Origin of the sequence: uncultured Castellaniella sp. (genome assembly GCF_937988725.1) — a bacterium.
Classification (GTDB): domain Bacteria; phylum Pseudomonadota; class Gammaproteobacteria; order Burkholderiales; family Burkholderiaceae_B; genus Castellaniella.
Map to the genome: position 1 here is coordinate 113,095 of NZ_CALKHS010000009.1, position 57,671 is coordinate 170,765.

The 57,671-nt window shown below is 67.9% G+C and carries 44 protein-coding genes and 1 pseudogene (2 of these 45 only partly in view); 26 read left to right on the forward strand and 19 right to left on the reverse strand.

The features are described 5' to 3' along the window. Window positions 1-604, reverse strand: partial view of a peptidoglycan editing factor PgeF gene (pgeF, locus tag Q0263_RS08055; protein ID WP_298015139.1) — the 5' portion only. It extends 182 nt beyond the left edge of the window; the window shows 604 of its 786 coding nt (coding positions 1-604); its start codon is at window positions 602-604; the stop codon falls past the left edge of the window. Beyond that, window positions 588-1,568 carry an RluA family pseudouridine synthase gene (locus tag Q0263_RS08060; protein ID WP_298015141.1) on the reverse strand — a complete coding sequence of 327 codons (981 nt, stop codon included), beginning with the start codon at window positions 1,566-1,568 and terminating at the stop codon, window positions 588-590. Before Q0263_RS08060 ends, pgeF begins: the two co-directional genes overlap by 17 nt. 88 nt (window positions 1,569-1,656) lie before the next feature. Here Q0263_RS08060 and Q0263_RS08065 point away from each other — a divergent pair, with 88 nt between their 5' ends. Beyond that, window positions 1,657-2,463 (forward strand): outer membrane protein assembly factor BamD, encoded by an 807-nt coding sequence (locus tag Q0263_RS08065; protein ID WP_298015681.1) that lies wholly within the window; start codon window positions 1,657-1,659, stop codon window positions 2,461-2,463. On the opposite strand, the gene Q0263_RS08070 is transcribed toward Q0263_RS08065, so the two are convergent. Beyond that, on the reverse strand, window positions 2,450-4,435 hold the full coding sequence (locus tag Q0263_RS08070) for an ATP-dependent DNA helicase (RefSeq protein ID WP_298015143.1): 1,986 nt from the start codon (window positions 4,433-4,435) through the stop codon (window positions 2,450-2,452). The genes Q0263_RS08065 and Q0263_RS08070 overlap by 14 nt on opposite strands. A 109-nt stretch (window positions 4,436-4,544) precedes the next feature. Here Q0263_RS08070 and Q0263_RS08075 point away from each other — a divergent pair, with 109 nt between their 5' ends. The 15 genes and pseudogenes from Q0263_RS08075 (at window position 4,545) to Q0263_RS08145 (ending at window position 24,001) form a co-directional block, all read left to right on the forward strand. Beyond that, entirely contained in the window at window positions 4,545-6,914 is a 2,370-nt protein-coding gene (locus Q0263_RS08075; RefSeq protein WP_298015145.1) for a Tex family protein, read from the forward strand. 212 nt (window positions 6,915-7,126) lie between these two features. Next, entirely contained in the window at window positions 7,127-8,563 is a 1,437-nt protein-coding gene (locus Q0263_RS08080) for a catalase (protein WP_298015147.1), read from the forward strand. 136 nt (window positions 8,564-8,699) lie between these two features. Further along, window positions 8,700-10,454, forward strand: a complete 1,755-nt coding sequence (locus Q0263_RS08085) for an alpha/beta fold hydrolase (RefSeq protein WP_298015149.1) — start codon at window positions 8,700-8,702, stop codon at window positions 10,452-10,454. A gap of 3 nt (window positions 10,455-10,457) precedes the next feature. Beyond that, complete coding sequence (locus Q0263_RS08090) at window positions 10,458-11,978, forward strand: efflux transporter outer membrane subunit (RefSeq protein ID WP_298015151.1); 1,521 nt, start codon at window positions 10,458-10,460, stop codon at window positions 11,976-11,978. Further along, a complete protein-coding gene (locus Q0263_RS08095) occupies window positions 11,975-13,051 on the forward strand; it encodes an efflux RND transporter periplasmic adaptor subunit (RefSeq protein WP_298015153.1) in 1,077 nt (358 codons plus the stop codon). The genes Q0263_RS08090 and Q0263_RS08095 overlap by 4 nt, the downstream gene beginning before the upstream one ends. A gap of 4 nt (window positions 13,052-13,055) precedes the next feature. After that, window positions 13,056-15,851 (forward strand): ribosome-associated ATPase/putative transporter RbbA, encoded by a 2,796-nt coding sequence (gene rbbA, locus Q0263_RS08100; protein ID WP_298015155.1) that lies wholly within the window; start codon window positions 13,056-13,058, stop codon window positions 15,849-15,851. A 1-nt stretch (window position 15,852) separates the two neighbouring features. After that, window positions 15,853-16,986 (forward strand): ABC transporter permease, encoded by a 1,134-nt coding sequence (locus tag Q0263_RS08105; RefSeq protein WP_298015157.1) that lies wholly within the window; start codon window positions 15,853-15,855, stop codon window positions 16,984-16,986. Window positions 16,987-17,010: 24 nt separating this feature from the next. Next, window positions 17,011-17,757 carry an acetoacetyl-CoA reductase gene (gene phbB, locus Q0263_RS08110; protein ID WP_298015159.1) on the forward strand — a complete coding sequence of 249 codons (747 nt, stop codon included), beginning with the start codon at window positions 17,011-17,013 and terminating at the stop codon, window positions 17,755-17,757. A 55-nt stretch (window positions 17,758-17,812) separates the two neighbouring features. After that, window positions 17,813-18,709, forward strand: a pseudogene (locus Q0263_RS08115) (bifunctional enoyl-CoA hydratase/phosphate acetyltransferase); the annotation flags it as partial. Then, window positions 18,706-19,926, forward strand: coding sequence for an acetate/propionate family kinase (locus Q0263_RS08120; RefSeq protein ID WP_298015161.1), 1,221 nt, complete (start codon window positions 18,706-18,708; stop codon window positions 19,924-19,926). The pseudogene Q0263_RS08115 and the gene Q0263_RS08120, both read left to right, overlap by 4 nt. A gap of 88 nt (window positions 19,927-20,014) precedes the next feature. Next, a complete protein-coding gene (locus tag Q0263_RS08125) occupies window positions 20,015-20,626 on the forward strand; it encodes a TetR/AcrR family transcriptional regulator (RefSeq protein ID WP_298015163.1) in 612 nt (203 codons plus the stop codon). Then, window positions 20,623-21,777, forward strand: coding sequence for an efflux RND transporter periplasmic adaptor subunit (locus tag Q0263_RS08130; protein WP_298015165.1), 1,155 nt, complete (start codon window positions 20,623-20,625; stop codon window positions 21,775-21,777). The genes Q0263_RS08125 and Q0263_RS08130 overlap by 4 nt, the downstream gene beginning before the upstream one ends. Continuing rightward, window positions 21,774-22,976: an ABC transporter permease gene (locus Q0263_RS08135; protein ID WP_298015167.1), complete on the forward strand. Its 1,203-nt coding sequence runs from the start codon at window positions 21,774-21,776 to the stop codon at window positions 22,974-22,976. Before Q0263_RS08130 ends, Q0263_RS08135 begins: the two co-directional genes overlap by 4 nt. A gap of 5 nt (window positions 22,977-22,981) precedes the next feature. Beyond that, the gene (locus Q0263_RS08140; RefSeq protein WP_298015169.1) at window positions 22,982-23,692 is read left to right on the forward strand and encodes an ABC transporter ATP-binding protein; all 711 of its coding nucleotides are present in this window, start codon (window positions 22,982-22,984) and stop codon (window positions 23,690-23,692) included. 135 nt (window positions 23,693-23,827) lie between these two features. Further along, window positions 23,828-24,001, forward strand: a complete 174-nt coding sequence (locus tag Q0263_RS08145) for a hypothetical protein (protein ID WP_298015171.1) — start codon at window positions 23,828-23,830, stop codon at window positions 23,999-24,001. Between the two features lie 12 nt (window positions 24,002-24,013). Here the strand turns inward: Q0263_RS08145 and Q0263_RS08150 are convergent, their stop codons facing one another. From Q0263_RS08150 to Q0263_RS08175, 6 genes are all read right to left on the reverse strand, one after another. After that, window positions 24,014-24,988 (reverse strand): FAD:protein FMN transferase, encoded by a 975-nt coding sequence (locus tag Q0263_RS08150; protein ID WP_298015172.1) that lies wholly within the window; start codon window positions 24,986-24,988, stop codon window positions 24,014-24,016. Continuing rightward, entirely contained in the window at window positions 24,969-27,179 is a 2,211-nt protein-coding gene (locus tag Q0263_RS08155) for a PepSY domain-containing protein (protein WP_298015174.1), read from the reverse strand. The genes Q0263_RS08150 and Q0263_RS08155 overlap by 20 nt, the downstream gene beginning before the upstream one ends. Before the next feature lie 5 nt (window positions 27,180-27,184). Then, window positions 27,185-27,661 carry a DUF2271 domain-containing protein gene (locus tag Q0263_RS08160; protein WP_298015175.1) on the reverse strand — a complete coding sequence of 159 codons (477 nt, stop codon included), beginning with the start codon at window positions 27,659-27,661 and terminating at the stop codon, window positions 27,185-27,187. Between the two features lie 38 nt (window positions 27,662-27,699). Then, window positions 27,700-28,143 carry a PepSY domain-containing protein gene (locus tag Q0263_RS08165; protein WP_298015177.1) on the reverse strand — a complete coding sequence of 148 codons (444 nt, stop codon included), beginning with the start codon at window positions 28,141-28,143 and terminating at the stop codon, window positions 27,700-27,702. Between the two features lie 228 nt (window positions 28,144-28,371). After that, a complete protein-coding gene (locus Q0263_RS08170; RefSeq protein ID WP_298015179.1) occupies window positions 28,372-29,673 on the reverse strand; it encodes a CaiB/BaiF CoA-transferase family protein in 1,302 nt (433 codons plus the stop codon). A gap of 11 nt (window positions 29,674-29,684) precedes the next feature. Then, the gene (locus Q0263_RS08175; protein ID WP_298015181.1) at window positions 29,685-30,872 is read right to left on the reverse strand and encodes an acyl-CoA dehydrogenase; all 1,188 of its coding nucleotides are present in this window, start codon (window positions 30,870-30,872) and stop codon (window positions 29,685-29,687) included. Between the two features lie 118 nt (window positions 30,873-30,990). On the opposite strand from Q0263_RS08175, the gene Q0263_RS08180 reads away from it, so the two are divergent. After that, window positions 30,991-31,950 carry a LysR substrate-binding domain-containing protein gene (locus Q0263_RS08180; protein ID WP_298015183.1) on the forward strand — a complete coding sequence of 320 codons (960 nt, stop codon included), beginning with the start codon at window positions 30,991-30,993 and terminating at the stop codon, window positions 31,948-31,950. On the opposite strand, the gene Q0263_RS08185 is transcribed toward Q0263_RS08180, so the two are convergent. Both Q0263_RS08185 and Q0263_RS08190 read right to left on the reverse strand, forming a co-directional pair. Further along, window positions 31,910-33,274 (reverse strand): aspartate aminotransferase family protein, encoded by a 1,365-nt coding sequence (locus Q0263_RS08185; RefSeq protein WP_298015185.1) that lies wholly within the window; start codon window positions 33,272-33,274, stop codon window positions 31,910-31,912. The two genes, Q0263_RS08180 and Q0263_RS08185, sit on opposite strands and share 41 nt — an antisense overlap. Window positions 33,275-33,297: 23 nt before the next feature. Then, entirely contained in the window at window positions 33,298-34,788 is a 1,491-nt protein-coding gene (locus Q0263_RS08190) for a PLP-dependent aminotransferase family protein (protein WP_298015186.1), read from the reverse strand. A 105-nt stretch (window positions 34,789-34,893) separates the two neighbouring features. On the opposite strand from Q0263_RS08190, the gene gabT reads away from it, so the two are divergent. The 5 genes from gabT (at window position 34,894) to Q0263_RS08215 (ending at window position 40,570) form a co-directional block, all read left to right on the forward strand. Next, the gene (gene gabT / locus Q0263_RS08195; protein ID WP_298015187.1) at window positions 34,894-36,162 is read left to right on the forward strand and encodes a 4-aminobutyrate--2-oxoglutarate transaminase; all 1,269 of its coding nucleotides are present in this window, start codon (window positions 34,894-34,896) and stop codon (window positions 36,160-36,162) included. Between the two features lie 36 nt (window positions 36,163-36,198). Then, window positions 36,199-37,290 carry an ABC transporter ATP-binding protein gene (locus tag Q0263_RS08200; protein WP_298015189.1) on the forward strand — a complete coding sequence of 364 codons (1,092 nt, stop codon included), beginning with the start codon at window positions 36,199-36,201 and terminating at the stop codon, window positions 37,288-37,290. Between the two features lie 36 nt (window positions 37,291-37,326). Continuing rightward, window positions 37,327-38,370: an ABC transporter substrate-binding protein gene (locus Q0263_RS08205; RefSeq protein ID WP_298015191.1), complete on the forward strand. Its 1,044-nt coding sequence runs from the start codon at window positions 37,327-37,329 to the stop codon at window positions 38,368-38,370. Between the two features lie 58 nt (window positions 38,371-38,428). Further along, on the forward strand, window positions 38,429-39,664 hold the full coding sequence (locus Q0263_RS08210) for an ABC transporter permease (protein WP_298015193.1): 1,236 nt from the start codon (window positions 38,429-38,431) through the stop codon (window positions 39,662-39,664). Window positions 39,665-39,733: 69 nt separating this feature from the next. Beyond that, window positions 39,734-40,570, forward strand: a complete 837-nt coding sequence (locus Q0263_RS08215; protein ID WP_298015195.1) for an ABC transporter permease — start codon at window positions 39,734-39,736, stop codon at window positions 40,568-40,570. On the opposite strand, the gene Q0263_RS08220 is transcribed toward Q0263_RS08215, so the two are convergent. Beyond that, window positions 40,571-42,076: an aldehyde dehydrogenase family protein gene (locus Q0263_RS08220; RefSeq protein ID WP_298015197.1), complete on the reverse strand. Its 1,506-nt coding sequence runs from the start codon at window positions 42,074-42,076 to the stop codon at window positions 40,571-40,573. A gap of 164 nt (window positions 42,077-42,240) precedes the next feature. On the opposite strand from Q0263_RS08220, the gene Q0263_RS08225 reads away from it, so the two are divergent. Genes Q0263_RS08225 through Q0263_RS08235 form a run of 3 tightly spaced genes read left to right on the forward strand, consistent with a single transcriptional unit; the run spans window position 42,241 to window position 45,053 of the window. Then, the gene (locus Q0263_RS08225) at window positions 42,241-43,422 is read left to right on the forward strand and encodes an FAD-binding oxidoreductase (protein ID WP_298015198.1); all 1,182 of its coding nucleotides are present in this window, start codon (window positions 42,241-42,243) and stop codon (window positions 43,420-43,422) included. A 51-nt stretch (window positions 43,423-43,473) separates the two neighbouring features. Then, window positions 43,474-44,127 carry an XRE family transcriptional regulator gene (locus Q0263_RS08230; protein ID WP_298015200.1) on the forward strand — a complete coding sequence of 218 codons (654 nt, stop codon included), beginning with the start codon at window positions 43,474-43,476 and terminating at the stop codon, window positions 44,125-44,127. Beyond that, window positions 44,124-45,053, forward strand: a complete 930-nt coding sequence (locus Q0263_RS08235; protein ID WP_298015202.1) for a delta(1)-pyrroline-2-carboxylate reductase family protein — start codon at window positions 44,124-44,126, stop codon at window positions 45,051-45,053. The genes Q0263_RS08230 and Q0263_RS08235 overlap by 4 nt, the downstream gene beginning before the upstream one ends. A 118-nt stretch (window positions 45,054-45,171) precedes the next feature. On the opposite strand, the gene Q0263_RS08240 is transcribed toward Q0263_RS08235, so the two are convergent. The 5 genes from Q0263_RS08240 to Q0263_RS08260 form a co-directional block, all read right to left on the reverse strand. Beyond that, a complete protein-coding gene (locus Q0263_RS08240) occupies window positions 45,172-46,515 on the reverse strand; it encodes a tryptophan--tRNA ligase (RefSeq protein WP_298015204.1) in 1,344 nt (447 codons plus the stop codon). Window positions 46,516-46,552: 37 nt separating this feature from the next. Then, window positions 46,553-47,644, reverse strand: coding sequence for a cell division protein ZapE (gene zapE / locus Q0263_RS08245; RefSeq protein WP_298015206.1), 1,092 nt, complete (start codon window positions 47,642-47,644; stop codon window positions 46,553-46,555). A gap of 8 nt (window positions 47,645-47,652) precedes the next feature. Then, window positions 47,653-49,080, reverse strand: coding sequence for a dihydrolipoyl dehydrogenase (lpdA, locus tag Q0263_RS08250; RefSeq protein ID WP_298015209.1), 1,428 nt, complete (start codon window positions 49,078-49,080; stop codon window positions 47,653-47,655). Between the two features lie 186 nt (window positions 49,081-49,266). After that, window positions 49,267-50,463: a 2-oxoglutarate dehydrogenase complex dihydrolipoyllysine-residue succinyltransferase gene (gene odhB, locus Q0263_RS08255; protein ID WP_298015211.1), complete on the reverse strand. Its 1,197-nt coding sequence runs from the start codon at window positions 50,461-50,463 to the stop codon at window positions 49,267-49,269. Window positions 50,464-50,502: 39 nt separating this feature from the next. Continuing rightward, a complete protein-coding gene (locus Q0263_RS08260) occupies window positions 50,503-53,382 on the reverse strand; it encodes a 2-oxoglutarate dehydrogenase E1 component (RefSeq protein ID WP_298015213.1) in 2,880 nt (959 codons plus the stop codon). A gap of 307 nt (window positions 53,383-53,689) precedes the next feature. Here Q0263_RS08260 and Q0263_RS08265 point away from each other — a divergent pair, with 307 nt between their 5' ends. Continuing rightward, window positions 53,690-55,984, forward strand: coding sequence for an NADP-dependent malic enzyme (locus Q0263_RS08265; protein ID WP_298015214.1), 2,295 nt, complete (start codon window positions 53,690-53,692; stop codon window positions 55,982-55,984). A gap of 113 nt (window positions 55,985-56,097) precedes the next feature. Here the strand turns inward: Q0263_RS08265 and Q0263_RS08270 are convergent, their stop codons facing one another. Together Q0263_RS08270 and Q0263_RS08275 are read right to left on the reverse strand one after the other, a co-directional pair. Continuing rightward, window positions 56,098-56,790, reverse strand: a complete 693-nt coding sequence (locus Q0263_RS08270; RefSeq protein WP_298015215.1) for a GntR family transcriptional regulator — start codon at window positions 56,788-56,790, stop codon at window positions 56,098-56,100. Continuing rightward, window positions 56,787-57,671: the 3' portion of an allantoinase PuuE gene (locus Q0263_RS08275; protein ID WP_298015217.1), read on the reverse strand. Its footprint extends 9 nt past the window's final position; only the last 885 of its 894 coding nucleotides appear in the window; its start codon lies off the right edge, out of view; its stop codon occupies window positions 56,787-56,789. The genes Q0263_RS08270 and Q0263_RS08275 overlap by 4 nt, the downstream gene beginning before the upstream one ends.

Genomic DNA, 57,671 nt, shown 5'->3' on the forward strand with positions numbered 1-57,671 from the left:
ACGGCGCGAAGCAGGCGGCCGCTTCGGCGTCCTGCTCCATGAAGGCGCGCCGGACCTCGTCCCCCACTTCGAAGGCGTCCGGCCCGATTCCGGGGCCGATCCAGGCGCGCCAGGCCGACGCCCGAGGCGCCTGGCGGCGCATGACCGACAGGGTGTTTTCCAGCACGCCGGCCGCCAGGCCCCGCCAGCCGGCATGCGCCGCCCCCAGCACCGTGCCGTCCCGATCGGCCAGCACCACCGGCAGGCAATCCGCCGTCATGATCGCCAACGGCCTGCCCCGCATCGCGGTGACGGCCGCATCGGCGCAGGGAGCGTCCGCCGGCGCCGCCAGTCGCGTCGTCCCCGGCGAATCAGACGCCTGCCATACCGCCGTCCCGTGGACCTGACTCAGCCAGAGCGGCTCCGCCGGCAAGCCGGCCCGCACCCGGGCGCGGTTTTCCCGCACGGCGGCCGGATCGTCATCCACGTGCAGGCCCAGGTTCAGGCTGTCCCAGGGCGCGGCGCTGACGCCCCCGCCGCGCCAGGTGCTGACATACCGCACCCCCGGCCAGGGTTCGCCGGTCGCGCCCCACAGGCCGGGCGTCCATTCAAGAATGCGCGTCATGGCTTTCTCCATCCCATGTCACCTGCGCCTGCGCCGCCCGGAAATCCTCGGGCAATTCCGCCGTGAACGACGGCAGCAGCCCGGTCGTCGGATCCTGGAAGCTGAGGGCGCGGGCATGCAGCATCTGTCGGACGGCCCCCGCCACCGGCCGGCCGCCATACAGGGCGTCGCCCAGCAAGGGATGCTTCAGCAGGGCCATGTGTACGCGGATCTGGTGGGTGCGGCCGGTTTCCAGGCGGCACAGCACCTCGGACACGGGCTGGTCGCCGCAATGTCCCGCGCGCTGCGCGGCATAGTGCGTGACGGCGGGCTTGGCCGCGATGGGCCGCTCGGCGCTCATGCGCACGGGCACCCGCGCGTCGCGGCCGATCGCCGCGTCGACCGTGCCCCGCCCGGCCAGGATGCCGTGGACCAGGGCGCAGTATTCGCGCTTGACGGTGCGCGCCTGCAGCTGGCGCACCAGCGCGGTCTGCGCGATTTCGGTGCGGGCGACGACCAGCAGGCCGGAGGTGTCCTTGTCCAGCCGATGGACGATGCCGGCGCGCGCGACGTGCAGCAATTCGGGATAGCGGTACAGCAGGCCGTTCAGCAAGGTGCCATGCCAGTTGCCCGCTCCCGGATGCGTGACCAGGCCCGCGGGCTTGTTCACCACGATCCAGTCGGGACTGTCCTCGACCACGTCGAAGGCCACGGGTTCGGGCACGAAGGCCAGGTCCTCGGGCGCCTGCTGCGGCCAGACCTGGATCCGCGCGCCGGGGCCGACGCGGCTGCGGACCTTGCCCACTTCCCCGTCCACCCGCACGTGCCCGTCTTCGATCCAGGTCTGCAGGCGGCTGCGGGAATGCTGCGGCAACAGGCGGGCCAGGACCTTATCCAGACGATCCGGGAGGGCTTGCAGGGGCAGTTCGAACAGCACTGGCTCGTCAGGGCCCGCGTCCTCGGTGGCGATCTCTGTGTCAGACATGGCGACAAATCATATAATCTGCCGACAATGCTAACACCTTGATCAAGGATGCCCCGTGGCCGTGCAAGCACCTGCTTTCCTGAAATCCCTGCCGTCCCTCGCCCGGCTGGCGCTGGCCGGACTCTGTCTGGCGATCGTGGCCGGGTGCAGCTCCACATCGGGCAAGGTCGACCCGACCGCCGGCTGGAGCGCCGAGCGCCTGTACAGCCAGGCCCGGTCCGACATGGGCTCGGGCAACTGGTCCGATGCCCGGAAGAACCTGGAAGCCCTGGAAGCCCGCTATCCCTTCGGCATCTATGCCCAGCAGTCCCTGATCGACCAGGCCTACGTCAACTGGAAGGACGAGGAACCCGAACAGGCCAAGGCGGCCATCGACCGCTTCCTGCAGCAGTACCCGAACCACCCGGGCTCGGACTACATGCTGTACCTGAAGGGCATGATCACCTTCACGCCGCCCAGCGCCATCCTGTCGAACATCACCCGCCAGGACCCCAGCGAGCGCGATCCCAAGGGCCTGCGCGAATCCTACGAAGCGTTCAACGAGCTGATCAAGCGCTATCCCGACAGCCGCTACACGCCCGACGCCCGCAAGCGCGTGGCCTGGCTGGTCAACACGATCGCCGAAAACGAAGTCCACATCGCCCAGTACTACTACGAACGCGGCGCCTACGTCGCGGCGGTCAACCGGGCCCAGACCGTGGTCACGGACTTCCAAGGCGCCCCCATCGTGGAAAAGGCCCTGTACGTGATGATGCTCAGCTACCAGAAGCTGGACATGCCCAACCTGGCCGACGACGCCAAGCGGGTGCTGGACAAGAACTTCCCCAACAGCAAATACTACAAACAGGGCCTGAACGAGCCCAAGAGCGCCTGGAACCCGATCAACTGGCTGTAAGCGGATCGGCGGCGGGCGGGTTCGACAGGAAATCCACCGCCACCGCCGCGTCGCGCGTGCGGGCGAAGGGCGGCAGGCCCTGCCACAGCAGACGCCCGTAGGGTTTGTCCACCAGCCGGCCGTCCCCCACCACCAGCACGCCCCAATCCTGTTCCGAGCGGATCAGGCGCCCCGCCCCCTGCTTCAGCAGCAAGGCGGCCTGCGGCAGCTGATATTCCATGAAGGGATTGCCGCCTTCGGCGCGGCAGGCGTTCAGCCGGGCCTCCAGCACGGGATCGTCGGGCGGCGCGAAGGGCAGCTTGTCGATCGCCACCAGCGTCAGCGCATCGCCCGGCACGTCGATGCCTTCCCAGAAGCTGGTGCTGCCCACCAGCACGGCATTGCCGGCCGAACGGAAGCGTTCCAGCAGGACGCCGCGCGTGGCCTCGCCCTGGCGCATCACGGGCCGATCCGACGACAGCAGCCCGCGCAACAGCTGATCGGCCACCCGGTCCACGGCCCGCAGGGTCGTGCACAGGACCAGCACCCCGCCCGCGCAGGCATCCACCAGCGGCAGCAGCGCCTGGGCGAAGGCATCGGTGAACCCCGGATCATTGGGCCAGGGCAGTGTCCGCGGCACGTACAGCAGCCCCTGCGCCGGATAATCGAAGGGCGAGGCCCAGCTGGCGGTCCGGGCGTCGCCCAGCCCCAGCTGATGCTGGAAATGCGCGAAATTGCCGCGCACCGACAGGGTCGCGGACGTCAGCACCCAGGCCTGTTCGGGGCGCCGGAAACCGGAAAAGATGCGGGCCACCGACAGGGGCGCGCGGTGCAGGCGCACGGAATGGGTGCTGTGTTCCAGCCAGCGCACCGCTGCCTGGTTCTCCGGTTCCGGCAGCCCCCGGGCCGGCTGCGCCCACTGCAGCAGCCGGGCCCGCAGCGTGCGGGCCGTGCGCGCCGCCGCCGCCAGGTCGGGATGGCGCTCTTCCTGGGTGCCCAGGGCCTCGGCCAGGGTGTCCAGCGCCCCGACCAGCGCGTCCAGCGCGGCATCGAAGGCTTCGGGTTCGGGGATCTGATCGAACGTCGCCCGGCCGCCGGGCATCCGCCCCACCGGCGCGCTCACCAGACGCAACTCGCGGGCGGCGGATTCCAGAGCCTGACAGTGCTCGGACCAGCGCACGGCTTCGCGCGCCTGCGCCAGGCCCGCGGCTTCGGTCTGCCGCGCCAGATCCAGCAACTGATGCAGGGACACGCTCTGTCCCAGGAAACGGGTGGCCGTCTCGGGCAACTGGTGGGCTTCGTCGAACACCACCAGCCGGGTTTCGGGCAGCAGGTCCGGAATGCCTTCCTCGCGCAGGGCCAGGTCCGCCATGAACAGCGCATGGTTGACCACGACCACGTCCGCTTCCTGCGCATGGCGCCGCGCCTTCAGCAAAAAGCAGTCGCGCACGAAAGGACACTCCTGGCCCAGGCAGTTCTCCCGGGTCGACGTGACGCGGTTCCAGATGTCGGCGGTTTCCGGCACGGCGGGCAGATCGGCCTTGTCCCCGCTCGGGCTGAGCTGGGTGAACTGGCGGATCTGCCGCAGCTGGGCGATCTCTTCGCGGGATTTCAGGCCGCGCTCGTCCTGCTCCAGGCGTTCCAGGTGATAGTGGCAGACGTAGTTGCCGCGGCCCTTGAGCAGGGCCACGTCCACGGACAGGGCCAGCGCCTCGCGCAGGCGCGGGATGTCGCGCCGGAAGAGCTGGTCCTGCAGCGTGCGGGTGCCGGTGGAAATCAGCACCTTGTCGCCGGACAGGAAGGCCGGCACCAGGTACGCCCAGGTCTTGCCCGTTCCCGTGCCGGCCTCGGCCACCAGCACGCCGCCGTCGGCCACGGTGTCCCGGATGGCGGCCGACAGCGCCTGCTGGGCCTCGCGCGGCACGTAGCCGGGCAACTGGCGGGCCAAAGGGCCCTCCGGGCCGAATACGGCGTTCAGATCGTCACTGGACATGGGGGAAGGAAGACGGGATGAATCGGGGGATGATACGCCAGGCATTTCAGGGCGCGGCGCATGCTATGGCAAAATGCGCCGCTTGAACTTCGTATTTTAGGACGTCCGCATGTCCACTGCCGTAGCCGCTTCTTCTTCTCATTCCGTCGATCCCGCGCGCGTCCTGCGCCTGCTGTGCGCCGAACTGGACGCCCGCCCCGCCCAGGTCGCGGCCGCCGTGGACCTGCTGGATACCGGGGCCACCGTGCCCTTCATCGCCCGCTACCGCAAGGAAGTCACCGGCGGGCTGGACGACACGGTGCTGCGCCAACTGGAAGTCAGGCTGCTGTACATCCGCGAGCTGGAAGGCCGGCGCGTCGCCATCCTGGACTCCATCGCGCAGCAGGGACGGCTCGACGACGCCTTGCAGGCCCAGATCCTGGCGGCCGACAGCAAGCAGCGCCTGGAAGACCTGTACGCCCCCTACAAGCCCAAGCGCCGCACCCGCGCCCAGATCGCCCGAGAAGCGGGGCTGGAACCGCTGGCCGACACGCTGCTGGCCGACCGCGCCGCCGATCCGGACGCGCTGGCGGCCGGCTACCTGAACGCCGACGCCGGTTTCGCCGACGCCAGGGCCGCCCTGAACGGCGCCCGCGACATCCTGGCGGAACGTTTCGCGGAACAGGCCCCGCTGCTGGAGGCCTTGCGCGGCGAACTCTGGCAGACGGGCCTGATCTACGCCCAGGTGGTGGCCGGCAAGGAAACCGAGGGCGAGAAATTCCGCGACTGGTTCGACTTCCACGAAGCGCTGCGCACCCTGCCCTCGCACCGCGTGCTGGCGCTGCTGCGGGGTCGCCAGCAAGGCATCCTGGACCTGCGCCTGGGCCTGGATGCCGAGCGCGAAGCGCTGACGCCGCATCCCTGCGTCACGCGCGTCGCCGACCTGCTGGACATCGACGCCCGCTTCGACGCCCAGGCCACGCCGCGCCAGCACTGGCTGGCCGAGGTCTGTCGCTGGACCTGGCGCGTCAAGCTGCTGACGGCCTTCGAAACCGAACTGATCGGCCGGCTGCGCGAAGCCGCCGAGACGGAAGCCATCCGCGTGTTCGCCGCCAACCTGAAGGACCTGCTGCTGGCCGCCCCGGCCGGCCCCAAGGCCGTGCTGGGCCTGGATCCCGGCATCCGCACCGGCGTGAAGGTCGCCGTCATCGACGCCACCGGCAAGCTGCTGGACACCGCGACGATCTACCCCTTCGAGCCGCGCCGCGACGTGGAAGGGAGCCTGCGCACGCTGGCCGCCCTGGTCCAGCGCCACCGGATCCCGCTGGTCGCCATCGGCAACGGCACGGCCTCGCGCGAGACCGAACGCCTGGCGGCCGTCCTGCGCGAACGCCATCCCGAACTGGCCTTCGACCGGGTGGTGGTCTCCGAGGCGGGCGCCTCGGTGTATTCGGCTTCCGAACTGGGCGCGCAGGAATTCCCCGACCTGGACGTCAGCCTGCGCGGGGCCGTGTCCATCGCCCGCCGGCTGCAGGACCCGCTGGCCGAGCTGGTCAAGATCGAACCCAAGGCCATCGGCGTGGGCCAGTACCAGCACGACGTCAACCAGCGCGAACTGGCGCATTCGCTGAACGCCGTGGTCGAGGACTGCGTGAATGCCGTGGGCGTCGACGTGAACACAGCCTCCGCGCCGCTGCTGACCCGGGTTTCGGGTCTGAACGCCAGCCTGGCCCGCAACATCGTGCAGTGGCGCGAAGAGCACGGGGCTTTTCCCAACCGCCAGGCGCTGCGCGAAGTCCCCCGCTTCGGCGACAAGGCCTTCGAACAGGCCGCCGGGTTCCTGCGCGTGCCCGGCTCGGACAATCCGCTGGATGCGTCCGCCGTCCACCCCGAAGCCTACCCGGTCGTCGAACAGATCGTGCTGAAGGCCGGCCGGTCCGCGGCCGAGCTGATGGGGCAGCCGCAGGCCCTGAAAGGTCTGTCGCCCGCCGATTTCACCAGCGAGCGCTTCGGCCTGCCGACGGTGCGCGACATCTTCGCCGAACTGGAAAAACCGGGCCGCGACCCGCGTCCGGAATTCAAGACGGCGCAGTTCAAGGAAGGCATCCACGACATCAAGGACCTCGCGCCCGGCATGGTGCTGGAAGGCGTGGTCAGCAACGTGGCCAATTTCGGCGCGTTCGTGGACATCGGCGTGCACCAGGACGGCCTGGTGCACGTGTCGGCTCTGGCGGACAAGTTCGTCAAGGACCCGCGCGACGTCGTGCGGGTCGGCCAGACCGTGCAGGTGCGGGTGCTGGAAGTCGACGTGGCCCGCAAGCGGATCGCGCTGACCATGCGCAAGGACGATCCGGAGCCGCGTCACGCCGGCCGCGGCGCCGAGGCCGGCAACCGGTCCGGCGGTCGCCCCGGTGGCCGCCAGGGCCGCCCGGAGCGGCCGGCGGCCGCGCCGCAAGGAGCCATGGCCGAAGCCTTCGCCCGCCTGCAGCACAAGCGCTGAACGGCGATGCTTCGTCCCGGCACGGGGACGCGGGCCCGCGCCGCCCGCCTCCCGTCCAGCGCCTGCGACCTGCAATATAGACAACCACTATCGAACAATAATAGATAATCAATTTTATTAAATTATCGATCTTCCTTAGACTGTTCCCTGAGTCACAGGCTGCCCGCGCGGCGGCCCGCCCCCCGAACCGGGTTCATTTCAGGAGCAGAACCATGAAGAAGCTGACCACCGCCGCCGGCGCCCCCGTCGCCGACAACCAGAACATCCTGACCGCCGGCCCGCGCGGCCCGGCCCTGCTGCAGGACGTCTGGCTGCTGGAGAAACTGGCGCACTTCGACCGCGAAGTCATCCCCGAGCGCCGCATGCACGCCAAGGGCGCGGGCGCATACGGCACCTTCACCGTCACCCATGACATCACGCGCTACACCCGCGCGGCCATCTTCTCCGAAGTCGGCAAGCAGACCCCGATGTTCATCCGCTTCTCGACCGTCGCGGGCGAACGCGGCGCCGCCGACGCCGAGCGCGACATCCGCGGCGTGGCGATGAAGTTCTACACCGAAGAAGGCAATTGGGACCTGGTCGGCAACAACACCCCCGTCTTCTTCTTCCGCGACCCGCTGAAGTTCCCGGATCTGAACCACGCCGTCAAGCGCGACCCGGGCACCGGCATGCGCAGCGCCCAGAACAACTGGGAATTCTGGACCGGTCTGCCCGAAGCCCTGCACCAGATCACCATCGTCATGAGCGATCGGGGCATTCCGTCCGACTTCCGCCACATGCACCTGTTCGGCAGCCACACCTTCAGCTTCATCAATGCCGACATGGAGCGGTTCTGGGTGAAATTCCACTTCAAGTCCCGGCAAGGCATCCGCAACCTGAGCGACGCCGAGGCGGCCGAACTGATCGGCCGCGACCGGGAAAGCTCGCAGCGCGACCTGTACGAGAGCATCGCGCAGGGCGATTTCCCGAGCTGGACGTTGTCCGTGCAGATCATGCCGGAAAAGGATGCGGGGACTTACCACCTGAACCCCTTCGACCTGACCAAGGTCTGGCCGCACGGCGATTACCCGCTGATCGAAGTCGGCGTGCTGGAACTGAACCGCAATCCCGAAAACTTCTTCGCCGAAGTCGAGCAGGCCGCCTTCACCCCGGCCAACGTGGTTCCCGGCATCGGCTTTTCGCCCGACCGCATGCTGCAGGCGCGCCTGTTTTCCTATGGCGACGCGCAGCGCTACCGCCTGGGCGTCAACCATCACCAGATCCCTGTCAATGCGCCGCGCTGCCCCTTCCACAGCTACCACCGCGACGGCGCGATGCGGGTGGACGGCAATCACGGCGGCCTGACCGGCAACCAGCCCAACCGATCCAGCGAATGGGCCGAGCAGCCCGAATTCCGCGAACCGCCGCTCAGCCTGGAAGGCGTCGCGGACCACTGGAACCACCGGGAAGACACGGACTACTTTTCCCAGCCCGGCGATCTGTTCCGCCTGATGTCGCCCGCCCAGCGGCAGGCCCTGTTCGACAACACGGCCCGCGCCATCGCCGGCGTCAGCGCCGACGTGCAGGCTCTGCACATCGAGCACTGCGCCCTGGCGGACCCGGCCTACGGCGCCGGAGTCGCCGCCGCGATCCAAGCCCTGCAAGGCTGAGCCGCGTCCGCGGGACGACGCCGCGCGCGGCGTCGTCCCGCATGCCGGGCGCCGCAGCCGGCAAATCGGGCTGCAACATGCGCTGCGTCAACACCTGCTGAAAAATTATCGATTAAAAAACAGCAAGGAGGTCGCCATGCCATCAGCCTCGCAAAGACGCACCGTGGACCACCGGGCCGCGGCCCGGGCCACCGACCAGTATTTCCATGCCAGCCAGGCGCGCGCCTTCGCGTCGCTCTCGCCCGCCTCGCTCAGCCTGGCGTGGCTGGACTGGGCTCTGCACCTGGCAGCCTCGCCCGGCAAGCAAACCGAACTGTTGCGCCTGGCCGCCCGCCATCAGCACGACCTGGCTCACTACCTGTACGACTGCCTGCGGGCTTGCGGGGACCCGTCCCGGGTCTGCGTGACGCCGCCCGAAACGGACCCGCGCTTCAAGGACCCCGCCTGGTGTCGCTGGCCCTACAACCTGCTGAGCCAGGGATTCCTGCTGACCCAGGCCTGGTGGGAGGAGGCCACGTCCGATCTGCACGGCATCGAACCGCACCACATGCGGCAGATCGCGTTCTGGGCGCGCCAGTGGCTGGATATGATGTCGCCCGGCAACCAGCTCTGGACGAACCCCGTGGCCATCGACCGCACGGTCGCGGAAGGCGGGATGAACCTGCTGCGCGGCGGCAGCCATCTGCTGGAGGACGGCATCCGTCACCAGGCCGAAATGCCCGTTGCCGGCGCGGACAAGTTCCGCGTCGGACGCGAGGTCGCCGTCACGCCGGGCAAGGTCATCCTGCGCAACGAGCTGATCGAACTGATCCAGTACGCGCCGACCACGGCGACCGTGCGTCCCGAGCCGATCCTGCTGGTGCCCGCATGGATCATGAAGTACTACATCCTGGACCTGTCGCCCCACAACTCCCTGGTCCGCTTCCTGCGGGACCAGGGCCACACCGTCTACTGCATCTCCTGGAAGAATCCCACCGACCGGGATGCCGACAGAGGCATGGACGACTATCTGCGCGACGGCTTCTTCGCCGCCCTGGACGCCATCGGACGCATCCAGCCGGAACGCCGCGTCCACGCCACCGGCTACTGCCTGGGCGGCACGCTGTTGTCGATCGCAGCCGCCGCCATGGCGCGCGACGGCGACGACCGGCTTGCCAGCGTCAGTCTGTTCACGGCCCAGGTCGATTTCAGCGAACCGGGCGAGATCGGTCTGTTCATCGACGAAGCTCAGGTCCACATGCTGGAAGCCCAGATGGGACGCAGCGGCTGCTTCAGCGCCGACCAGATGGCGGGCGCTTTCCAGATGCTGCGTTCCTACGACCTGCTCTGGTCGCGCGCCATCCATGAATACCTGCTGGGCGACCGGCGCCCCCTCAACGACCTGATGGCCTGGAACGCCGACGCCACCCGCATGCCCGCCCGCATGCATTCGCAGTACCTGCGGCGTCTGTACCTGAACAACGACCTGAGCGCCGGGCGCTATCCCGTGGGCGGGCGGCCCGTGTCGATCGGCGACATCCGCCTGCCCGTCTTCGCGGTGGGCACCGTCACCGATCACGTCGCGCCCTGGCGCTCGGTCTACAAACTGCACCAGTTCTTTCCCGGCCAACTGAGTTTCGTTCTGACCAGCGGCGGCCACAACGCCGGCATCGTCAGCGAGCCCGGCCACCGGGGGCGGCAGTACCGCTTTCGCACCCGCCAGCCGGGCGCGCCCTTCCTGTCGCCCGACGACTGGATGGCCGCTACGCCCGTCAGCGAAGGATCCTGGTGGCCCGCCTGGTCGCGCTGGCTGACCGACCGCTCGGGTCCCGCCGAAGCGCCACCTGCCCTGGGAGGCTCCGGACGGACGCCCCTGGAAGACGCCCCCGGGCGCTACGTACTGGAGACCTGATCCATGCGCAGGCATACCTCGTCCCGCCGGATCCGGCACGGCGCGTCCGGGCCGGCCGCCGGCATGGCCTGCGGCCGCTTCCCGCTCTTGCGCATCCTGGGCGCCGCCGGCATGCTGGCCCTGTCGGCCTGCGTCAACCTGGCGCCCGCGACCCGGCTCCCGGCTCCTCCGGTCGCCGATGCCTGGCCCGCCGACGCCGAAACAGCGCCCGCGCCCGCCACCACGCGCGCTTGGCGGGATCTGGACTGGGCGAACTATTTCCAGGACGCCGACATGCGCCGGCTGATCAGCCTGGCTCTGGAGCACAACCGCGACCTGAGGCTGGCCGGGCTGCGCGTGCGCGAAGCCGAAGCCGCCCACCGGATTCAGCGGGCCGACCTGTCGCCATCGATCAGCATCCAGGGCGGCGTCGAACGCAGCCGCGTGCCCGGCGACCTCAATCCCGCAGGCCAGCCGCAGATCCAGTCCCGCAGCCAGGTCGGCATCGGCCTCACCCATTGGGAGATCGACCTCTGGGGCCGGATCCGCAACCTGAAAGACGCCGCGCTGGACGACTGGCTGGCCTCGGACGCGGCCCGCCAGGCTGTCCGGGTGGCGCTGGTGCGCCAGGTGGCCGACTCGGTGCTGGTGCTACGGGAACTGGACCAGCGCGCCTTTCTGGCGGACGAAGCCGTGCGCAACCGCCGGCAGTCCCTGGAAATCTTCCAGCGGCGCAAGGGCGCGGGGTCCTCCTCGGAACTGGAACTGACCCAGGTGCGCACCCTGTTGATCCAGGCCGAATCCCTGCGGGTTCAACTGCAACAGGAACGGGCCGCCGCCGCGCACGCGCTGACGCTGCTGACGGGCGTCGCGAACGCCGGCATCGCGCCGGCCGAGGCCATCGATCTGGAATCCATGCGGCTGACCCGTCTAGAGCCGGGCCTGCCGTCCGAGGTCCTGCTGTCCCGGCCGGACATCCGGGCCGCCGAATACCAGCTGCGGTCGGCCCACGCCCGGATCGGCGCCGCGCGCGCCGCATTCCTGCCGCGCATCGCCCTGACTTCGAGCACCGGCTCGGCCAGCGCGGAACTCGACGGCCTGTTCGGCGGCGGGAGCCGGGCCTGGACGTTCGCGCCGGTCATCGAACTGCCGATCTTCACGGCGGGCCGCTTGAGGACCACCCTGGACGTGACCGAGGTCCGACGCGACATGGCGGTGGCGACCTACGAGAAAAACATCCAGACCGCCTTCCGCGAAGTGGCCGATGCCCTGTCCGCGCGCCAGGGCCTGGCCGAACAGATGGACATCCAGGCCCGCATGGCGCGGACCCAGGCCGCGCGGGCCGAACTGGCCCAGCTGCGCTACGACAGCGGCGCCGCGCCCTACCTGGAAGTCCTGGACGCCCAGCGCGATCTGCTGACGGCTCAGCAGCAACTGGTTCAAGTCCGGCGCGCCTGGCTATCGAGCCAGGTGGCTCTGTACGCCGCCCTGGGCGGCGGCGCCGGACCCGCCCTTCCAAACTCTCCCGCCCTCCAAGCGACATGATCCTGTCCGAGAAACTCAAGAAATCCCTCCCGCTGGCGCTGGCCGCCGTTCTGGCGATCGGCGCCTACGGCGCCTGGCGCTGGTCCCGGGACGGCGGCCCGGGCCCCGGTTTCATGCAAGGCAACGGCCGCATCGAGGCCACCGAAATCGACATTGCCACCAGGCTGCCCGGTCGGATCGACCGCATTCTGGTCGACGAGGGCGATTTCGTCCGAACCGGACAGATCCTGGCCCTGATGAATCCGGATTCCCTGCAGGCCCAGATCGAAGAAGCCGCGGCCCGCCAGCGCCAGGCCGGACACGCCGTCGCCGCCGCCCAGGCCCAGGTCGCCCTGCGCGAAAGCGACGTCGCCACGGCGCAAGCCATCGTCAGGCAGCGCGAAAGCGACCTGTTCGCCGCCCGGCGGCGCTTGAACCGATCCAGCACGCTGGCCCGGCAGGGCGCGGCGTCGCAGCAGGAGCTGGACGACGACCAGGCCCGGCTGCGCAGCGTCGAAGCCGGCCTCGCCGCCGCCCGGGCGCAAGTGGTGTCGGCTCAGGCGGGCGTGGCGGCGGCCAGGGCCGATCAGGTGGGCGCGGAATCCGCCGTGGCGGCTGCGGCGGCCACGACGGCGCGCATCCAGGCCGATCTGGAGGACAGCCGCCTCAAGGCCCCGCGCGACGGCCGCATCCAGCTGCGCATTGCCCAGCCGGGCGAAGTGCTCGGCGCCGGCGGCCGCGTGCTCAACATGCTGGACCTGTCCGACGTCACCATGACCTTCTTCATGCCCGAAGCCATCGCCGGCCGGCTCGCCCTGGGCAGCGAAGTCCGCATCGTGCTGGACGCGGCCCCGGAATATGTGATCCCCGCCGAAGTCGCCTTCGTCGCCAGCCAGGCCCAGTTCACTCCCAAGACCGTGGAAACGGCCAGCGAGCGCCAGAAGCTCATGTTCCGCATCAAGGCGCGCATTCCCCGGGATCTGCTGCAGAAGCATCTGGAGCAGGTCAAGACCGGCCTGCCAGGCGTCGCCTGGGTCCGCACCGACGCCGCGCGGCCCTGGCCCGCGACCCTGGCCATCCGCCTGCCCGGATAAGACCATGGCGCAGGACGTTCTCGCGGCCCGGATCCGGGGACTGAGTCACCGCTACGGCAAGACTTGCGCGCTGGAACGCATCGACTTCGACGTTCCGGCCGGCCGGATGATCGGCTTGATCGGCCCGGACGGCGTGGGCAAATCCACCTTGCTGTCGATCCTGGCCGGAGCCCGGACCATCCAGGAAGGCCGCGTCGAGGTTCTGGGCGGCGACATGGCAATGCGAGGCCACCGCAAGCGGACCTGCCCGCGCATCGCCTACATGCCGCAGGGACTGGGGAAGAACCTCTACCCGACGCTCTCGGTCGAGGAAAACCTGCAATTCTTCGCCCGCCTGTTCGGCCACGACGCCGCGGAGCGGCGCCGGCGCATCGACGACCTGACCCGCAGCACCGGCCTGCACCCGTTCCTGTCGCGCCCCGCGGGCAAGCTGTCGGGCGGCATGAGGCAGAAGCTGAGTCTGTGCTGCGCCCTGATCCACGACCCGGATCTCCTGATTCTGGACGAGCCGACGACGGGGGTGGACCCGCTGGCCCGCGCCCAGTTCTGGGACCTGATCGCCCGCATCCGCGCCGGTCATCCCGGGCGCGCAACCGGCGGCGAGCCGCGCCGATCGGGCGCCATGAGCGTCATCGTCGCCACCGCCTACATGGACGAGGCCCTGCGCTTCGACCGGCTGGTCGCCATGGACGATGGCCGCATCCTGGCCACCGGCACGCCGGCCGAACTGCTCCAGGCCACGGGCCAGGCCTCGCTGGAAGCCTCCTTCATCCACCTGCTGCCGGCCGCGCGGCGCGAGGGCTACACCCCCGTGGAAATCCCGCCCTTGCCGGTGGACGGCGAGGAAGACATCGCCATCGAGGCCCGCGATCTGACCATGCGCTTCGGCGACTTCGTGGCCGTCGATCACGTCAGCCTGCGGATCCGTCGCGGCGAGATCTTCGGCTTCCTGGGATCCAACGGCTGCGGCAAATCGACCACCATGAAGATGCTGACCGGACTGCTGCCCGCCAGCGAGGGCCGCGCCTGGCTGTTCGGCCGCGAGATCGACCCCGACGACCTGGACGTGCGCCGCCGGGTCGGATACATGTCGCAGTCCTTCTCCCTTTACGGCGAACTGACGGTGCGCCAGAACCTGTTTCTGCACGCCCGCCTGTTCCACGTCGCGCCGGAGCGCATCGACGAGCGCGTCCGCACAATGGTGGAGCGCTTCGGCCTGGGCGAGGCGCTGAACACGCTGCCCGGCAGTCTGCCGCTGGGAATCCGCCAGCGCCTGTCGCTGGCCGTGGCCATGGTGCACGAGCCCGAGCTGCTGATCCTGGACGAGCCGACTTCGGGCGTGGATCCCGTCGCCCGCGACGATTTCTGGCGGCTGCTGATCACGCTGTCGCGGCGCGACCGGGTCACGATCTTCATTTCCACCCACTTCATGAACGAGGCCGAGCGCTGCGACCGCATGTCCATGATGCATGCCGGGCGCGTGCTCGACAGCGACCGGCCCGCCGAACTGGTGCGCAAGCGCGGCGCCGGATCGCTGGAGGAGGCATTCATCGGCTACCTCCTGGAAGCCAGCGGCGAGGCTCCCGCCGCGCGGCCCGGTCAGGGCGCGGAACCCGGCGGCCGGACCGCGGCCCCGGACGCCGGCGGCCCGGCGGCGGACGCGCCCCGCATTCCGTCCTTCAGCCCTGCCCGGCTGTTCAGCACCATGCGGCGCGAATCCATGGAACTGCGCCGCGACCCGGTGCGAGGCACGCTGGCGCTGCTGGGATCCCTGGTGCTGATGTTCGTCATCGGTTTCGGCATCAGCCTGGACGTGGAGAGCCTGAGCTTCGCAGTGCAGGACCGGGACCAGAGCACCATCAGCCGCGCCTATGCCCTGAATCTGTCGGGCTCGCGCTACTTCGTCGAGCACCCCCCCATCGTCGACGATTCCGACATGGACCGGCGCATGCGCAACGGCGAACTGGCCCTGGCCATCGAAATCCCACCCGGTTTCGGACGCGATCTGCTGCACGGCCGCACGGCCGAGATCGGCGCCTGGATCGACGGCGCCATGCCCCAGCGCGCCGAAACCGTCAAAGGCTACGTCCAGGGCATGCATCAGCAATGGCTGGCGCAGCAAGCCCGGGAACGCCTGGGCGCATCCATCGCCTCGCCGGTCGACCTGCAGACGCGTTTCCGCTACAACCCGGACGTGCGCAGCCTGCCCGCCATGGTGCCGGTCGTCATCCCGCTGCTGCTGATGATGCTGCCGGCCATGCTCACCGCCCTGGCCGTGGTGCGCGAAAAGGAAATCGGGTCGATCATCAATCTGTATGTCACCCCGGTGACGCGGACGGAGTTCCTGCTGGGCAAACAGATCCCCTACATCGGGCTGGCCTTGTTGAACTTCGCAGCGATGTGCCTGCTGTCGGTCACCGTCTTCGGCGTTCCGATCAAAGGCAGCCTCGCCACTCTGGCCCTGGCCGGCCTCGTCTACTGCATCGCCTCCACCGGACTGGGGCTGCTGGCCTCCGCCATGACGCGCAGCCAGATCGCCGCCATGTTCTTCACGATGATGGCCACCCTGATCCCCGCCATCCAGTTCTCGGGCCTGCTGGACCCGGTCAGCGCCATGGAAGGCGTGGGTCTGCTCATCGGCCAGACCTACCCGGCAGCCCACATGTTCACCATCAGCCGAGGCATCTTCAACAAGGCGCTGGAACTCCAGGACCTCTGGCCCTCGATCCAGCCCCTGATGCTGTCGATCCCGCTGATCCTGGGAACGGCCATCGCCCTTCTTCGCAAACAGGACCGCTGACATGAAAAAGCATCATGCTTCCGGGACGATCTGGCGGCTGGGCATCAAGGAGCTCTGGAGCCTGTGGCGCGATCCCGTCATGCTGGCGCTGATCCTCTTTTCCTTCACCGTGTCGGTCTACACCGCCGCCACGGCCGTGCCCGAAACCCTGCATCATGTCTCCATCGCCATCGTGGACGAGGACCATTCCCCCCTGTCCCAGCGGATCACCGCGGCATTCTATCCGCCCCAGTTCATTGCGCCGGCCATGATCAGCCACGAACAGGTGGACCCGGGAATGGACATCGGCCGCTATTCCTTCGTGCTGAACATCCCGCCCGATTTCCAGCGCAACGTGCTGGCCGGACGCCAGACCGAAATCCAGATCAACGTCGACGCCACCCGCATGAGCCAGGCATTCACCGGCAACGGCAATATCCAGCAGATCGTCCAGAGCGAGATCGCGGACTTCATGCGCGGACGCAAGCAGACGGCCAGCCCGTCCGCAGACCTGGTCCTGCGCGCGCGGTTCAACCCGGCCCTGGAGAAATCCTGGTTCGGCGGCCTGATGGAGATCATCAACCAGATCACCATGCTGTCCCTGATCCTGACCGGCGCCGCCCTGATCCGCGAGCGGGAGCACGGCACCATCGAACATCTGCTGGTCATGCCCGTCACGCCGGCCCAGATCATGCTCTCCAAGGTCTGGTCCATGAGCCTGGTGGTGCTGGCCGCCGCCGCCCTGTCGCTCAACGGCGTCGTCCGCGGACTGCTGGGCGTGCCGATCGAAGGCTCGCTGCCGCTGTTCTTCGCCGGCGCGGCCCTGCACCTGTTCGCCATGACGGCCATGGGCATCTGGCTGGCCACCCTGGCGCGCAACATGCCGCAATTCGGCATGCTGATGATTCTGATCCTGCTGCCCATGCAGCTGCTTTCGGGCGGAACCACGCCGCGCGAGAGCATGCCGCTGCTGGCCCGGGATCTGATGCTGGCCGCGCCCACCACCCATTTCGTCGAACTGGGGCAGGCCATTCTGTACCGGGGCGCGGGTCTGGACGTGGTCTGGCCCTCGTTCCTGGCCCTGCTGATCATCGGTTTCCTCATGTTCCACTTGTCGCTGCGCCGCTTCCGGTCCACGATCGGCAGCATGGCCTGAGCGTCCACACCGTAGGAGTCTCCCATGTCCACATCCCGCACTGCACTCGTCACCGGCGGCACCGGCGGCCTGGGGCGAGCCATCGCCCGCGCCCTGCATGACCAGGGCCACACCGTGCTTGTGACGCACTCGCCCGGCAATGACCACGTCCGCGCGTGGCTCGACGAGCAGGCCTCCCAGGGCTATCGCTTCCAGGCTTACGGCACCGACGTGGCCGACGAAGCCGCCTGCCTGGCCATGGCCGAACGCATCCGGGCCGACGGGCATCGGGTGGACATCCTGGTGAACAATGCCGGCATCACCCGCGACGGCACCTTCCGGAAGATGCGCAAACCGGCCTGGGACAGCGTGCTGCGCACCAACCTGGATTCCATGTTCAACGTCACCCATCCCTTCGTCGACGACATGGCCGAGGCCGGGTGGGGCCGCATCGTGAACATCGCTTCGATCAATGGCAGCAAGGGCCAGTTCGGCCAGACCAACTATGCCGCCGCCAAGGCCGGCATCCACGGCTTCACCAAGTCGCTGGCTCTGGAGCTGGCGCGCAAGGGCATCACCGTCAACACGGTCTCCCCGGGCTATATGGACACGGCCATGGTCGCCGCCGTCCCCCACGATGTGCTGGAAAGCCAGATCATCTCCCAGATCCCGGTCGGTCGCCTGGGCCGCCCGGAAGAAATCGGCGCGCTGGTCGCCTTCGTCTGCAGCGACCTGGCGGCATTCATGACGGGCGCCAACCTGGCCATGAATGGCGGCCAACACATGTACTGAGGCATCCATGACTGATCTTTCCCCCGAAGACCGGCGTCCGGGCGGACTGCTCTCCCTGCTGGAGCAGGCGCGCGGACGCGGGCCGATCCGGGTGGCGGTGGTCCACTCCTGCGACGAGATCAGCCTGAGGGCCGCGCTGGACGCCCGCCGGGAAGGCTTGATCGATCCGATCCTGGTGGCGCCGCGCGCGCGCCTGGAACAGGCCGCCCGGGCGCTGGGTGTTTCGCTGGACGGCATCGAAACCAGGGACGCGCCGCACAGCCACGCCGCCGCAGGACTGGCCGTGGCGCTGGCGCGCGCCGGCCGGGTGGAGGCGCTGATGAAGGGCAGCTTGCACACCGACGAGTTGATGGGCGCGGTGGTCGCCCGCGACGGCCTGCGCACCAGCCGGCGCGCCAGCCACTGCTACCTGATGCAGACTCCGCATTATCCCCGTCCCTTCGTCATCACCGACGCCGCGATCAACATCGCCCCGACCCTGGAGCAAAAGGCCGACATCGTCCGCAACGCCATCGATCTGGCCCATGCGATCGGCGTCGATCGGCCGCGCGTGGCCATCCTGGCCGCCGTGGAGACGGTCAGCGCCGCCATGCCGGCCACCCTGGACGCGGCGGCGCTGTGCAAGATGGCCGACCGCGGCCAGATCGCCGGAGGGCTGCTCGACGGCCCGCTTGCCTTTGACAATGCCGTCTCGCCGGAGGCGGCCCTCATCAAGGGCATCCGTTCGGACGTGGCGGGACGCGCGGACATTCTCGTGGCGCCCGATCTGGAAAGCGGCAACATGCTGGCCAAGCAGCTGATGTACCTGGGCGATGCCGCCAGCGCCGGCATCGTGCTGGGCGCCCGGGTGCCCATCGTCCTGACCAGCCGGGCCGATGCCTACGCATCCCGCATCGCCTCCTGCGCCCTGGCCCTGTCGATGGCGCATCACTACCGGAGCACGCCCCCATGATCCCCGACCAGACCGCCCCTTCAGGATCGGATTTGATTCTGGTCCTGAACTGCGGATCATCGAGCATCAAGTTCGCCCTGTTCGACGCCTTGGCCGATCCACCGCCGCGCGTTCCGGCCTGGAACGGCAAGGTGCAGGGCATCGGCGGGGAGCGGCCGGACTTTGGCGAGACCGGCGTCGCGCCGTTCGCCATCCCGCTCGACTCGCGCAATCCCTACCGCGGCGCCCTGGACCTGATCCTGCGACGCGTGCGCGCCCGGATGGGAAGCCGCCGTCTGGCGGCCGTCGCCCACCGCATCGTCCACGGAGGCAGCAAGTATTTCGCGCCCGTGCGCATCGAGGCCGGCGTCCTGGAAGACCTGCGCAGCTACATTCCCCTGGCGCCGCTGCACCAGCCCTTCGCCCTGGAGGCGATCGACATCCTGCTGCGCGAGCAGCCCGGGCTTGCGCAGATCGCCTGTTTCGACACTGCCTTCCACCATACCGTCCCGCAGGTCGAGCAGATGCTGCCATTGCCCTATGCGGTCTGGGAACGGGGCCTGCGCCGCTACGGCTTTCATGGCCTGTCCTATGAATATATGTCGGTCGCCCTGCCCGAGCGCCACGGCGACCGGGCGCGCGGACGCGTCATCGCCGCCCACCTGGGCAGCGGCGCCAGCCTGTGCGCCATGCGCGATCTGCGCAGCCAGGCGACCACCATGGGATTCTCCGCCCTGGACGGCCTGATGATGGGGACGCGCCCCGGGTCTCTGGACCCCGGGGCCGTCATCTATCTGATGGAGATCGAACGGCTCAGCCTGGAGGAGGTCGGCCGGATCCTGTACCACGAGTCCGGCCTGAAAGGCGTGTCGGGAATCTCCGCCGACACGCGGGAACTGCTTGCCCGCGAGGCGGACGCGCCGCGCGCCCGGCTGGCGCTGGATCTGTACGTGCGCCGCATCGTGCGGGAAATCGGCGCGCTGACCGCCGTGCTGGGCGGGCTCGACATGCTGGTATTCACGGCCGGGGTCGGCGAGCACAGCATCGAACTGCGCCGGCGCATCTGCGAGGCGCTGGCCTGGTTGGGCGTGTCGCTGGACGCCGAAGCCAACGCGGCGCAGGCGACGACGCTTTCGAGACCCGGCAGCGCCGTCCTGGTTGCCATGGAGCCCACCAACGAGGAATGGATCGCCGCCCGGCACGCTCAAGCGCGCTGTCCGATCAGCACCCGTGCTTGAACTTGAATGTACGGTTCAACCGGACTGTGCATTGGCGCTGCGCCCCATGGTAAGATAGTAATTGATTACTATCTTTGAGAAACATGAAATGCCCGGAGCCTCTCCGAAGTATCTGCCGGCGCAAGAACGGCGCGCGGCGACCGTGCAGGCAGTCATCGAACTGGCGGCATGCCGCAATCCCGCCGACATCACCACGGCGGCCATCGCCCAGCACATGCAGCTTACGCAGGGCGCCTTGTTCCGGCATTTCCCGAACAAGGAAGCCATCTGGGACGCCGTGATGGCCTACGCCAGCGAAGAACTGCTGACGCTCATCGACACGGCCGCCGCCCGGGCAGATGGTCCGCTGGCGGCGCTGCAAGCCATGTTCGACGCGCATGTGGATTTCATCGTCGATCATCCGGGGGTGCCGCGCATCCTGTTCGCCGAGCTGCAGCACGACCGGGCCACGCCGGCGAAAGACCGCGTGCGGAGCCTGCTGGAACACTACCGCGAACGGCTGCTGCGGCATGCCCGCCAAGGCATCGACCAGGGAGAACTGCGCAGCACACTGGACCCGGACGCCCTGCCCCTGCTGTTCGTGGGCATGATCCAGGGCCTGGTGATCCAGTCCGCGCTGGCCGGAGACATCCAGCGCATGAAGCGCCAGGCGCCCGGCCTGTTCGCCTTGTTCCGCCAAGGCATAGGAGCCCGCCCATGAAGGTCCCGTCTTTCGATAGAAAGCGCGTCCTGCTGGCCGCGCTGGCCCTGACGCTGTTGGGGCTGTTCCTGTTTGTCGCCGCAAGATCCGGGCCGCTGGCCCGCATCCCGGTCACCACGGCCGACGTCCGCGAAGCTGCCATTCATCCGGTGCGCTTTGGCATCGGCACGGTCGAGGCCCGTCAGACCCACCGGATCGGCCCGACTCTGACCGGGCGGCTGCTGAGGCTGGATGTCGAAGTGGGCGATTCCGTGCATGCCGGACAGTCGTTGGGCGAGATCGACCCGGTGGATCTGGACGACCGCATCCAGGCCCAGACGGCGGCGCTGACGCGCGCGCGCATCCTGATGCAGGAATCGCGCACCCGCCAGGACCGGGCGCAGGCCCAGATGCGCCGCTACGAAACGCTGCTGAAGGCGTCGGCCACCAGCGAGGAAACCGCCAGCGACAAGCGGCATGAACTGAAGCTGGCGCAATCCGCTTTGCAAGCCGTCGCGCAGGATGTCGAACGGCTGCAGGCCGAGCTGGCCGCGCTGCAGGCCCAGCGGCGCAACCTGACGCTGATTTCGCCCATCGACGGTTTCGTGATCACGCGCGAGGCCGACCCAGGCACGACCCTGATGGCCGGACAGGCCGTGGTCCAGGTGATCGCACCCGATTCCCTCTGGATCAATGCGCGCTTCGACCAGGCCGGCCCCGCGGGGCTGACCGAAGGCCTGACAGCCCGCATCGTGCTGCGATCCCGCAATCAGGAATCGATCGCAGGACGAATCGCCCGCCTCGAACCGGTCGCCGACGCCGTCACCGAGGAACTGCTGGCCAAAATCAGCTTCAACGCGCCGCCGGCGCCGCTGCCCGCCTTGGGAGAACTGGCTGAGACCACAGTGGAATTGCCGGCCACTGCGCCAGGTCCGGTGATTTCCAATGCCGCCATCCACCACCAGAACGGCCAGCCCGGAGTCTGGCGCATCCAGGATGGCAAACCGATCTTCACCCGGATCCGCATCGGCGCCGTCGACGCCCGGGGCATGGCGCAGGTGCTGGACGGCCTGAGCGTCGGCGACACCATCATCGTCCATAGCGCAAGCCCCTTGACGGCCCGCAGCCGGCTGCGCGACACCGGCCCGGCGCCCACCGAGCCATCGACATGATCAGCCTGGCCGGACGCGACATCCTGCATGCCTGGGGAAAATTCCTGTTCACCGGCATCGGCCTGGGACTGCTGATCGGCGTCACGCTGATCATGGCGGGCGTCTACCGGGGCCTGGTGGCCGACGCGCGATCCTTGCTGGACAACAGCAGCGCCGACTTGTGGGTCGTACAGAAAGACACCCAGGGGCCATACGCCGAGAACTCCAGCCTGCCCGACGACGCCTATCGCAGCATCCTGGGACTGGAAGGCGCGGCCCAGGCGGCCAACGTCACCTACCTGACCATGCAGGCGCGCCACCGCGACCGGGATGTCCGCATCATGGTGGTCGGCGTGGCCCCGGGCACCCCGGGCGCGACCCCGGGCTGGCCGCCGCACCTGGTATCGGGCCGACAGATCGTCCTGGGCCACTACGAAGCCGTGGCGGACGTGGCGACCGGCTTCGCCTTGGGGGATCGGATCACCATTCGCCGCCACCAATACACCATCGTCGGCCAGACCCGGCGCACGGTGTCCTCCAGCGGCGATCCGATGGTCTTCATTCCCCTGAAGGACGCCCAGCAGGCGCAGTTCCAGAAAGACAACGACGCCATCCGGCAGAGCCGCCGGCGCACCTCAGCCAACCCCGCCCTGGACCTGCCCGGCAACGATTCGGCCCTGCGGGCCGTGCTGGGCAGCCAGGCGGCCAACCCCTATGTGAACGCCGTGCTGGTGACGCTGGCCCCCGGCGCCGACGCCGACGAACTGGCTGCCAGGATCCGGCGCTGGACGCGTCTGTCCGTCTATACGCGAGCCCAGATGGAAACCATTCTGGTGGATAAACTGGTCGCCTCGTCGGCACGGCAGATCGGCATGTTTCTGGCCATCCTGGCCCTGGTGAGCGCGGCCATCGTGGCGTTCATCATCTACACCCTGACCATGGACAAGATCCGCGAGATCGCCGTGCTCAAACTGATCGGCACACGCAACCGCACGATCGCCGGGATGATCCTGCAACAGGCGCTGGCCCTGGGGCTGATCGGCTTCATGGTGGGCACGATCGCGGCGACTTTTTCCGCCCCCTTCTTTCCCAAGTACGTGTTGCTGATGCCGGCGGACTTCGCCGCCGGGCTGGCGGCCATCCTGTCGATCTGCGCCCTGGCCAGCGTGGTGGCCATCCGCATCGCCCTGCGGGTCGATCCCGCCCAGGCCATTGGATGAACGTCATGAGCGAATCCGGCATCCTGATCGAAGGCTTGAGCAAACGCTACGGCCAGGGCGACACGGCCGTGCTGGCCCTGCGCGACGTCAATCTGTCGGTCGCCCCCGGCGAAGTCGTGGGTCTGATCGGTCCCTCCGGTTCAGGCAAGAGCACGCTGCTGAAATGCCTGGGCGCCGTGATCGACCCGACGGGCGGGCGCATGACCCTGGGCGGCGAACTCATCCACGACGACGGCTGGCGGGTGAGAGACCTGCGGGCTCTGCGCCGCGATCGGATCGGCTTCATTTTCCAGGCGCCCTATCTGATCCCGTTTCTGGACGCCACCGACAATGTGGCCCTGCTGCCGATGCTGGCTGGAGTGAGCACACGTGAAGCCCGCGCCCGCGCGCTGGACGTGCTGACTGCGCTGGACGTCCGCCATCGCGCGCAGGCCATGCCCGCGCAGCTGTCGGGCGGCGAACAGCAGCGGATCGCCATCGCGCGCGGCCTCGTCAACCGCCCGCCGGTCATCCTGGCCGACGAGCCGACGGCGCCGCTGGACAGCGAACGCGCCATGTCGGTCGTGCGCATCCTGAACCATATGGCGCGGCAGTACCGCACAGCCATCATCGTAGTGACGCACGACGAGAAAATCATCCCTACCTTCAAGCGGATCTACCGCATCCGCGACGGCGCCACGCACGAAGAAGCGGGCGAAGGCCGGCCATTCGACTGAACGCAGGCCCGCGGGGGGGCGAGGCGATGCGACGCGCGCCAGACGGGACATCCGGCGCAGGATATTGTCCTGGCTCAACACCCGCACGCCATGGAATGCCTATGATTTCCGCATCCCCCCATCGAGCGCGCAGCCATGTTCCTTCACAGCAACCTGCTACTGGTCATCTTCGTCCTGGGCGTCATCGCGATCTTCATCGGATTCGGATTCCGCGACCGGAACCCCGGCATCGTCTTGCTGGGCACCGGCTTTCTGATCACCCTGTTCGTCATCATCCGCAAGGCCATCGACGTCTTCGGGCCCGGGTGACGACCGTGGCCATCATGGCTGCGGGCCGGCGGGGGAATGCGCAAAACGGCCTACCCCGAATTCCACCAGCCGACCCTCGCGCCTGAGCAGAAACAAGGCGTCCAGCCCCAGGCGCCGGGCCAGCGCCGGCCCTTCGCCCGGCCCCGCCACGAGCAGCGCCGTCGCCCAGGCATCGGCATCCATGCACGCCCGCGCCAGCACCGTGACGGACGCCACCGGGTTGCGCACGGGCGCCGCGCGGCGGCCATCCATGGTGTGCGCCAGGCGTTCGCCGCCCGCCTGGACCCAGTGGCGGTAATCGCCCGACGTCGCCACGGCCAGATCGCTCAGTTCGATCACGCCGTGGGCCGCACGGCGGCCTTCCTGCGGGCTTTCCAGGGCCACGGCCCAGGGCCGGCCATCGGCCCGGCTGCCGCATGCCCTGACTTCCCCATCCAGGCTGAGCAGCGCATGACCGATACCATGATCGGCCATGACCTGGGCCATCCGGTCCACCGCATAGCCTTTGGCGATCCCGCACAGATCGAGCGTCAGGGGCGCCCGTTTGCGCGCGCGGCCTTGCGCCTGATCGACGTCCAGCCAGAGATGGGCGGGACGATGGTCGGCGGCGGCCAGCCGGATGGCGGCCGGGTCGGGCGCGTCCGTCGCCGCGCCGAATCCCCAGGCGTCGACCAGACCGCCGACGGCTGCGTCAAAAGCGCCGCCGCTCAGGGCCCCGACGTCCAGCGCGCGCGCCAGCACATCGAGCACCGCCCCGGGCAGCGTCACCCACTGTCGCGGCTCGGCCCGGTTCAGGCGCATCAGATCGCTGTCCGGCTTCCAGGGGGACATCTGCGCATCCACCAGATCCACCGCCCGGGCCAGATCGCGCGACAGTGCTTCATGATCGAAGCCCGGCGGCGCCTGGTAGCGGGCCGACCAGCGCGTCCCCATGGTCGGGCCGCTCAGGGTCGATCCGGCCGCCGGATCAGAATACATCTTCGGCATAGCGCCCCCCTTCCCGCAGCTTGCGCACATCCAGGCCAAGCGGCGCCAGGATCTCGTTCAGCGCCTCGGCGACGCCGGCCGCCATGGGCCGGCTGCCGCAGATCCGCAGCACGGCGCCCGCGCCGATCAGCGTCCGCAGGCGATCCGCGTCGCGGCGCAAGGCATCCTGCACATAACCGCCGCCGTCCTTGATTCTGGAAAACGCGGTGTGCAGCGCCGACAGCCGGCCTTCATCCAGCCAGCGGCGAATGGCGGCGCCAAAATAGAAGTCCTGGTCCGGATTGCGCGCCCCGAAATACAGGAACATGGGCGCCTTGCGGACATTGCCGCGGATGAAACCCGCCAGAGGGGCTACGCCGGTGCCCGCGCCGATCAGTACGACAGGGTGGCGCGAGGCATCCAGGATGAAGCCGGGATTGGGCTTGATGAAGGCCTGGACGCGGTCGCCGGGCTTCAGGCCATACAGAAAGCCGGAACAGACGCCACCCGGCATCCGCCGCACGCAGATCTCCAGGAAACCATCGCGAAACCCCGACGCCAGGGAATAATATCTGGGCACCGGACTGCCGGGCGGCACGATGCCCACCAGATCGCCCGCCTTGAAACGCGGCATGCCCCGGCCCAGCAAGCGCGCCACCGGGCCGCTGTCCGGCCAGCGAAAGCGCAGGATCGTGGCGGGGCCATCCGGACCGCCCGCATAGTCCTGCCGCTCCGCCAGATCCAGAGCCAGGGTCGCGGGAACGCACGGCACATAGCCCAATGCCAATGCCTCGCCCAAGGCGCCGGACAAGGCGGCGCCCCAGCGGTCGAACTGCTGCGCCGACTGCTGGTGGATACATTCCAGCGGCAGGGTCCGCGGCCAGCCGGCGGCCCGCAGGGCCAGGTCCAGCGCTTCGGCGTAACCGCAGAAGGCCGGAAACTGGCGGTCGCCGAAACCGAGCACCGACACCGGAACCCCGGCGGCCGCCTGATCGGCGATCCGGTCCAATGCCCCGGCGGCATGCGCCGGCGCCTGGCCATCTCCGTAAGTCGCCGCCAGGATGAACACCTGGCGGGCGGACTCGGGCACTTGGAACTGCTCCAGCGGCGCGGTATGGACCCGGTGGCCATTGCGCGCCAGCGCGTCGTGCAGGGCTTTGGCGAAGCCCCAGGTCGCGCCGCCCTCGCTGGCCACGAAGATCAGCATATCGGCCCGCCGCGCGGGACTGTTGTCCGTCAGCCGCGGAACGCGGCCCCGGCCCTGGCGCCAGATCAGGAATCCGGAGATCCAGAAGAGCGGCAGGCACAGGCCGGCCAGCCCCAGGACCAGCGCCCAGGCCCACAGCCCCTGGCCGGTATGCAGGGCATAGACCCAGTCATAGATCACGCGGGCGGCGGAGGCCGGCTGCCAGAGCAGCACACGGCCGCTGCGCCGGTCGATCCAGCCGTCGCCGGCATCGGTGGCCACGCGCCAGACGTCCTCAGGATCGTCCGGCGCGGGGAAGTTCAGCTTGCGCAGACCATCGACCGAGAGCGCCTGCAGCAACGGCAAGGCTTCCACTGCCCGATCCGGCTGTTCGCCGGGAACGGACACGGCATCCGGCTCCACGGCCGAGTCGGCCTGGATCAGGCTGAAGGTCGTTGCGCTCATGTAAAGCGCGGTCAGCGACGACAATGCCAGAATCAAAGCCAGAACGCGACCGCTGACCCCATGGATGCGCTGGGCCGGCGTCCCGCGGACTTTCCCGAAGACGAGATGGCGCCATCCGCCCAGCCGGCGGGCCAGCATCAGGGTCCCGGACAGCGTCAGCAGCAGCATGGCCAACGCGACCCCGGCCGCGCCCAGGCGGCCCGGATCGTCCAGCATGAAGGAACGGTGCAGATTGCGCACCCAGCGTTCAACGGCGGACGCCCGGTAATCGCCCAGCGCCTGGCCGCTGGCCGGATCCACCCGGCTGGCGCGCGCCTGGCCGCCGTCGAAGGAATAGACGACGACATCCCCCGAAGGCAGACGGCGGATCTCCTCGATTCCCGGAATCCGCTGCGCCGCCCGCTGCGCCAGGATCGCCACCGGCAGGCCGGGTTCGGCCTGGACGGCCCGCCAGGTGTCGCGCACCGGAAAGAAGGCCAGGATCAGACCGGTGATCCCGGCCAGCAGCGCCAGGGCTCCGGCCCACAGCCCCAGCCAGCGATGAATCCGCCGCCATTGCATGATGATTACCGCGCCTGGTAGGAAAAGGACTGGATGAACCGACGCCCTCCGACGGGCTGCCCGGTGCCGGCCGACGTCAGCGGAACGCGGATTTCGGACGGACTGTCGCGCATGTCCTCCACAGCGGCATCGACATGGATCTCGTAGCCGGCGTCAAACAGCGCATCGGCCAGATCGGCCGTCACTTTCAAGGTCCGGCCCGCTCCCACGCTGGCGCCGGTGACGCCGTCGAGCCGCGCCGCGTCTCCCGCCGACAGCCGATTCCAGTCGCTCAGGTGCTTGTGGTATTTGGCCTTGCCGCCGGCTACCCACAGAGTGCCGGCATAGGCGCCTTTGGCATCGGTCAGGTAGACCGCCAGATAGGCGCCGTCGCCGCCATAGTTCTTCAAGGTGGTGGACAAAGTCACCGTGCGGCTCTGCGCCAGCACGGGAACGGCCAGGGTGGTGGCGGCCAGCAGGGCCGCAATCGAGAAGGTCTTCATGGAATGTGCTCCTGTGGAAGTGTCGGCCGAAGGCTGCGTCATTCGATCCGGGCGCCGCCGACGGATATCGGCCCGGAGGCCTGGCCGGCCGGGACGACGGGTGCCGCGCCTGGTGTTGCGTTGGAGGATTGATCGCGGGCGCGCTCACGTTCCCGATCGCGATCGTGGTCGCGGTCACGGCGGCGTTCGCGATCCCCATGGTCGCGATACTTGATCTCCATGACTTTCAACGTTTCGGGATCCAGCTTGGCCTTGAAGGCGCGTCCCTGAGCATCTTCGCCCCGGACTTCGTAGCAGCCGTCGTCGATCTTCACGCGCTGCAGATCCCAGCCTTGCCGCGCGGCCCACTGATGGACGGCGCCCCGTGTCTGCCAGCGATCGACGGGCACGTCGCAATCGTCGTCGGCCAGGGCCGGCGCGGCGGCCAGGCCCAAAGACGCGGCCAGCAGGCAGGCGCCCAGCCGGTTCAGGTGTTTCTTCATGATGAGTCCCCCTACGCGGGCCGCCAGGCGGCGACCCTTCACGATCATGGTAGGCAGGGGAACATTGACGCCAGATGAACGCGGGCGTGGCGCGCGCGTCCATATGCGGAAGCTTTGACATCCGTCAAATGCGCCGCATGAGCAATGGCGCGGACGCGGTCCCGATGGATTCGCGGACCTCGGCGGCTCGCCGGCGCCGAACGGCGCGGCGAGCCGGCCAGCGACCCATCAGACCACGCCGCGCGCCCGCAAGGCCCGGACTTCTTCCGGCGCCAGCCCCAGGACTCCGGTCAGCACATCAGCCGTGTGCGCCCCCAGCGGGGGCGGCGGCAGGCGATAATCCACCGGCGTGTCCGACAAGCGGATCGGGCTGGCCACCAGCGGCACCGTGCCGGCTTCCGGATGGGACATCTCGATGCGCAGGCCGCGCGCGCGCACCTGGGCATCGTCGAACACCTGTTCCATGGCGTTGATCGGCCCGCAGGGCACGGCCCGGGATTCCAGCGCTTCGACCCATTGGGCCGTCGTCCGCGCCGTGGTCAGATGACGCAGGATCGGGATCAGCGCGTCCCGATGCTCCACCCGCGCCCGATTGGTGGCGAAGCGGGCGTCGGCGGCCAGGTCCGGCCGGCCGGCTTCCTCGCAGAAACGCGCGAACTGGCCGTCGTTGCCGATGGCCAGGATCATGTAGCCATCCGCCGTGGGGAAATCCTGGTAGGGCACGATGCTGGGGTGGGCATTGCCCAGCCGCCCCGGACTGCGGCCCGTGGCCAGGTAGTTCATGGCCTGGTTGGCCAGGCAGGCGACCTGCACGTCCAGCAGGGCCATGTCCACGTGCTGGCCCTGGCCGGTGCGTTCCCGGGCGGCCAGGGCGGCCTGGATGGCGTTGGCCGCATACAGGCCGGTCAGGATGTCGGTCAGGGCCACCCCGACCTTCATGGGGCCGCCGCCCGGCTGGTCGTCGGGCCGGCCGGTGACGCTCATCAGGCCGCCCAGCCCCTGGATCAGGAAGTCGTAGCCCGCGCGGGCGGCATACGGGCCGGTTTGCCCGAACCCCGTGATGGAGCAATACACCAGGCGCGGATTGACGGTCTTCAAGCTGTCGTAATCCAGGCCGTAGCGGGCCAGGCCGCCCGCCTTGAAGTTCTCCACCAGCACGTCCGATTGGCGCGCCAGCTGGCGGATCAGGTCCTGGCCCTCCGGGCTGGCCATATCCACCGTGACGGAACGCTTGTTGCGATTGGCGCACAGATAATAGGCCGCGACCCGGGATTCCCGCCCCTGTTCGTCCGGCATCCAGGGCGGCCCCCAGCCGCGCGTGTCGTCCCCGGCGTCGGGACGTTCGATCTTGATGACGTCGGCCCCCAGATCGCCCAGGATCTGAGTCGCCCAGGGGCCGGCCAGCACCCGCGACAGGTCCAGGACCCGGATGTGCGACAGCGCGCCGGCGCGCGCCGGCCGCGCACCGGTCGCCGCCGCGCCTTCGGACGGCTGCCCGTCCGCCGTGTTTCCAGCCGTCTCCCGCGTCATGAATCGCCCCTTCAGTTTGCGAAAGCGGCGATGCCGGTGATGGCGCGCCCCAGGATCAGCGCGTGCACGTCGTGCGTGCCTTCGTAGGTGTTCACCACTTCCAGGTTGACCAGGTGGCGGGCGATGCAGAATTCGTCGGAAATGCCGTTGCCGCCCAGCATGTCGCGGGCCGTGCGGGCGATGTCCAGCGCCTTGCCGCAGGAATTGCGCTTGATGATGGAAGTGATTTCCACCGGCGCCGCGCCTTCGTCCTTCAGGCGGCCCACGCGCAGCACGGCCTGCAGGCCCAGCGTGATTTCCGTCAGCATGTCGGCCAGCTTCTTCTGGATCAGCTGGTTGGCGGCCAGCGGCCGGCCGAACTGCTTGCGGTCCAGCACGTACTGGCGGGCGGTTTCATAGCAGGCCTCGGCCGCGCCCAGTGCGCCCCAGGCGATGCCGTAGCGGGCGGAATTCAGGCAGGTGAAGGGACCCTTCAGGCCGCGCACGGCCGGGAAGGCGTTTTCCTCGGGGACGAAGACCTCATCCAGCACGATCTCGCCGGTGATCGAGGCCCGCAGACCGACCTTGCCGTGGATGGCCGGCGCCGACAGGCCCTTCCAGCCCTTTTCCAGGATGAAGCCGCGGATGTCGCCCGCCTCGTCCTTGGCCCAGACGACGAACACGTCGGCGATCGGGCTGTTGGTGATCCAGGTCTTGGCGCCGCTCAGGCTGTAGCCGCCCTGCACCTTCCTGGCGCGGGTGACCATGGAGCCCGGGTCCGAGCCGTGGTCCGGTTCGGTCAGGCCGAAACAGCCGATCCATTCGCCGCTGGCCAGCTTGGGCAAGTACTTTTCCTTCTGGGCCGTCGTGCCGAAGGCATTGATGGGCACCATGACCAGTGAGCTTTGCACACTCATCATCGAGCGGTAGCCGGAATCCACGCGCTCGACCTCGCGGGCGATCAGGCCGTAGCAGACGTAATTCAGGCCGGCGCCGCCGTATTCCTCCGGAATCGTCGCGCCCAGCAGGCCCAGTTCGCCCATTTCGCGGAAAATGGCGGTGTCCGCCTTTTCGTGGCGGAAGGCGTCCTGCACGCGCGGCAGCAGGCGGTCCTGGCAGTAGGCGCGCGCCGCATCGCGCACCATGCGTTCCGTATCGGTCAGCTGCTGGTCCAGCAGCAGGGGGTCAAGCCATTGGAACTGGGGGCGGGACGAGGACATGCGCAGGCTCCTGAAGGATCAAAGTGATGATTTCGCATGCTAACGATACCGTGACGGCGGGGCAAACGATATAAACTGATGTATCTGTGATTTTTATTCACTCGATATCCGCACTGCCATGCGCAAACGTCTGCCCAGCACCACCGCGCTGCAGGCCTTCGAGGCCGCCGCCCGCCACCAGAGCTTCACCCATGCCGCGCAGGAGCTGTCCCTGACCCAGGGGGCGATCTGCCGCCAGATCGCCACCCTGGAAGCCTTCGTCGGCGTGCCGCTGTTCGACCGGGTCCGGCGCGGCGTACGCCTGACCGACGCGGGCGAACGCTACGGCCGGCTGGTGCGCCGCCAGCTCGACGCCATCGAACGCGACACCCTGGCGATCATGGCGCACCAGGGCGGCGGCGTGGTGGACCTGGCGGTCGTGCCGACCTTCGCCACCCGCTGGCTGCTGCCCAGGCTGGCCGGCGCCCAAGGCGGCGGCCCCGGCCTGCAGGTGAACATGACCACGCGCACCCGGCCCTTCCTGTTCGACGACACGGAATTCGACGCCGCCATCTATTCCGGCGACCCCGGCTGGCCCGGGACCCGGGCCTACTTCCTGATGCGCGAAAATCCCGTGCCGGTCTGCAGCCCCCGGCTGGCGGACGGCCCGCTGGACGCCGCCGCGATCGCCGCCCTGCCCCTGCTGCAGCAGAGCACCCGCCCCACCGCCTGGCGCGACTGGTTCGCCTCGGCCGGCGTCAACGCCCCCGCCGACATGGCCGGCATGCGGCTGGAACTGTTTTCCATGCTGTCCCAGGCGGCAGCCGACGGACTGGGCGTGGCGCTGATCCCGCCCTTCCTGATCCAGCGGGAGCTGGACCAGGGCGAACTGCGCATCCTGAACCCGCACAGCGGGCCGGTGCAGCGGGCCTTCCACCTGATCGTGCCGGAACGCAAGACCGCCCTGCCCGCCCTGGTTCAGTTCCGGGACTGGCTGGTGGAGCAGGCCCGTCCCGGCGGCCCGGACCCGCAGGGCGTTTCGGCCCGGTCGGACGGCGCTACCGCAAGGCGCGCGCCGCTTCGTCCAGAGACTGCGTGAAACGGTCCGCCAGCAGATTGACCTGGGCCTCGGTGATGATCAGGGGGGGGCAGAACGCCACGCTGTCCTGGATGCCGCGCAGGATCAGCCCGTTGTCCTGGGCCTGGCGCACGACCAAGGCCCCGGCCTTGCCCAGGGGGTCGAAGGGTGTGCGGCCCGCCTTGTCGGCGACCAGTTCGACCGCCGCGATCAGCCCGACGCCCCGCACCTCGCCCACCAGGGGGTGGCCGGACAGTTCCCGCAGCCGGCGCTGCAGCACGGCCCCCACGGCGGCGGCATTGTCCACCAGGCCGCGCTCCTCGATGATGCGGATATTCTCGAGCGCCACCGCCGTGGCCACCGGGTGGCCGCTGGCGGTGTAGCCGTGTCCGAAGCTGCCCAGTTCGCCGCTGTGGCGGATCAGGACCGAGGCGACCCGCTCGTTCATCAGCACCGCCGCCAGCGGCTGGTAGGAGGACGTCAGCTGCTTGGACAGGGTCATGAAATCGGGCTCGATGCCGAACAGGTCCGACGCGAACAGATGCCCGGTGCGCCCGAAGCCGGTGATGACCTCGTCGGCGATCACCAGCACATCGTATTTGCGGCAGACCGCCTGCATCTTCGGCCAGTACGCCGCCGGGGGGACGATCACGCCGCCCGCGCCCATGACCGGTTCGCCGATGAAGGCCGCCACCGTGTCCGGGCCTTCCTTCAGGATCAGGGCTTCCAGTTCGGCCGCCAGGCGGTCGCCGAATTCGGCCTCGGTCTCGCCGGGCCGGCCTTCGCGGTACCAATGAGGGCAGCGCACATGATGAATGCGGGGCAGCGGCAGATCGAAGCTGCGGTGATTGCCCGCCAGCCCCGTCAGGCTGGCCGAGGCCACGGTCACGCCGTGATAGCCGCGCTCGCGGGCGATGATTTTCTTCTTGTCGGGGCGGCCCAGCGCGTTGTTGTAGTACCAGACCATCTTGACGATGGTGTCGTTGGCTTCCGAGCCGGAATTGGTGAAGAAGGCCTGGGACATGCGCCCGCCGGTCAGTCCGATCAGCTTTTCCGCCAGCTCGATCGAGGGCACGTTCGATTTCTGGCTGAACGTGTGATAGAAGGGCAGGTTCTGCATCTGTCGATAGGCCGCCTCGGCCAGCCGGGGTTCGCTGAACCCCACCGCCACGCTCCACAGTCCCGCCATGCCCTCGATGTACTGCCTGCCCTCGGTATCGTGGACGTAGATCCCCTCGCCGCGCGCCATGATGCAGGGGCCTTCCTCGCGCAGGCGCTGGGCGTTGGTATAGGAGTGGAGCTGATAGGTCACATCGCTGTGAGCCAGGCTGTCGGATGCGTTCATGGCGGAATCCCTTTTGGGCGAAGTCAAAGATAGGCGCCGACCACGCGCGCCAGCGCGTCGAAGGCGGGCCGGATTTCTTCCGGGCTGACCCCGGCATAACCCAGCAACAGGCCGGGGCGGGCATGGGCCCGCTCCAGGTAATAAGTGCTCAGGGCCCGAGTCACCACGCCCTGCTGCAACGCGTCGCGCACCACCAGGGTGTCGTCCACGCCTTCGGGCAGGCCCAGGATCAGGTGCAGGCCCGCATCGCCGCCGACGATCTCCAGCGCATTGCCGAAATGGCCCCGGATCTCGTCGATCAGGCAGGTGCGGCGTTCCGCGTAGCGGCGGCGGACACGGCGGATATGCTGGGCCAGGTGGCCTTCGCGGATGAATTCGGCCAGCACCGCGTGATTCATCATGTTGCCCTCGCGGTACAACTCGGCCACGGCATCGGCGAAGGCGTCCGCCAGCGGTTCCGGCACCACCAGGAACCCCACGCGCAGGCCGGGGCACAGCGTCTTGCTGAAGCTGCCCGCGTACAGCACGCGGCCCGACTCGTCCATGCCCTGCAGGGACGCCAGCGGCCGCGTGCCGTAGCGAAACTCGCTGTCGTAGTCGTCCTCGATGATCCAGCACGACACCTGGCGCGCGTAGTCCAGCAGCATGCGCCGCCGCGCCAGGCTCATGACCATGCCCAGGGGGTACTGGTGCGAGGGCGCCACCACGATCAGGCGCGGCGGGCGGGCGCGTTCCGCCTCGCCGGGGCAGATGCCCTCTTCGTCGACGCGGATCGGCACCAGGCGCAGGCCGGCGGTCCGCAGCAGATTGCGCACGCCCCAGTAGGCCGGCTCCTCGATCCAGACCGTGTCGCCCGGATCGCACAGCAGCCGGATCGCCACGTCGATCCCCTGGTGGATGCCGGTGGTCATGACGACCTGCTGGGCCGAACTGCGCACGGCGCGCACGCTGCCGAGATAGTCGGAAATCGCCTGGCGCACGGGGCCGTATCCCCCGGCGGGGGCGTAGCGCATCAGGTCCCAGGGTTCGTCGCGCCACAGCCGGTTCTGGATCCTGGACCAGGTCTTCAGCGGAAACTCGCGCACATCGGGAATGCCCGGCATGAAGGCGCCCGCCTGGAGATTGGAGAACCCCAGCCGGGACACCAGCGCGCGCCCGCGGCGCGACAGGTCGTGGACGCCGTCCGGATGGGCCGCCGCGTGTTCCGGCGCGTCGACCGCCGCGGCCGGCGGGTCGACCAGATCCTGGCTGATGTCCTGGACATAGGTGCCGCGGCCCACGCCGGCATGCACATAGCCTTCCTCGGACAACTGGTCGTACACCTGCAGCACCGTATTGCGCGCGATTCCCAGTTCGGCGGCGAGGTCGCGGGACGACGGCAGGCGGGCGCCCGCGGACAGATGTCCTTCCAGAATGGCTCTACAGATCAGTTGGTACAAACGATGATAGGCAGGACTATCCCCGGGAGCGCCGAAGTTCTGAAGCAGCCATTCAGAGAGGATGAAGGATTCCAAATTGGCTCCATGAATTTTATTTAAATGGATCTATTTGACAAACCAAAAGATCAGTATAGTAAAAAAAAATGAGTGCGGAAACACCCCGCCCACCTGGAGACGAACATGACGGACCTGAATCAGGACTGGCAGCAGCGCAAGAACGCGGCCATCCCCAACGGCATCGGCATCACCTGCGATTTCTATGCCAAACGCGCCCTGAACGCGGAACTCTGGGACGTGGAGGGCCGGCGCTACATCGACTTCGCGGCCGGCATCGCGGTCGCCAACACCGGCCACTGCCATCCCCGCATCGTCCAGGCCGTCCGCGACCAGCTCGACGCCTTCACGCATACGGCCTTCCAGGTCGCCCCCTACGGCTCATACGTCCAGCTGGCCGAGCACATCAACCGGCTGACCCCCGGCGGCCACGCCAAGAAGACCGCCTTCTTCACCACCGGCGCCGAAGCGCTGGAAAACGCCGTCAAGATCGCCCGCGCCGCCACCGGGCGCACCGGCGTCATCGCCTTCTCCGGGGCCTTCCATGGCCGGACCTTCATGGGCATGGCCCTGACCGGCAAGGTCGCCCCCTACAAACAGGACTTCGGCCCGCTGCCGGCCGAGGTCTATCACATCCCCTTTCCCAGCGCCCTGGACGGCGTGACCGTGCAGGACACGCTCAAGGCGCTCGAACTGCTGTTCAAGGCCGACATCAGCCCGGCGCGGGTCGCCGCCATCGTCATCGAACCGGTCCAGGGCGAAGGCGGCTTCAACGTCGCCCCGCCCGAACTGCTGCAGGCGCTGCGCCGGCGCTGCGACGAGCACGGCATGCTGCTGATCGTCGACGAGGTCCAGACCGGCTTCGCCCGCACCGGCCGGATGTTCGCCATCGAGCATTCCGGCGTGGTGCCGGACCTGATCACCATGGCCAAGAGCCTGGCGGGCGGCATGCCGCTGTCGGGCGTGTGCGGCCGGGCCGAACTGATGGACGCCGCGCCGCGCGGATCGCTGGGCGGCACCTACGGCGGAAATCCGCTGGCCATCGCCGCCGCCCTGGCGGTGCTGGAGGTCATCGAAGAAGAGGGGCTGATCGCCCGGGCGGACGCGCTGGGCAGCCGCCTGAAGCGCGCGCTGGCCGAACGCCGCCACCCCCGCATTGCCGAGATCCGCGGCCTGGGCGCCATGGTCGCCGCCGAATTCCGCCACCCGGACGGACGGCCCGACCCGGACACGGCGGCCGGCATCCAGCGGCGCGCGCTGGAACGCGGCCTGGTGCTGCTGACCTGCGGCGCCTACGGCAACGTCATCCGCTTCCTGTTTCCCCTGACAATCCCGGATGGCCTGCTGGACGAAGGTCTGGCTATCCTGATGGAGGCAATGGCCGACCCGGCCTGACGCCGTCCCGCCCACCCGCCCCGGAGACCGCCCCCGATGTCCGCCGTTCCCACCCCCGAACCCCTGGTCCGATTCCAGGGCGTCCAGAAATCCTATGACGGAAGCCATCTGGTCGTCCGGGACCTCAACCTCGATATCTATCCCGGCGAGTTCCTGTCGCTGCTGGGCCCCTCGGGTTCCGGCAAGACCACCTGTCTGATGATGCTCGCCGGCTTCGAGTCCCCGACCCAGGGGGACATCCTGCTGGAAGGACGGCGCCTGAACGACGTTCCGCCGCACCACCGCAATCTGGGCATGGTCTTCCAGAACTACGCGCTGTTCCCCCACATGACGGTGGAACGCAATCTGGAATACCCCCTCAAGGTCCGCAAGGTCCCCGCGGCCCAGCGCGCGCGGCGCATCCAGGACGCGCTGGCCATGGTGCAGATGCAGGATTTCGCGAAACGCTATCCGGCGCAGCTTTCGGGCGGCCAGCAGCAGCGCATCGCGCTGGCGCGCGCCCTGGTCTTCGAACCCAAGATCGTGCTCATGGACGAACCGCTGGGCGCCCTGGACAAGCAGCTGCGCGAACACATGCAGCTCGAACTCAAGGCCCTGCACCGCAAGCTGGGCATCACCTTCGTCTACGTCACCCACGACCAGAGCGAAGCCCTGACCATGAGCAACCGCATCGCGGTCTTCAACCAGGGCATCATCCAGCAGGTCTGCCGCGCCGACACGCTGTACGAATCCCCCTGCAACCGCTTCGTGGCCGGATTCGTGGGCGACAGCAACCAGTTCCCCGGCACCGTCCGCGCCCGGGACGGCGACTGGTGCGAAGTCGAGGTCACCGGCGGCCCATTGCTGCGAGGCCTGAACGTCCAGGGACTGCAAACCGGCGCCTCCTGCGTCGTCGCCATGCGCCCCGAGCGCATCCTGCCCGCCGGCGACGAAGGCCCCAACCGCTTTCACGCCCAGGCCGTCGACGAAGTCTACTTCGGCGACCACGTCCGTCTGCGCTGCCGCCTGGGCGACAGCGACACCTTTTTCGTCAAGATGCCCCTGGCCGCGGACGCCGGGACGCACGCGCCGGGCGCCCGCATTCCCCTGCGGATCGATCCGGGGCATGTCCGCGTTTTCCACCCCTGAAGCCTCACATCATATCCATACCCAAGGAGACACCCCATGAAGAAAATCCCGCTGCTCGCCGCGCTTGCCGTCACGGCGCCCCTGGCGCTGTTCCAGGCGCCGACCCAGGCGCGCGACCTGACCGTGGTCAATTTCGGCGGCGCCAACGGTGACGCGCAGACCGCGGCGTTCATCCAGCCCTTCGAAAAGGAAAGCGGCAAGAAGGTCATCCCCGTGGCCTATAACGGCGAACAGGCCAAGGTCAAGGCCATGGTCCAGTCCCATAACGTCGTCTGGGACGCCGTCGAGGTCGAAACCGGGGACCTGGGCCGCGGATGCGACGAAGGCCTGTACGAGAACATCGACTGGGCGTCCGTCCTGGACAAGAGCGACCTGGTCCGCGGCGCCCTGAAATACTGCGGCGTGGGCACCTTCGTCTGGTCCACCGTGCTGGCCTACAACGCCGAGAAGCTCAAGACGCCGCCCACCGGTTGGGCCGATTTCTGGAACGTGAAGAAATTCCCCGGCAAGCGGGGCCTGCGCAAGGGCGCCCACTACAACGTCGAATTCGCCCTGATGGCCGACGGCGTGGCGCCCCAGGACGTCTACAAGGTGCTGGCGACTCCCGAAGGCGTGGACCGCGCCTTCAAGAAGCTCGACGAGATCAAGCCCTACGTGCAGTGGTGGGAAGCTGGCGCCCAGCCGCCGCAGATGCTGTCGGCCGGCGACGTGGTGATGTCGGCCGCCTACAACGGGCGCATCGACGCGGCGCAGCGCGAAGGCCGGCCCCTGAAGGTCGTCTGGAACCAGAGCGTCTATGACTTCGACTACTGGGTCATCCCCACCGGCTCGGCCAACAAGGACCAGGCCATCGAATTCGTCCGCTACGCCAGCTCGCCCAAGGCCCAGGCCGCGTATTCGCAGCACATCGCCTACGGCCCGATCAGCAAGAAGGCCATCGGCATGCTCAGCCCGGACATTCTGGCCAACGTGCCCAATTCGCCGGCCAACGCGCGCAACGCCCTGTTCAACGACCTCGAATTCTGGACCGATCACGGCGAGGAACTCGAACAGCGCTTCACGGCCTGGGCCGCCCGCTGATCCCGCGCCCGGGGCGGTCTGACGGCCGCCCCGCCCCTTCCCACGCCAGGACACTGCCATGGACACGACCTTCGACGATCCCGCCGCCATCCGGCGCTCGATGCAAGCCGCCCAGCGGAAAAAGACCTGGCGCGCGCTGCTGCTGGTCGGGCCCCTGGCCGTCTTCCTGCTGGTCGTCTTCATCATCCCCATCGCGTCCCTCCTGACCCGAGCCGCCGACAACCCCGAGGTCATCGACACCCTGCCCCGCACCCTGCAGGCCCTGTCCGGCTGGGACGGGCGCAGCCAGCCGCCGGACACCGCGTTCCAGGCTCTGGCGCAGGATCTGGGCCACGCCAAGAGCACCCCCGCCGCCGGCGAACTGGCCCGGCGCCTGAACTACGAAATCTCGGGCTACCGGTCGCTGGTCTTCAAGACGCTGCGCCGCCTGCCCTTCCCCGCCGCCGACGCGGCCGACGCCCGCGCGCGCCTGATCGACCTGGACAAGCGCTGGGCCGATCCCGCCTACTGGGCCGTCATCGCCGGCAACGACAGGTCCTGGACGCCCTACTACCTGCTGGCATCCCTGGACCTGAAGCTGGACGCCAAGGGCAGCATCGTGGCCGCGCCGCCCGGCACGTCGGCCTTCCAGGAAATCTTTTCGCGCACCTTCACCATCAGCGCGATCGTCACCCTGATCACGCTCGTCCTGGGCTATCCCCTGGCCTACTGGATCACGCGCCTGCCCAAGCGCCGGGCCAATCTGGTCCTGATCTGCATCCTGATTCCGTTCTGGACTTCCGTGCTGGTGCGGATCGCCGCCTGGGTGGTCCTGCTGCAGCGCGAAGGCCTGATCAACAGCGCCCTGGCCAGGCTGGGGCTGATCGACCAGCCGCTGCCCCTGCTGTTCAACCGCCTGGGCGTCTACATCGCCATGGTCCACATCCTGCTGCCTTTCATGGTGCTGCCCCTGTACAGCGTCATGCAATCGGTGCCGCCCACCTACCAGCGGGCCGCCGTGTCCCTGGGCAGCCACCCCTTCGCCGCCTTCTGGCGCATCTACGTGCCGCAGACCTATCCCGGCATCGCCGCCGGATCCCTGCTGGTGTTCATCATCGCGATCGGCTACTACATCACGCCGGCGCTGCTGGGCGGCGCCGCGGACCAGATGATCAGCTACTACGTGGCCTATTTCACCAACCAGACCATCAACTGGGGCATGGCCAGCGCGCTGGGACTGATCCTGCTGGCGGGCACCCTGGTGCTCTACGCCCTGTACCGCAGGGTTTCCGGCAAGGAACTGACCCTCAGCTAGACACACGGACACCGGAACCGCGGCGGCAGGCAAGCGGCGGTTCCCTCTTTGAAGGCCTGAAGGACGAACATGTTCAACCCAGCATTCCCGCCCTATCTATCCCTGGTCGAACGCATCTGGCACTATGCGCTGCGCCTGCTGTGCGCGCTGATCCTGCTGTTCCTGCTGCTGCCGATCCTGGTCATCATCCCCCTGTCGTTCAACCAGGGCTCCATGCTGCTCTACCCGATCGACGCGCTCTCGCTGCGCTGGTACATCGCGCTCTTCCAGTCCGACGAATGGGCCCGCGCCACCGCCAACAGCTTCATCGTGGCGCCCGCCGCCACCGTGCTGGCGACCGTGCTGGGGACGCTGGCGGCGGCCGGCCTGCACCGGGCGCAGTTCCGCGGCAAGGGGCTGCTGATGTCGATCCTGATTTCGCCGATGATCGTGCCGCTGGTCGTGACCGGCCTGGGCATCTATCTGTTCTTCGCCCCCTACGGGCTGGTCAACAGCTACAGCGGCCTGATCCTGGCGCTGGCCGCGATCGGCGCGCCTTTCGTCGTCACCACGGTCTCGGCCACGCTGCAGGGCTTCGATCCCAACTTGCTGCGCGCCAGCTACAGCCTGGGGGCCGGGCCCGCGCGCACTTTCTTTCGCGTCACCCTGCCCATCATCGCCCCCGGCGTGATCGCCGGCGCCCTGTTCGCCTTCGCGACGGCCTTCGACGAAATCGTGATCACGCTCTTTCTGGCCGGCCCCGAACAGGTGACGCTGCCGCGCCAGATGTTCACCGGCATCCGCGAGAACATCAGCCCCATCATCGCCGCCGTGGCGACCATCCTGATCCTGTTTTCCACGGCCCTGCTGCTGGCGCTGGAATGGCTGCGCGGCCGGGCGGCGGCCAAGACCACGGCGGCCGTCTGATCAATCGTCGCCGAACCGAATCCCCTGGGCCAGGGGCAGTTCGCGCGAATAATTGATGGTGCTGGTGGCGCGCCGCATGTAGGCCTTCCAGGCGTCCGAGCCGGACTCGCGCCCGCCGCCGGTTTCTTTTTCGCCGCCGAAGGCGCCGCCGATCTCGGCGCCCGACGTCCCGATATTGACGTTGGCGATGCCGCAATCGGATCCCGTCACGCCGATGAAGAACTGGGACTCGCGCACATCGGTGGTGAAGATGGCCGAGGACAGGCCCTGCGCAACGGCGTTGTGCATCGCCATGGCATCCGCGAAGTCCGCATAGCGCATCACATACAGGATCGGCGCGAAGGTTTCGCTGCACACCAGTTCCTGCTGCGCGGGCATCTCGACGATGGCCGGGCGCGCATACCAGGCGTCGGGATAGCGGTCGGCCAGCGCGCGTTCGCCGCCGAAAACGATGCCGCCCGCCCGGCGCGCCTCGTCCAGCGCCTGCTGCATGCGCTCGAATGCCGCCCGGTCGATCAGCGGCCCCACCAGCGTGCCGGCCTCCAGCGGATTGCCGACCGTGGCGCTGGCATAGGCTTTCTTCAGCCGCGCCAGCAGTTCGTCCGCCACGGATTCATGCGCGATCAGGCGGCGCGTGGTGGTGCAGCGCTGGCCTGCCGTGCCGATGGCGCCAAACAGGATGGCCCGCGCCGCCATGCCCAGATCCGCCGAGGGCGTCACGATGACGGCGTTGTTGCCGCCCAGTTCCAGCAGGCAGCGGCCGAACCGGCCGGCCACGCGCGGGCCGACCGCGCGACCCATGCGCGTGGACCCCGTGGCCGACACCAGGGCCACGCGCGGATGATCGACCATGGCCTCGCCCACGTCGTGGCGGCCGATCAGCACCTGCAGCAGATCGGCCGGCGCATCGTCGCCGAAGCGTTCGCAGACCCGCTGGAAGATCGCCTGACAGGCCAGCGCCGTCAGCGGTGATTTTTCGGACGGCTTCCAGATGAGCGGATCGCCGCATACCAGCGCAATGGCCGCATTCCAGGACCAGACCGCCACCGGAAAATTGAAGGCGGAAATCACGCCGACCACCCCCAGGGGGTGCCAGTTTTCCAGCATGTGATGACCGGGGCGCTCGGAGGCGATGGTGCGGCCGTACAACTGGCGCGACAGGCCCACGGCGAAATCGCAGATGTCGATCATTTCCTGGACTTCACCCTCGCCCTCGGCCGGGATCTTGCCCACTTCCAGCGAGACCAGCCGGCCCAGGGCCTGTTTCCGGGTGCGCAGTTCTTCGCCCAGCAGGCGCACCAGTTCGCCGCGACGCGGCGCGGGCACCGAGCGCCAGCGCAAGAAGGCTCGATGCGCCCGCTCGGCCATGGGGCCGACATCCTGCGGGCGGTGGCAATGCACCTGGGCCAAGCGGCTGCCGTCGATGGGCGAACGGACCGTCAGATCGCCATCCGCCAAGCTGGCTTCGGACAAACCAAGGGATCGCAGCAATTCCTGATGTTTCATGAGGGCGCTCCACAGGCGAAGACCACACGCGAAATTCAGGATAGCACGCAAGAAAATATGCGCAAATTATTTCCCTACAGGAAAATACCTAGATAATCCGGAAAATATTAGCCTCACAATAAGATCCACTCATCGTCTACGCCGCATCCCCAGGAGCCTCCCGGATGACGCAACCGCACTTCGACGTGGTCATAGCGGGCGGCGCCGCCATCGGCAGCGCCACCGCCTATTTCCTGACGGCCGCCGCCGGTTTCACCGGCTCGGTGGCCGTCATCGAGGCCGACAACAGCTACCGGTACAGCGCCACCGCCCTGTCCGCCGCGTCGATCCGGCATCAGTTCTCCACACCGGAAAACATCGGCATGTCGCTCTTCGGCACGCAGTTCCTGCGCCATTTCAGCCAGGACATGGCGGTGGACGGCGACTGCCCGGACCTCGATTTCCACGAAGGCGGCTATCTGTTCCTGGCCACCGCGGCCGGCCTGGAGACCTTGCGGCGGAACCACGCACTGCAGACCAGCCTGGGCGCCGACATCGCCTTGCTGGACCCGGCGCAATTGAAAGCCCGCTATCCCTGGCTGAATACGGACGATCTGGCCGGCGGCGCCCTGGGCCTGAGCGGCGAAGGCTGGCTGGATGCCTATGGCATGATGCAGGGCATGCGGCGCAAGGCGATCGCCCAGGGGGCCGTCTACCTGAACCATCGCGTCGCGAGCCTGGATCATTCCGCCGGCCGCATCCGCGGGGTGCGGCTGGCCGACGGCGGGCGCATCGCCTGCGGCGCCGTCGTCAACGCCGCGGGCACCGGCGCCACGGCGCTGGCCCGGACCGCGGGCATCGACCTGCCCGTGCATGCCCGCAAGCGCAGCGTCTTCTATGTGCAATGCCCCCACCCGCTGCCCGGCTGCCCCATGGTGATCGACCCCGGCGGCGCGTATTTCCGCCCCGAAGGCCAAGGCTACATCACGGGCATCTCGCCCCCGGCGGATCAGGACCCGGACGCGAGCGATTACGACGTGCAGCACGCCCTGTTCGACGAGGTGCTGTGGCCCATCCTGGCCGCCAGAGCGCCGGCGTTCGAGGCGCTGCGCTGCAGCCGCAGCTGGGCGGGACACTATGACATGAACCTGTTCGACCAGAACCTCATCCTGGGCCCGCACCCCGCCATCGACAATCTCTATTTCGCCAACGGCCTGAGCGGCCACGGCATGCAGCAGGCGCCCGCCATCGGCCGGGCCCTGTCCGAACTGATCACCACGGGAACATTCCAGACACTGGACCTGAGCCGACTGGGCTGGGCGCGCATCCTGAACCGCCAGCCCATCATCGAACAGAACGTCGTATGAATCATCCGTAGCGCAGGCCCGGCCCCATACCGCACAACCTCGCAAGCCATCATGACAGACACAGACCTCACCGAAGCAAAGACCCATGCACAGAAATCGGCGCTGGCCAGCCGGCTGAAGTTCTTGCGCCAGCGACGCGGCCTGACGCAGGGGCGCGTCTCCCAAGCCAGCGGGATTTCCACCCCGACCCTGTCCAAGATCGAGAACGGGCAACTCTCGCCCACCTACGACGTACTGCTGCGCCTGGCCCACGGACTGCAGGTGGACGTGGCGGAACTCTTCGTCACGGCCCAAGCCCACATGGGCGCCGGACGCTGCAGCATCGAACGCCGGGACTGCGGCGAGATCCACGACACGCCGCTCTATCGCCACCGCCTGCTGTGTTCGCAACTGGCCCACAAAAAGATGATGCCTTTCATCAGCCGCATCAAGAAGCGCCATCTCCAGGCGGAAGAAGGCTGGAGCCGCCACGAAGGCGAAGAGTTCGTCTACGTCCTGTCGGGGCGGATCGAGCTGCACACCGAGTTCTACCAGCCCGTCACCCTGGACCAGGGCGAAGGCTTCTACATCGACAGCCGGATGCGGCATCGGGTCGTCAGCGCAAGCGATGCCGACGCCGAAGTGCTATGGGTCAGCACGACCCCCGACGTCGGCCGGCACGCCGCCGAACACCGCCACGATTTCCCCGAAAGCGAGACTTCATGAACCCACGCCCCGCCCTCTGCGTCCATGGCGCATCCGCGACCCGGACCCTGCTGCCCTGGCCCGCCCTGATGCAAGCCGTCGCCCAAGCGGCGCGCGACCTGAAACGGGGCGGCATCCAGGCCCCGCCCCGTCAGGCGCTGCCTTTCCCGCAAGGCGGCGTGCTGCTGTCCATGCCGGCCACGGCCGCCGACATCGGCGTGCACAAGCTGGTCAACGTGGTGGCCGGCAACCGGGACCGCGACCTGCCCACCATCCACGGCATGGTCTCGATCTACGACGGCCGGACCGGAGAGCCGCGCCTGCTGCTGGACGGCCCCACGGTCACCACGCGCCGGACCGTCGCGGTCTCCATGCTGGGGCTGTCGCGCCTGCTGCCTGCCGGCCCGCGCCATGCGGCGATCTTCGGCACCGGCACCCAGGCGCAGGGACACATGCTGGCGCTGCGCGAACTCCACCCGGACTGCCGGATCGACATCATCGGCCGCACCCCGGCCCAGGCAAACCGGCTGGCGTCCCAATTGAACCAGGCTCAGATCCGCGCCGCCGCCGACGTGGCGGATACCGTGGACCTCGTCATCACCGCCACCACCAGCGCCCGCCCCGTCTATCGGCTGCCGGCCCTGGCGGGACGCGTGATCGTCGCCGTCGGCGCCTACCGGGCCGAGCTGGCGGAAATCGATCCGGCCACCATCCGCGCCAGCACACTGTACGTCGACGAAATCGAAGGCGCCCGCCACGAGGCAGGCGACTACCTCCAGGCCGGGGTGGATTGGGCGGCGGTGCGCGACCTGACGGATCTGCTCGACGGCCCGGTGCCGGCGGGGCCCTGCCTGCTCAAAACCGTGGGATGCGCCGCCTGGGACCTGGCCGCCGCCCGCTGCGCCCTGGCCCGGCAGGCTGCACTTTCTCAGGAGTCCGCTCGATGAACGATACCGGCGGCAGCGGCGGCAAGCCCGCAGCGCCGAGGCATTGCGCACCCGCTCACGCGCGAAGACCGGCCACGCTCCAGGGCGCCGAAGCTGGCGCCCTGCGAGCGGCAAGCGATCACAGAGCCGCCAGGGCCTGCTGCACCCGCGCCACCAGATCGGCCGGGCAGCGGGCCCAGCATTGTCCGTCCGCCTCCAGGCTGACCAGCCCGTCGGCATCGGCTCGAAGCGCGGACAAGTCTGTCTGCGCCACGCTGCGGCCCAATTGATTGAGCAGCTTCGGATCGGCGAAGGGTTCCGTCAGCAGCAGTTCCGTCCCGTCGGCTGCGAACAGGCGCTGGCGAAAGCGCCCGTCCTCGTCGCGGAAGGACACCAGGCGGGCCTTGGCGGCCTTGCCGGCCGCGGACTTGGACCTGGCCGCGGCGGCCGGCTGGCGCAGGCCCACGGCCTCGCGCAGCTGATCCATGAAGGGCATCGCGATGCGCCGCGCCTTTTCGGCGCCCGCGCGCAGAATGTCTTCGACGCGCTCGGGGTGCGCCATCAGGTCGGCGTACTGCGCCCGCATGGGGCCGATCTGGGCCTCGATCCGTTCGCACAGCGCCTGCTTGGCGTCGCCCCAGCCCAGGCCGCCTTCCAGCGCGGCGCGGAAATCCGCCGCCTGCCGCGCCGTGGCGAAGGCCCGGTACAGGGTGAACAGGTGCGAGCCTTCCGCGTCCTTGGGCTCGCCTGGCAGGCGCGAATCCGTGACGATCTGCGCCACGGCGGTCTTCAGGGCCTTGGCGCCGCCCTCGAACAGCGGAATCGTGTTGTTGTAGCTCTTGGACATCTTGCGCCCATCCAGGCCGGGCAGCGTGGCGACGTCCTCGTCGATCTGGACCTCGGGCAGGACGAACAGGTCGCTGCCCCGGCCGTACAGGTGATTGAAGCGCTGGGCGATGTCGCGCGCCATCTCCAGGTGCTGGATCTGGTCGCGCCCCACCGGCACGCGATGGGCGTTGAACATCAGGATGTCGGCCGCCATCAGCACCGGATAGGAAAACAGCCCCATGGTGACGCCGTCGTCCGGATCGACACCCTTGAGCGCATTGGCGTCGACCGATGCCTTGTAGGCATGCGCGCGGTTCATCAGGCCCTTGGCGGTCACGCAAGTCAGCATCCAGCACAGTTCCGGAATTTCCGGCACGTCCGACTGGCGGTAGAAGGTCACGCGATCCGTATCCAGGCCCCCGGCGATCCAGGTGGCGGCGATCTCCATGCGGGACTGGGCCACGCGGGCCGGATCGGCGCATTTGATCAGGGCGTGGAAATCCGCCAGGAAGAAGAACGCATCCACCCCCGGTTCCGTGCTGGACTGGATGGCCGGGCGGATGGCGCCGGCGTAATTGCCCAGATGGGGCGTGCCGGACGTCGTGATGCCCGTCAGGACCCGGGTCTTCGCCGGGGATTTCGCGGAAGAAGTCATCGATCTGCCTGATATTCGGATAAGGGGACGCCCGGCCTTACAGCACCACGGCCGCCCGGCGGGTTTCCGCCAGGTATTCCCGCGACTGCATCTCCATCAGACGGGACACCGTGCGGGAAAATTCGTTGGACATCGGACCCTGAGTATAGAGTTCATCGGCCGGACACTGGGCCGACAGGATCAGCTTGACCTTGTGGTCGTACAGCACGTCCACCAGCCAGGTGAAGCGCCGGGCCTCGGAAGCCTGACGCGGCGCCATGCGCGGCACGTCCGACACGATGATGGTCTGGAAGCGGTCGGCCAGGTCCAGGTAGTCGTTCTGCGAGCGCGGCGTCCCGCACAAGGCCATGAAATCGAACCAGACGACGGTTCCGGCCAGGGCCACGGCCTGGATCTCGCGGTTCTCGATCAGCAGGACCGGCTTCTGTTCCGCCGTATCGGCCAGGCGGTCGAAGGCGGAACGCAGTTCGTCGTGCGTGGCGGCGACGATGGGCGTGATGTAGGTGCGCAGCTGCGCCAGCGTGCGGCGGCGGTAATCCACCCCCGCATCCACGTTCAGCACGTCCATCTTCGCCTGGATCAGGGCGATGGCCGGCAGGATGCGGTCGCGGTGCAGGCCGTCGGGATACAGGGTGGAGGGTTCGTAGTTCGACGTCATCACGAAGGACGTGCCGTATTCGAACAGGCGCAGCAGCAGGCGATACAGGATCATCGCATCCGCCACGTCGGAGACGTGGAATTCGTCGAAGCAGATCAGGCGATAGCGCTTGGCGATGTTGCGGGCGACGTGATCCAGCGGATCGGCCTCGCCGCTGACGGCGCGGATTTCCCGGTGCACCCCCCGCATGAATTCATGGAAATGCAGGCGGACCTTGCGCTTGACGGGCACCGTCAGGTAGAAGGCGTCCATCAGGAAGCTCTTGCCGCGCCCCACCCCGCCCCACAGGTATACGCCTCGGGGCACGGCAGGGTGCAGGAACAGCTTTTTCAGACGGCTGGACCGCTGCCGCTTGAATTCGATCCAGTCGTCATAGTAATGCTGCAGGCGCACGACGGCTGCGTGCTGGGCTTCGTCGGCGACGAAGCCCCGCTCACTCAGCGCCTGCGCGTAGTACGCGCTGACGTCCATCGGATGGCTTACAGATTCAGCGTGCGCTTGTCCACCGCCAGGGCGGCTTCCTTGACGGCTTCGGACAGCGTCGGGTGCGCGTGGCAGATCCGGGCGATGTCCTCGGCGGCGCCGCGGAATTCCATGATGGTGACGGCTTCGGCGATCAGCTCGGAGGCCATCGGCCCGACGATGTGCACGCCCAGGACCTCATCGGTCTTGGCGTCGGCCAGGATCTTGACGAAGCCGGTCGTGTCGCCCAGGGCGCGCGCGCGGCCGTTGGCCATGAAGGGGAAGGAGCCCGCCTTGTAGTCGCGGCCATCGGCCTTCAGGGCCTGTTCGGTCTTGCCGACCCAGGCGACTTCCGGCGAGGTGTAGATCACCCAGGGGATGGTGTCGAAATTCACGTGCCCATGCTGGCCGGCGATGCGCTCGGCCACGGCCACGCCTTCTTCCTCGGCCTTGTGCGCCAGCATCGGGCCGCGCACCACGTCGCCCACCGCCCAGACGTTGGCCAGGTTGCTGCGGCAATCGCCGTCCACGACCACGAAGCCGCGCTCGTCGAGCTTCAGGCCGACGACGTCGGCGCCCAGGCCCTGGGTGTTGGGCACGCGGCCGATCGACACGATCAGGCGGTCCACCGTCAGTTTCTGGTCGGCGCCGGCGGCGTCGGCGTACTGGATGCTCACGCCCTTGGCGGAAGTCTTGACTTCGCCGATGCGCACGCCCGTCTGGATGTCCAGGCCCTGCTTGGTCAGCGCCTTCTGCGCTTCCTTGGCGACGTCGCGGTCCACGGCGCCCAGGAAGTCCGGCATGGCTTCCAGGATGGTGACCTCGGAACCCAGGCGGCGCCAGACGCTGCCCATTTCCAGGCCGATCACGCCCGCGCCGATGATGCCCAGCTTCTTGGGCACGGCGGGGATGCGCAAGGCGCCGTCATTGGACAGGATGTGCTCTTCGTCGAACGGCAGGCCAGGCAGTTCGCGGGCGTTGGAGCCGGTGGCCACGATCACGTGACGGCCTTCCAGGTCTTCTTCCGTCTTGCCGGCGACTTTCACCGACCAGCCGAAATCGGTCTTGGCCGCCAGCGAGCCCGTGCCGTGGAAGAAGGAGACCTTGTTCTTCTTGAACAGGTACAGGATGCCTTCGTTGTTCTGCTTGACCACCGTGTCCTTGCGGCCGACCAGCTTGGCCAGGTCCAGGCTGACGCCCTTGGCCGTGATGCCGTGCTCGGCGAAGTGATGGTTCACCTGATCGTAGTGTTCGGACGACTGCAGCAGGGCCTTGGACGGAATGCAGCCCACGTTGGTGCAGGTGCCGCCGGGGGCGGGCTTGCCGGCGGCGTTGGTCCAGGCGTCCACGCAGGCGACGGCCAGGCCCAGCTGGGCGGCGCGGATGGCGGCGATATAGCCGCCGGGGCCGGCGCCGATCACGATCACATCAAATTGTTTTGCCATGCTTGTCTCTTAGAGGGAGTTTCCGGACGCATGCGGCAGGCGGCACGCGCCCCGGGGGATGCCCGGCGGACGCCCTGCCGGATAGGTATTGAACGGGGGAACCCCCGGGCGCCGCGCATCGGGCACGATGGACTGGATGCCGGGCGCCGCTTCGCCGGAGCGGCGAAACGCGGCGCCCGCGCCCGATCAGACGCTCAGCAGCAGGCGCTGCGGGTCTTCCAGGGCTTCCTTCATGGCCACCAGGGCCAGCACGGCTTCGCGGCCGTCGATGATGCGGTGGTCGTAGGACAGGGCCAGGTAGTTCATCGGCCGGATCACGATCTGGCCGTTTTCCACCACCGGACGGTCCTTGGTGGCGTGGATGCCCAGGATGGCCGATTGCGGCGGATTGATGATCGGGGTGGACAGCATCGAACCGAACACGCCGCCGTTGGAGATCGAGAAGGTCCCGCCGGTCAGTTCATCCAGGGTGAGCTTGCCGTCCTGGGCGCGGCGGCCGAAATCGGCGATCTGCTTTTCGATGTCGGCCAGCGACAGCTGGTCGGCATTGCGCAGGATGGGCACCACCAGGCCGCGGGGGCTGCCCACGGCCACGCCGATGTCGAAATAGCCGTGGTAGATGATGTCCTTGCCGTCCACCGAGGCGTTGACCACCGGGTAGCGCTTGAGCGCCGCGACGGCCGCCTTGACGAAGAAGGACGTGAAGCCCAGCTTGACGCCGTGTTCCTTTTCGAAGACGTCCTTGTACTTCTTGCGCAGGTCCATGATGGCCTGCATGTTGACCTCGTTGAAGGTCGTCAGGATGGCGTTTTCGGACTGCGACTGGATCAGGCGCTCGGCCACGCGGGCGCGCAGGCGGCTCATGGGCACGCGCTGTTCCGGACGGCCGTCCAGGCCGACCGGGACCGGAGCGGCCGGGGTGGCCGGCGCCGGAGTCGCAGAGGCGTTCAGGGCGTCGGCCTTGGTGACGCGGCCGGAGCGGCCCGTGCCTTCGACCGAGGCGGGATCGATGCCCTTTTCCGACAGGATCTTGCCGGCCGCCGGCGAGGCGACCGAGGATTTGGCGGCCGGCGCGGCGGCGGCCGGGGCGGCGGCGGCGGGCGCGGCTTCGGCCTTCGGGGCGGCCGGCGCGGCGGCCTTGGCGTCGGTGTCGATACGCGCCAGGACCTCGCCCGAGGTCACGGTGCTGCCGTCGCCCTTGACGATCTCGGACAACACGCCCGCGGCGGGAGCCGGCACTTCCAGCACGACCTTGTCCGTTTCGACTTCGATCAGGATCTCATCGGCCTCGACGGCTTCGCCTGGCTGCTTTTTCCAGTTCAGCAAAGTGGCTTCGGAGATGGATTCGGAAAGCTGGGGAACGAGAACTTCGGTAATGGCCATAATGATTTTTCCGGTATGTCTGTCTTTGAATAGGTCGGTTTACTTGATCAGCGAGAAGCTTTTCAGTTTCGGCGCGAAAGCCTGTTCGATCAGGGCGCGCTGCTGTTCCTGGTGCTTGGCCATATAGCCCACCGCCGGCGAAGCCGAAGCGGGACGGCCGGCATAGCCCAGCTTCTGGCCATCGTTCATGTTCTCGTACAGGTGATGCTGCACGTAGAACCACGGCCCCTGGTTCTGGGGTTCGTCCTGCACCCAGACCAGTTCCTTGGCGTTCTCGTACTTCTGCAGTTCGTTCTGGAAGGACTTGTGCGCGAAGGGATAGAGCTGCTCGATGCGCAGGATGGCGACGTCCTTGCGGCCCTGTTCGTCGCGGGCATGGACCAGGTCGTAGTAGACCTTGCCGGAGCACACCAGCACGCGCTTGACGTCGGCGGGAGCGATGTCGGCGTTGACTTCGCCGATGACGGGCTGGAAGGTGCCCGTGGCCAGGTCGTCCAGCGGCGAGGTCGCCGCCTTGTTGCGCAGCAGCGACTTGGGCGTGAAGATCACCAGCGGCTTGCGGAACTGCCGGATCATCTGGCGGCGCAGCACGTGGAAGATCTGAGCGCCATTGGTGGGCTGCACGACCTGCATGTTGTTGTCGGCGCACAATTGCAGGAAACGCTCGATCCGCGCGGACGAGTGTTCCGGACCCTGGCCTTCGTAGCCGTGCGGCAGCATCAGCACCAGGCCGCACTGGCGGCCCCATTTGGCTTCGCCGGACGCGATGAACTGGTCGATGACGACCTGGGCGCCGTTGGCGAAGTCGCCGAACTGGGCTTCCCAGATGGTGAGGATATTGGGTTCCGCCGTGGCGTAGCCGTATTCGAAGCCCAGCACGGCGGCTTCCGACAGCACCGAGTCGATGACGGTGAACGGCGCCTGGCCTTCGGAGACGTTCTGCAGCGGGATGTAGGACCCGGCATCCCAGCGTTCGCGCTTCTGGTCGTGCAGCACGGCGTGGCGGTGGGTGAACGTGCCCCGGCCCGAGTCCTGCCCGGTGATGCGGATGGCATAGCCGTTGGCCACCAGCGTGGCGAAGGCCAGGTGTTCGCCCATGCCCCAGTCGATCGGGTGCTCGCCGCGGGCCATGGCCAGACGGTCGTTCAGCAGCTTGCTGACCAGGGGGTGGACCGTGAAGCCTTCCGGCACCTGGGTGAGCTTTTCGCCGATGCGGGTCAGTTCGGCCAGCGGCACGCCGGTGTCCGCGTGGTCGGTCCACTTGGCCCCCAGGAAGGAGGACCAGTCGGTGGCGTACTTGTTCTTGTAGTCGGTCAGGACGGGTTCGACCGTGCGCTGGCCGTCTTCCATCAGCTGGCGGTAGTCCTTGACCATCTGGTCGGGTTCGCCTTCGGCCATGGCGCCCTGGGCCACCAGGCGGTCCGCGTACAGCTTGCGGGTGCCGGGGTGCTTGCCGATGCTCTTGTACATCAGCGGCTGGGTCAGGGACGGCGTGTCCTGTTCGTTGTGGCCCAGCTTGCGGAAGCAGACGATGTCGACCACCACGTCGTGGCGGAACTGCTGGCGGTAATCCAGCGCCAGCTTCGTCACGAAGACCACGGCTTCGGGGTCGTCGCCGTTGACGTGGAAGACCGGGGCTTCGATCATCTTGACCACGTCCGTGCAATACAGCGTCGAACGCGTGTCGCGCGGGTCGGAGGTCGTGAAGCCGATCTGGTTGTTGATGACGATGTGCAGCGTGCCGCCGGTGCCGTAACCGCGGGTCTGCGCCAGGTTCAGGGTTTCCATGACCACGCCCTGGCCGGCGAAGGCCGCGTCGCCGTGCACCAGCACGGGCAGGACCTGGTCGCCTTCGGGATCGGCGCGACGATCCTGGCGGGCGCGCACGCTGCCTTCCACCACCGGGTTGACGATTTCCAGGTGCGAGGGATTGAACGCCAGGGACAGGTGCAGCGGGCCGCCGCGCGTGGACAGGTCGCTGGAAAAGCCGTTGTGGTATTTGACGTCGCCGTCGCTGAGCGCCTGCGTGTGCTTGCCTTCGAATTCGGCAAACAGGTCGCCGGGCATCTTGCCCATGATGTTGACCAGCAGGTTCAGGCGGCCGCGGTGGGCCATGCCGACGACGATTTCCTGCACGCCGTTTTCACCGGCGTGATTGACGACTTCGTCCATGGAGGCGATGAAGCTTTCACCGCCTTCCAGGGAAAAGCGCTTCTGGCCGACGTATTTGGTATGCAGGAAACGTTCCAGGCCTTCGGCTTCGGTCACCTGCTGCAGGATATTGCGCTTCTGCTCGATGGTGAATTCCGGCACGCCCAGCGTGGATTCCAGACGCTCCTGGATCCAGCGCTTCACGGCCGGATCGGAGATATGCATGAATTCCACGCCGATATTGCGGCAATAGGTATCCTGCAGAGCCTTCAGGATGTCCCGCATGGTCATCGTGTCGGCTTTGGTGAAATAGGTATTCGTCGCCGAATAGATCTGGTCCAGATCGGCTTCGGACAGCCCGTAGAAGGCGGGATCCAGTTCCGGGATGGCCGGACGATCGCGCCGTTTCAGCGGATCGAGCTGGGCGATGCGCGAACCCAGCGAGCGATACGCCGCGATGATGGACTGGACGTAGACTTGTTTGCTGGCGATGGCCAGCGCCTGATCGGAAGCCTGGGCGGGCCGCACCTGGAAGGCGTTTTCGCGGGCCCGCAGGGCGAAGGAAGCGACGATGGGGGCGTGTGCCTGATCGCGGGTGGCCTCGCGGCCGTCGGCGGCCGGTTGGTGCTGGAGCTGATCGAAGTAGCTGCGCCACTGATCTGGAATGGAACCCGGATTATCGAGATAATCTTCGTAGAGTTCTTCTACGTAAGGCGCATTGGCGCCGAAAAGATAGGAATTAGACTGGAGTTCTTGTTCCGTGGACATTGTGCGCTTCACCTGACGGGTGCTTCACCCGAACGATGCAGATTGGAAAACCTTCCGCGACACGGCCAGACCGATTGGCGGATAGCTGGGGCAGAAGGCTGATGTACGACGCCTTGCATAAGCCGTATTAAGGCTAAAGTATACCCGTGTTGCCACGCGGGTATAAACTGACCAGCCCAAAACGCCCGGTCAATGCCGCTTTTCACGAAATTGGCGTTGGTATTTACAAACACTTGCGCGGATCGGGCCTCCACGGGATCGGTCGCGAAGACATCAGACAAATAAATCAGCAGGAGCACTCGTCATCATGAATTTGAAAGATGATCGCGCCAAAATGGCGCTGGACTACCACGCCTTCCCGACTCCCGGAAAGATTTCCGTCGTCCCCACCAAGCCCCTGGCCAACCAGGACGACCTGTCCCTGGCCTATTCGCCGGGCGTGGCGACCGCCAGCATGACCATCCACGCCGAGGGCGAGTCCGCCGCGGCCAAATACACCTCGCGCGCCAACCTGGTCGGCGTCGTGACCAACGGCACGGCCGTGCTGGGCCTGGGCAACATCGGCCCGCTGGCGGCCAAGCCGGTCATGGAAGGCAAGGGCTGCCTGTTCAAGAAATTCGCCGGCATCGACGTCTTCGACATCGAGCTGAACGAACACGACCCCGACAAGCTGGTCGACATCATCGCCGCGCTGGAACCGACGCTGGGCGGGATCAACCTGGAAGACATCAAGGCGCCCGAATGCTTCTACATCGAAAAGAAGCTGCGCGAGCGCATGAAGATCCCCGTCTTCCATGACGACCAGCACGGCACGGCCATCATTTCCTCGGCCGCCGTCCTGAACGGCCTGAAGGTCGTGGGCAAGGACATCGCCAAGGTCAAGCTGGTCTGCTCCGGCGCCGGCGCCGCCGCCATCGCCTGCCTGGACCTGATCGTCAAGATGGGCGTCTCGCAGAAGAACATCTACGTGGTCGATTCGCGCGGCGTGATCTGGCAGGGCCGCGACGAAAAGATGGAAGCCAACAAGGCCCGCTACGCCCAGCAGACCGATGCCCGCACCCTGGCCGACGTCTGCAAGGGCGCCGACGTGTTCCTGGGCTGCTCGGCCCCGGGCGTGCTGACCCAGGACATGGTGCGTTCCATGGCCGACCGTCCGCTGATCCTGGCCCTGGCCAACCCCGACCCGGAAATCCGCCCGGAAGACGCCAAGGCCGCCCGGCCCGACTGCATCATCGCCACCGGCCGTTCCGACTATCCGAACCAGGTCAACAACGTCCTGTGCTTCCCCTTCATCTTCCGCGGCGCCATGGACTGCGGCGCCACGGTCATCAATGAAGAGATGAAGCTCGCCTGCGTCAAGGCCATCGCCGAACTGGCCCAGGCCGAGAGCAGCGCCGAAGTCGCCGGCGCCTACGCCGACCAGGACCTGTCCTTCGGCCCGGACTACATCATTCCCAAGCCCTTCGACCCGCGCCTGATCGTCAAGATCGCGCCGGCCATCGCCCAGGCGGCCGCCGATTCCGGCGTGGCCCGCCGCCCCATCGAGGACATGGACGCCTACCGCCAGTCCCTGATGAGCATCGTCTACCACTCCGGCCAGTTGATGCGCCCCCTGTTCCATCAGGCAAAATCCGCGCCCAAGCGCGTGATCTACGCCGACGGCGAGGACGAACGCGTGCTGCGCGCCGCCCAGACGGTGCTGGACGAAGGCTTCGCAAAACCGATCCTGATCGGCCGTCCGGCCGTGATCGACATGCGCATCCAGAAGTTCGGCCTGCGCCTGACGCCCGGCCAGAACGTGGAGATCGTCAATCCGGAAGACGATTCCCGCTTCAACGAAACCTGGAACGCCTACTACAAGCAGCGCGGCCGCGACGGCGTCACGCCCGACATCGCCAAGGCCATGGTGCGCAAGCACAACTCCCTGATCGGGGTGATGCTGCTGCAGCGCGGCGACGCCGACGCGATGATCTGCGGGGTGGCCAGCCGCTTCGACAATCAGCTGAAGTACGTCGAAGAGATCATCGGCCTGAAGCCCACGGCCCGCACCTACGCGGCCATGAACGTGCTGATGCTGCCCACCCAGACCCTGTTCATCTGCGACACGCACGTCAACGAGGACCCCACCGCCGAACAGGTCGCCGACATGACGATCCTGGCCGCCGAGGAAGTCCGCCGCTTCGGCATCGTGCCCAAGGTCGCCCTGCTCTCGCATTCCAACTTCGGCAGCCGCCCCACGGCGTCCTCCCGCAAGATGGCCGAGGCCCGGCGCCTGATCGCGCAGCGCGCCCCCGAACTCGAGGTCGACGGCGAAATGCACGCGGACTCGGCCCTGTCCGAGACCATCCGCGTCAAGTCCTACCCCGACACGACGCTGAAGGGGCCGGCCAACCTGCTGATCATGCCCAACCTGGACGCGGGCAACATCACCTACAACATGCTGAAGATGACCGGCAGCCATGGGGTGGCGATGGGCCCGGTGCTACTGGGCGCGGCCCGCCCGGTGCACATCCTGACGACCAGCTCGACGGTGCGGCGCATCGTGAACATGACGGCCCTGGCCGTGGTGGACGCCCAGCAGGAAGCGGGCCAGGCGGTCTGATCCGACCTGTTTCGCGAAAGCTCCAGACAAGGGCCCGGCACGCACATGCCGGGCCCTTGTTTCATGCTTCCGGGGAAGGACGCCGCCCCCGCGGGCGGCGCGGGAGAACCCCGTCAGGCCGGCCGCCGACCCGCCGCCAGGTAGTCCCGAAAGACCGCCTCGACGTCGGCCTTCCGGGGGTCGCGCTGTTCCGGCTGCAGCCGGGTTTCGATCAGCGACAAGTGCGCGACCGTCGCGTAATACACCGCCGCGGCATCGCGCCTTTCAAGCGCATCCACGATCTGCAGGTGTTCGTGACACGAACACGCCGAGGCATTGCCGGGATCGTGAAAGGCCGAGAACAGCGCCGACCGGGCCAGCAAGGCATCGAGCTGGATACTCACCAGCTCATTGCCCAGCAGGTCCGCCAGCAGCAGATGGAACTGCGAGGAAACCATGATGAAATCGGGACGCCTGCCCTCCCGCGCGGTCCGGGCCTCGCGATCCAGATGTTCGCGCAGGCGCCGCAGACCGGCATCCGTGATCTTCTCGCATAGCTGCATGCCGATGCCGGATTCGAGCACGCGCCGCGCTTCGAACAGCTCCCGGGCCCGCTCCAGCGACGGCGCGGGCACCAGGACGCCGATATTGGGGACGATGTCGAGCGTGTGTTCATGTCCCAGCCTGTGCAGAATCTTGCGCAGACGCTCCCGCGTGACCCCGAACAAGGGGGCGATGCGGGTCTCAGGGAGCCGGGTTCCCGGCGGCAAGCGCGCCGACAGGACAATGTCCTTGATGACGCGATAGATCTCGTCTTCGGCGATCAAGAGAACCGCTCCCGCCAGAAATCGGCGATCTCCCTGCGGCGGCAAAACCATACGTCATCCAGCTCGACGGCCCGCAACAGGAAGTCGCGCAACGCATCCGCGCGGCCGGGGCGCCCCGCCAGACGCAGATGGAGCCCGATGGACATCATTTTCGGGGTCTGCCGGCTCTCGCGGCGCAGGCAATCCAGGGTGCGCTGCAAGTGGCCGACGAAATCGTCGGGCGTATTGAAGCCGGGCGCGGAAGCGAAGCGCATGTCGTTGCAATCGAAGCTGTAGGGCAGCACCAGATGCGGCCGGCCATTGACCGGAACCCAATACGGCAAATCGTCGTTGTAGGCATCGGAGTCATAGAGCAGCCCGTGCTTCTGCACCAGCGCGCGCGTATTGGCGCTGACGCGGCCGGTATACCAGCCGACCGGGCGCACTCCGCACAACTGTTCGATCACGCCGAGGGATCGCTCGATATGAGCGTCCTCCGTCTCCTGATCCACCATGTCATAGTCGATCCAGCGGGCGCCGTGCGACACCACCTCATGCCCGGCCTGGACGATGGAGCGAGCCGCTTCCGGATTCTTCTCCAGGGCGCTGGACACCGCGAAGTACGTCGCCGGGATGCCGCACTCGGCAAGCAGATCCAGAATGCGCCAGTGGCCGACCCGGCTGCCATATTCATAGTGGGACTCGACCACCAGATTGCGGCGGCCCGCCCGGGGCGAAGCCCCGACCACATCGCTATTCAGCGTTTCCGAAAACGCATCGCCATCCATCACGCAGCTTTCGCCGCCCTCTTCGTAGTTTACGACGACGCTGACCGCCAGCCGCTTTCCCCCGGGCCAGGAAAACGACGGCCGCCGACGGCCATACCCCACATAATCCCGCTG

What these genes read in the sequence shown, in the direction of transcription:
- zapE (WP_298015206.1), bottom strand. Translation starts at nt 47,644, where the DNA reads ATGGACGTCAGCGCGTACTACGCGCAGGCGCTGAGTGAGCGGGGCTTC.
- Q0263_RS08145 (WP_298015171.1), top strand. Translation starts at nt 23,828, where the DNA reads ATGTTCCTTCACAGCAACCTGCTACTGGTCATCTTCGTCCTGGGCGTC.
- Q0263_RS08185 (WP_298015185.1), bottom strand. Translation starts at nt 33,274, where the DNA reads ATGAACGCATCCGACAGCCTGGCTCACAGCGATGTGACCTATCAGCTC.
- Q0263_RS08070 (WP_298015143.1), bottom strand. Translation starts at nt 4,435, where the DNA reads ATGTCCAGTGACGATCTGAACGCCGTATTCGGCCCGGAGGGCCCTTTG.
- gabT (WP_298015187.1), top strand. Translation starts at nt 34,894, where the DNA reads ATGACGGACCTGAATCAGGACTGGCAGCAGCGCAAGAACGCGGCCATC.
- Q0263_RS08120 (WP_298015161.1), top strand. Translation starts at nt 18,706, where the DNA reads ATGATCCCCGACCAGACCGCCCCTTCAGGATCGGATTTGATTCTGGTC.
- Q0263_RS08165 (WP_298015177.1), bottom strand. Translation starts at nt 28,143, where the DNA reads ATGAAGAAACACCTGAACCGGCTGGGCGCCTGCCTGCTGGCCGCGTCT.
- Q0263_RS08200 (WP_298015189.1), top strand. Translation starts at nt 36,199, where the DNA reads ATGTCCGCCGTTCCCACCCCCGAACCCCTGGTCCGATTCCAGGGCGTC.
- Q0263_RS08095 (WP_298015153.1), top strand. Translation starts at nt 11,975, where the DNA reads ATGATCCTGTCCGAGAAACTCAAGAAATCCCTCCCGCTGGCGCTGGCC.
- Q0263_RS08150 (WP_298015172.1), bottom strand. Translation starts at nt 24,988, where the DNA reads ATGCCGAAGATGTATTCTGATCCGGCGGCCGGATCGACCCTGAGCGGC.
- odhB (WP_298015211.1), bottom strand. Translation starts at nt 50,463, where the DNA reads ATGGCCATTACCGAAGTTCTCGTTCCCCAGCTTTCCGAATCCATCTCC.
- Q0263_RS08210 (WP_298015193.1), top strand. Translation starts at nt 38,429, where the DNA reads ATGGACACGACCTTCGACGATCCCGCCGCCATCCGGCGCTCGATGCAA.
- Q0263_RS08170 (WP_298015179.1), bottom strand. Translation starts at nt 29,673, where the DNA reads ATGACGCGGGAGACGGCTGGAAACACGGCGGACGGGCAGCCGTCCGAA.
- Q0263_RS08175 (WP_298015181.1), bottom strand. Translation starts at nt 30,872, where the DNA reads ATGTCCTCGTCCCGCCCCCAGTTCCAATGGCTTGACCCCCTGCTGCTG.
- Q0263_RS08155 (WP_298015174.1), bottom strand. Translation starts at nt 27,179, where the DNA reads ATGCAATGGCGGCGGATTCATCGCTGGCTGGGGCTGTGGGCCGGAGCC.
- Q0263_RS08235 (WP_298015202.1), top strand. Translation starts at nt 44,124, where the DNA reads ATGAACCCACGCCCCGCCCTCTGCGTCCATGGCGCATCCGCGACCCGG.
- Q0263_RS08085 (WP_298015149.1), top strand. Translation starts at nt 8,700, where the DNA reads ATGCCATCAGCCTCGCAAAGACGCACCGTGGACCACCGGGCCGCGGCC.
- phbB (WP_298015159.1), top strand. Translation starts at nt 17,011, where the DNA reads ATGTCCACATCCCGCACTGCACTCGTCACCGGCGGCACCGGCGGCCTG.
- Q0263_RS08135 (WP_298015167.1), top strand. Translation starts at nt 21,774, where the DNA reads ATGATCAGCCTGGCCGGACGCGACATCCTGCATGCCTGGGGAAAATTC.
- Q0263_RS08180 (WP_298015183.1), top strand. Translation starts at nt 30,991, where the DNA reads ATGCGCAAACGTCTGCCCAGCACCACCGCGCTGCAGGCCTTCGAGGCC.
- Q0263_RS08220 (WP_298015197.1), bottom strand. Translation starts at nt 42,076, where the DNA reads ATGAAACATCAGGAATTGCTGCGATCCCTTGGTTTGTCCGAAGCCAGC.
- Q0263_RS08265 (WP_298015214.1), top strand. Translation starts at nt 53,690, where the DNA reads ATGAATTTGAAAGATGATCGCGCCAAAATGGCGCTGGACTACCACGCC.
- Q0263_RS08225 (WP_298015198.1), top strand. Translation starts at nt 42,241, where the DNA reads ATGACGCAACCGCACTTCGACGTGGTCATAGCGGGCGGCGCCGCCATC.
- Q0263_RS08125 (WP_298015163.1), top strand. Translation starts at nt 20,015, where the DNA reads ATGCCCGGAGCCTCTCCGAAGTATCTGCCGGCGCAAGAACGGCGCGCG.
- Q0263_RS08060 (WP_298015141.1), bottom strand. Translation starts at nt 1,568, where the DNA reads ATGTCTGACACAGAGATCGCCACCGAGGACGCGGGCCCTGACGAGCCA.
- Q0263_RS08105 (WP_298015157.1), top strand. Translation starts at nt 15,853, where the DNA reads ATGAAAAAGCATCATGCTTCCGGGACGATCTGGCGGCTGGGCATCAAG.
- Q0263_RS08140 (WP_298015169.1), top strand. Translation starts at nt 22,982, where the DNA reads ATGAGCGAATCCGGCATCCTGATCGAAGGCTTGAGCAAACGCTACGGC.
- Q0263_RS08160 (WP_298015175.1), bottom strand. Translation starts at nt 27,661, where the DNA reads ATGAAGACCTTCTCGATTGCGGCCCTGCTGGCCGCCACCACCCTGGCC.
- Q0263_RS08230 (WP_298015200.1), top strand. Translation starts at nt 43,474, where the DNA reads ATGACAGACACAGACCTCACCGAAGCAAAGACCCATGCACAGAAATCG.
- Q0263_RS08260 (WP_298015213.1), bottom strand. Translation starts at nt 53,382, where the DNA reads ATGTCCACGGAACAAGAACTCCAGTCTAATTCCTATCTTTTCGGCGCC.
- Q0263_RS08075 (WP_298015145.1), top strand. Translation starts at nt 4,545, where the DNA reads ATGTCCACTGCCGTAGCCGCTTCTTCTTCTCATTCCGTCGATCCCGCG.
- Q0263_RS08240 (WP_298015204.1), bottom strand. Translation starts at nt 46,515, where the DNA reads ATGACTTCTTCCGCGAAATCCCCGGCGAAGACCCGGGTCCTGACGGGC.
- lpdA (WP_298015209.1), bottom strand. Translation starts at nt 49,080, where the DNA reads ATGGCAAAACAATTTGATGTGATCGTGATCGGCGCCGGCCCCGGCGGC.
- Q0263_RS08215 (WP_298015195.1), top strand. Translation starts at nt 39,734, where the DNA reads ATGTTCAACCCAGCATTCCCGCCCTATCTATCCCTGGTCGAACGCATC.
- Q0263_RS08205 (WP_298015191.1), top strand. Translation starts at nt 37,327, where the DNA reads ATGAAGAAAATCCCGCTGCTCGCCGCGCTTGCCGTCACGGCGCCCCTG.
- Q0263_RS08130 (WP_298015165.1), top strand. Translation starts at nt 20,623, where the DNA reads ATGAAGGTCCCGTCTTTCGATAGAAAGCGCGTCCTGCTGGCCGCGCTG.
- Q0263_RS08080 (WP_298015147.1), top strand. Translation starts at nt 7,127, where the DNA reads ATGAAGAAGCTGACCACCGCCGCCGGCGCCCCCGTCGCCGACAACCAG.
- rbbA (WP_298015155.1), top strand. Translation starts at nt 13,056, where the DNA reads ATGGCGCAGGACGTTCTCGCGGCCCGGATCCGGGGACTGAGTCACCGC.
- Q0263_RS08090 (WP_298015151.1), top strand. Translation starts at nt 10,458, where the DNA reads ATGCGCAGGCATACCTCGTCCCGCCGGATCCGGCACGGCGCGTCCGGG.